The 55,739-nt window shown below is 65.0% G+C and carries 53 protein-coding genes, 1 other RNA gene and 2 pseudogenes (2 of these 56 running past the window's edge); 15 read left to right on the top strand and 41 right to left on the bottom strand.

What is annotated here, in order from left to right:
- The 3 genes from tyrS to WJ542_RS01010 all read right to left on the bottom strand — a co-directional run.
- Positions 1-1,111 carry the 5' portion of a tyrosine--tRNA ligase gene (gene tyrS, locus WJ542_RS01000; protein WP_411187048.1) on the bottom strand. The gene continues 143 nt to the left of window position 1, outside the view, so the window shows 1,111 of its 1,254 coding nt (coding positions 1-1,111); the start codon lies at positions 1,109-1,111; its stop codon lies off the left edge, out of view.
- 95 nt (positions 1,112-1,206) lie between these two features.
- A complete protein-coding gene (locus WJ542_RS01005) occupies positions 1,207-1,509 on the bottom strand; it encodes a HigA family addiction module antitoxin (protein ID WP_411190444.1) in 303 nt (100 codons plus the stop codon).
- Positions 1,510-1,530: 21 nt separating this feature from the next.
- Entirely contained in the window at positions 1,531-1,809 is a 279-nt protein-coding gene (locus WJ542_RS01010; RefSeq protein WP_411187050.1) for a type II toxin-antitoxin system RelE/ParE family toxin, read from the bottom strand.
- A gap of 298 nt (positions 1,810-2,107) precedes the next feature.
- Here WJ542_RS01010 and WJ542_RS01015 point away from each other — a divergent pair, with 298 nt between their 5' ends.
- A complete protein-coding gene (locus tag WJ542_RS01015) occupies positions 2,108-3,262 on the top strand; it encodes an anhydro-N-acetylmuramic acid kinase (RefSeq protein WP_411187052.1) in 1,155 nt (384 codons plus the stop codon).
- 15 nt (positions 3,263-3,277) lie between these two features.
- On the opposite strand, the gene WJ542_RS01020 is transcribed toward WJ542_RS01015, so the two are convergent.
- The 4 genes from WJ542_RS01020 to rplM form a co-directional block, all read right to left on the bottom strand.
- A complete protein-coding gene (locus WJ542_RS01020; RefSeq protein ID WP_411187054.1) occupies positions 3,278-4,831 on the bottom strand; it encodes a hypothetical protein in 1,554 nt (517 codons plus the stop codon).
- A gap of 443 nt (positions 4,832-5,274) precedes the next feature.
- The gene (gene erpA / locus WJ542_RS01025; protein ID WP_411187056.1) at positions 5,275-5,640 is read right to left on the bottom strand and encodes an iron-sulfur cluster insertion protein ErpA; all 366 of its coding nucleotides are present in this window, start codon (positions 5,638-5,640) and stop codon (positions 5,275-5,277) included.
- Between the two features lie 211 nt (positions 5,641-5,851).
- Positions 5,852-6,244: a 30S ribosomal protein S9 gene (gene rpsI / locus WJ542_RS01030; RefSeq protein ID WP_411187057.1), complete on the bottom strand. Its 393-nt coding sequence runs from the start codon at positions 6,242-6,244 to the stop codon at positions 5,852-5,854.
- 11 nt (positions 6,245-6,255) lie between these two features.
- A complete protein-coding gene (rplM, locus tag WJ542_RS01035; protein WP_027795838.1) occupies positions 6,256-6,684 on the bottom strand; it encodes a 50S ribosomal protein L13 in 429 nt (142 codons plus the stop codon).
- Between the two features lie 643 nt (positions 6,685-7,327).
- Between rplM and WJ542_RS01040 the strand changes: the two genes are divergently transcribed.
- The gene (locus WJ542_RS01040) at positions 7,328-7,750 is read left to right on the top strand and encodes an OsmC family protein (RefSeq protein WP_411187059.1); all 423 of its coding nucleotides are present in this window, start codon (positions 7,328-7,330) and stop codon (positions 7,748-7,750) included.
- A gap of 105 nt (positions 7,751-7,855) precedes the next feature.
- On the opposite strand, the gene rnpB is transcribed toward WJ542_RS01040, so the two are convergent.
- The 3 genes and pseudogenes from rnpB to pyrC all read right to left on the bottom strand — a co-directional run bounded on the left by rnpB (position 7,856) and on the right by pyrC (position 10,236).
- Positions 7,856-8,268: RNase P RNA component class A (gene rnpB, locus WJ542_RS01045), an RNA gene on the bottom strand.
- Between the two features lie 99 nt (positions 8,269-8,367).
- Positions 8,368-9,165 (bottom strand): annotated as a pseudogene (locus WJ542_RS01050) (DUF3025 domain-containing protein); the annotation flags it as partial.
- A gap of 15 nt (positions 9,166-9,180) precedes the next feature.
- Positions 9,181-10,236, bottom strand: a complete 1,056-nt coding sequence (gene pyrC, locus WJ542_RS01055; RefSeq protein ID WP_411187061.1) for a dihydroorotase — start codon at positions 10,234-10,236, stop codon at positions 9,181-9,183.
- A 175-nt stretch (positions 10,237-10,411) separates the two neighbouring features.
- Here pyrC and WJ542_RS01060 point away from each other — a divergent pair, with 175 nt between their 5' ends.
- Entirely contained in the window at positions 10,412-11,335 is a 924-nt protein-coding gene (locus WJ542_RS01060; RefSeq protein ID WP_411187063.1) for a class II glutamine amidotransferase, read from the top strand.
- Positions 11,336-11,363: 28 nt separating this feature from the next.
- On the opposite strand, the gene WJ542_RS01065 is transcribed toward WJ542_RS01060, so the two are convergent.
- The 4 genes from WJ542_RS01065 to WJ542_RS01080 all read right to left on the bottom strand — a co-directional run bounded on the left by WJ542_RS01065 (position 11,364) and on the right by WJ542_RS01080 (position 15,741).
- Positions 11,364-12,089, bottom strand: coding sequence for an amino acid ABC transporter ATP-binding protein (locus WJ542_RS01065; RefSeq protein ID WP_411187065.1), 726 nt, complete (start codon positions 12,087-12,089; stop codon positions 11,364-11,366).
- A gap of 149 nt (positions 12,090-12,238) precedes the next feature.
- On the bottom strand, positions 12,239-13,132 hold the full coding sequence (locus WJ542_RS01070) for a glutamate/aspartate ABC transporter substrate-binding protein (RefSeq protein WP_411187067.1): 894 nt from the start codon (positions 13,130-13,132) through the stop codon (positions 12,239-12,241).
- A gap of 196 nt (positions 13,133-13,328) precedes the next feature.
- A complete protein-coding gene (locus WJ542_RS01075; protein WP_411187069.1) occupies positions 13,329-14,615 on the bottom strand; it encodes a Glu/Leu/Phe/Val family dehydrogenase in 1,287 nt (428 codons plus the stop codon).
- Positions 14,616-14,766: 151 nt separating this feature from the next.
- On the bottom strand, positions 14,767-15,741 hold the full coding sequence (locus tag WJ542_RS01080; RefSeq protein WP_411187071.1) for a LysR family transcriptional regulator: 975 nt from the start codon (positions 15,739-15,741) through the stop codon (positions 14,767-14,769).
- Positions 15,742-15,976: 235 nt separating this feature from the next.
- On the opposite strand from WJ542_RS01080, the gene purB reads away from it, so the two are divergent.
- A complete protein-coding gene (gene purB / locus WJ542_RS01085) occupies positions 15,977-17,365 on the top strand; it encodes an adenylosuccinate lyase (RefSeq protein ID WP_411187073.1) in 1,389 nt (462 codons plus the stop codon).
- Positions 17,366-17,454: 89 nt separating this feature from the next.
- On the opposite strand, the gene WJ542_RS01090 is transcribed toward purB, so the two are convergent.
- From WJ542_RS01090 to edd, 7 genes are all read right to left on the bottom strand, one after another.
- On the bottom strand, positions 17,455-18,783 hold the full coding sequence (locus WJ542_RS01090; protein WP_411190445.1) for an MFS transporter: 1,329 nt from the start codon (positions 18,781-18,783) through the stop codon (positions 17,455-17,457).
- Between the two features lie 193 nt (positions 18,784-18,976).
- A complete protein-coding gene (locus WJ542_RS01095) occupies positions 18,977-19,492 on the bottom strand; it encodes an IS5 family transposase (protein WP_411190446.1) in 516 nt (171 codons plus the stop codon).
- On the bottom strand, positions 19,384-19,794 hold the full coding sequence (locus tag WJ542_RS01100) for a transposase (protein WP_411187075.1): 411 nt from the start codon (positions 19,792-19,794) through the stop codon (positions 19,384-19,386). The genes WJ542_RS01095 and WJ542_RS01100 overlap by 109 nt, the downstream gene beginning before the upstream one ends.
- Before the next feature lie 171 nt (positions 19,795-19,965).
- A complete protein-coding gene (locus WJ542_RS01105) occupies positions 19,966-20,469 on the bottom strand; it encodes a gluconokinase (RefSeq protein ID WP_411187077.1) in 504 nt (167 codons plus the stop codon).
- 15 nt (positions 20,470-20,484) lie between these two features.
- Positions 20,485-21,846 (bottom strand): GntT/GntP/DsdX family permease, encoded by a 1,362-nt coding sequence (locus tag WJ542_RS01110; protein ID WP_411187078.1) that lies wholly within the window; start codon positions 21,844-21,846, stop codon positions 20,485-20,487.
- A gap of 259 nt (positions 21,847-22,105) precedes the next feature.
- Positions 22,106-22,747, bottom strand: a complete 642-nt coding sequence (gene eda, locus WJ542_RS01115) for a bifunctional 4-hydroxy-2-oxoglutarate aldolase/2-dehydro-3-deoxy-phosphogluconate aldolase (RefSeq protein WP_027795850.1) — start codon at positions 22,745-22,747, stop codon at positions 22,106-22,108.
- Positions 22,748-22,749: 2 nt separating this feature from the next.
- Positions 22,750-24,642, bottom strand: coding sequence for a phosphogluconate dehydratase (edd, locus tag WJ542_RS01120; RefSeq protein WP_411187080.1), 1,893 nt, complete (start codon positions 24,640-24,642; stop codon positions 22,750-22,752).
- A gap of 277 nt (positions 24,643-24,919) precedes the next feature.
- Between edd and WJ542_RS01125 the strand changes: the two genes are divergently transcribed.
- Entirely contained in the window at positions 24,920-25,768 is an 849-nt protein-coding gene (locus tag WJ542_RS01125) for a MurR/RpiR family transcriptional regulator (RefSeq protein WP_411187082.1), read from the top strand.
- A gap of 205 nt (positions 25,769-25,973) precedes the next feature.
- Complete coding sequence (locus WJ542_RS01130) at positions 25,974-26,426, top strand: nuclear transport factor 2 family protein (RefSeq protein ID WP_411187084.1); 453 nt, start codon at positions 25,974-25,976, stop codon at positions 26,424-26,426.
- Between the two features lie 33 nt (positions 26,427-26,459).
- Here WJ542_RS01130 and WJ542_RS01135 read toward each other — a convergent pair whose 3' ends face one another.
- The 9 genes from WJ542_RS01135 to WJ542_RS01175 all read right to left on the bottom strand — a co-directional run bounded on the left by WJ542_RS01135 (position 26,460) and on the right by WJ542_RS01175 (position 36,313).
- The gene (locus WJ542_RS01135) at positions 26,460-26,882 is read right to left on the bottom strand and encodes a CopD family protein (protein ID WP_411187086.1); all 423 of its coding nucleotides are present in this window, start codon (positions 26,880-26,882) and stop codon (positions 26,460-26,462) included.
- Between the two features lie 89 nt (positions 26,883-26,971).
- Positions 26,972-28,243 carry a glutamate-5-semialdehyde dehydrogenase gene (locus WJ542_RS01140; RefSeq protein ID WP_411190447.1) on the bottom strand — a complete coding sequence of 424 codons (1,272 nt, stop codon included), beginning with the start codon at positions 28,241-28,243 and terminating at the stop codon, positions 26,972-26,974.
- 195 nt (positions 28,244-28,438) lie between these two features.
- Positions 28,439-29,611, bottom strand: a complete 1,173-nt coding sequence (gene holA / locus WJ542_RS01145) for a DNA polymerase III subunit delta (RefSeq protein ID WP_411187088.1) — start codon at positions 29,609-29,611, stop codon at positions 28,439-28,441.
- 28 nt (positions 29,612-29,639) lie between these two features.
- Positions 29,640-30,191: an LPS-assembly lipoprotein LptE gene (locus WJ542_RS01150; RefSeq protein ID WP_411187090.1), complete on the bottom strand. Its 552-nt coding sequence runs from the start codon at positions 30,189-30,191 to the stop codon at positions 29,640-29,642.
- An 82-nt stretch (positions 30,192-30,273) separates the two neighbouring features.
- Positions 30,274-32,880, bottom strand: a complete 2,607-nt coding sequence (leuS, locus tag WJ542_RS01155) for a leucine--tRNA ligase (protein ID WP_411187092.1) — start codon at positions 32,878-32,880, stop codon at positions 30,274-30,276.
- A 228-nt stretch (positions 32,881-33,108) separates the two neighbouring features.
- Positions 33,109-33,543: an ExbD/TolR family protein gene (locus tag WJ542_RS01160; protein WP_411187094.1), complete on the bottom strand. Its 435-nt coding sequence runs from the start codon at positions 33,541-33,543 to the stop codon at positions 33,109-33,111.
- Positions 33,544-33,601: 58 nt separating this feature from the next.
- A complete protein-coding gene (locus WJ542_RS01165) occupies positions 33,602-34,312 on the bottom strand; it encodes a MotA/TolQ/ExbB proton channel family protein (protein WP_411187096.1) in 711 nt (236 codons plus the stop codon).
- 83 nt (positions 34,313-34,395) lie between these two features.
- Entirely contained in the window at positions 34,396-35,193 is a 798-nt protein-coding gene (gene dapB / locus WJ542_RS01170; protein ID WP_411187098.1) for a 4-hydroxy-tetrahydrodipicolinate reductase, read from the bottom strand.
- A 175-nt stretch (positions 35,194-35,368) separates the two neighbouring features.
- Positions 35,369-36,313, bottom strand: coding sequence for an outer membrane protein assembly factor BamE (locus tag WJ542_RS01175; protein ID WP_411187100.1), 945 nt, complete (start codon positions 36,311-36,313; stop codon positions 35,369-35,371).
- 135 nt (positions 36,314-36,448) lie between these two features.
- Here WJ542_RS01175 and fur point away from each other — a divergent pair, with 135 nt between their 5' ends.
- A complete protein-coding gene (gene fur, locus WJ542_RS01180; protein ID WP_411187102.1) occupies positions 36,449-36,877 on the top strand; it encodes a ferric iron uptake transcriptional regulator in 429 nt (142 codons plus the stop codon).
- Positions 36,878-36,971: 94 nt separating this feature from the next.
- Here fur and WJ542_RS01185 read toward each other — a convergent pair whose 3' ends face one another.
- A complete protein-coding gene (locus WJ542_RS01185; RefSeq protein ID WP_411187104.1) occupies positions 36,972-37,487 on the bottom strand; it encodes an ureidoglycolate lyase in 516 nt (171 codons plus the stop codon).
- Between the two features lie 26 nt (positions 37,488-37,513).
- Positions 37,514-38,848: a C4-dicarboxylate transporter DctA gene (locus WJ542_RS01190; RefSeq protein ID WP_411187106.1), complete on the bottom strand. Its 1,335-nt coding sequence runs from the start codon at positions 38,846-38,848 to the stop codon at positions 37,514-37,516.
- Positions 38,849-39,081: 233 nt separating this feature from the next.
- Here WJ542_RS01190 and WJ542_RS01195 point away from each other — a divergent pair, with 233 nt between their 5' ends.
- Positions 39,082-39,810, top strand: coding sequence for a FadR/GntR family transcriptional regulator (locus WJ542_RS01195; protein WP_411187108.1), 729 nt, complete (start codon positions 39,082-39,084; stop codon positions 39,808-39,810).
- Positions 39,811-39,889: 79 nt separating this feature from the next.
- On the opposite strand, the gene gap is transcribed toward WJ542_RS01195, so the two are convergent.
- Positions 39,890-40,900, bottom strand: a complete 1,011-nt coding sequence (gene gap, locus WJ542_RS01200) for a type I glyceraldehyde-3-phosphate dehydrogenase (RefSeq protein WP_411187110.1) — start codon at positions 40,898-40,900, stop codon at positions 39,890-39,892.
- 122 nt (positions 40,901-41,022) lie between these two features.
- A complete protein-coding gene (gene tkt / locus WJ542_RS01205; RefSeq protein WP_411187112.1) occupies positions 41,023-43,065 on the bottom strand; it encodes a transketolase in 2,043 nt (680 codons plus the stop codon).
- A 386-nt stretch (positions 43,066-43,451) separates the two neighbouring features.
- On the opposite strand from tkt, the gene speE reads away from it, so the two are divergent.
- The 3 genes from speE (at position 43,452) to WJ542_RS01220 (ending at position 45,594) form a co-directional block, all read left to right on the top strand.
- Entirely contained in the window at positions 43,452-44,315 is an 864-nt protein-coding gene (gene speE / locus WJ542_RS01210; RefSeq protein ID WP_411187114.1) for a polyamine aminopropyltransferase, read from the top strand.
- A gap of 105 nt (positions 44,316-44,420) precedes the next feature.
- Positions 44,421-44,834 carry a VOC family protein gene (locus WJ542_RS01215; protein ID WP_411187116.1) on the top strand — a complete coding sequence of 138 codons (414 nt, stop codon included), beginning with the start codon at positions 44,421-44,423 and terminating at the stop codon, positions 44,832-44,834.
- Between the two features lie 19 nt (positions 44,835-44,853).
- On the top strand, positions 44,854-45,594 hold the full coding sequence (locus WJ542_RS01220; RefSeq protein ID WP_411187118.1) for a 16S rRNA (uracil(1498)-N(3))-methyltransferase: 741 nt from the start codon (positions 44,854-44,856) through the stop codon (positions 45,592-45,594).
- 110 nt (positions 45,595-45,704) lie between these two features.
- On the opposite strand, the gene WJ542_RS01225 is transcribed toward WJ542_RS01220, so the two are convergent.
- The 3 genes and pseudogenes from WJ542_RS01225 to WJ542_RS01235 all read right to left on the bottom strand — a co-directional run bounded on the left by WJ542_RS01225 (position 45,705) and on the right by WJ542_RS01235 (position 49,528).
- Positions 45,705-46,298 carry a barstar family protein gene (locus WJ542_RS01225; RefSeq protein ID WP_411187120.1) on the bottom strand — a complete coding sequence of 198 codons (594 nt, stop codon included), beginning with the start codon at positions 46,296-46,298 and terminating at the stop codon, positions 45,705-45,707.
- 16 nt (positions 46,299-46,314) lie between these two features.
- Positions 46,315-46,593: pseudogene (locus WJ542_RS01230) on the bottom strand (ribonuclease); the annotation flags it as partial.
- Between the two features lie 640 nt (positions 46,594-47,233).
- On the bottom strand, positions 47,234-49,528 hold the full coding sequence (locus WJ542_RS01235; RefSeq protein WP_411187122.1) for an NADP-dependent malic enzyme: 2,295 nt from the start codon (positions 49,526-49,528) through the stop codon (positions 47,234-47,236).
- 189 nt (positions 49,529-49,717) lie between these two features.
- Here WJ542_RS01235 and thiL point away from each other — a divergent pair, with 189 nt between their 5' ends.
- Genes thiL through WJ542_RS01255 form a run of 4 tightly spaced genes read left to right on the top strand, consistent with a single transcriptional unit; the run spans position 49,718 to position 52,396 of the window.
- Positions 49,718-50,725 (top strand): thiamine-phosphate kinase, encoded by a 1,008-nt coding sequence (gene thiL, locus WJ542_RS01240; protein WP_411187124.1) that lies wholly within the window; start codon positions 49,718-49,720, stop codon positions 50,723-50,725.
- Positions 50,715-51,290, top strand: a complete 576-nt coding sequence (locus WJ542_RS01245) for a phosphatidylglycerophosphatase A family protein (RefSeq protein WP_411187126.1) — start codon at positions 50,715-50,717, stop codon at positions 51,288-51,290. Before thiL ends, WJ542_RS01245 begins: the two co-directional genes overlap by 11 nt.
- 41 nt (positions 51,291-51,331) lie before the next feature.
- Positions 51,332-51,832, top strand: a complete 501-nt coding sequence (locus tag WJ542_RS01250) for a CinA family protein (protein WP_411187128.1) — start codon at positions 51,332-51,334, stop codon at positions 51,830-51,832.
- Between the two features lie 27 nt (positions 51,833-51,859).
- The gene (locus WJ542_RS01255) at positions 51,860-52,396 is read left to right on the top strand and encodes a cupin domain-containing protein (RefSeq protein WP_411187130.1); all 537 of its coding nucleotides are present in this window, start codon (positions 51,860-51,862) and stop codon (positions 52,394-52,396) included.
- 67 nt (positions 52,397-52,463) lie between these two features.
- Here WJ542_RS01255 and pyrF read toward each other — a convergent pair whose 3' ends face one another.
- The 4 genes from pyrF to WJ542_RS01275 all read right to left on the bottom strand — a co-directional run.
- Complete coding sequence (pyrF, locus tag WJ542_RS01260) at positions 52,464-53,279, bottom strand: orotidine-5'-phosphate decarboxylase (RefSeq protein ID WP_411187132.1); 816 nt, start codon at positions 53,277-53,279, stop codon at positions 52,464-52,466.
- A gap of 70 nt (positions 53,280-53,349) precedes the next feature.
- Positions 53,350-54,504 carry an aldose 1-epimerase gene (locus tag WJ542_RS01265; RefSeq protein WP_411187134.1) on the bottom strand — a complete coding sequence of 385 codons (1,155 nt, stop codon included), beginning with the start codon at positions 54,502-54,504 and terminating at the stop codon, positions 53,350-53,352.
- Positions 54,505-54,745: 241 nt separating this feature from the next.
- The gene (locus WJ542_RS01270) at positions 54,746-55,648 is read right to left on the bottom strand and encodes an SMP-30/gluconolactonase/LRE family protein (RefSeq protein ID WP_411187136.1); all 903 of its coding nucleotides are present in this window, start codon (positions 55,646-55,648) and stop codon (positions 54,746-54,748) included.
- Positions 55,645-55,739: the 3' end of an SDR family NAD(P)-dependent oxidoreductase gene (locus WJ542_RS01275; protein WP_411187138.1), read on the bottom strand. Its footprint extends 706 nt past the window's final position; the window shows 95 of its 801 coding nt (coding positions 707-801); its start codon lies off the right edge, out of view; its stop codon occupies positions 55,645-55,647. Before WJ542_RS01275 ends, WJ542_RS01270 begins: the two co-directional genes overlap by 4 nt.

Genomic DNA, 55,739 nt, shown 5'->3' on the forward strand with positions numbered 1-55,739 from the left:
TCGTGGACGGCACGAGACCGGCCTGCTTGAGCAACTGGCCGATCGCGAGCGGCGCGCCGGTGAGCGTGACCGCGGGAATGTCTTCCGGCACACCGCCTTTGGCGCGGTGATTGAAGTCTTCGAGCGCGTGCTCGGCGTCCACCTGCGAATGAAAGCGTGCGACGATTTCCTGGGCGAGCAGCACCTTGAAGTCGCGCGGATTGCGTCCTGCCTCGGCTTCCTTCCGGAAGCCCTCGATTTCGGCCATCGGACGGAACGACAGGAGCTCGAAGTAACGCCACATCAGCACGTCGGAGATGCTCATCAGCTTGCCGAACATGTCGTTGGGCTTCTCGCTGATGCCGATGTAGTTGTTCTTCGACTTCGACATCTTCTCGACGCCGTCGAGACCTTCCAGCAGTGGCATCGTGAGTATGCACTGCTGCTCCTGGCCATACTGCTTCTGCAGCTCGCGGCCGACGAGCAGGTTGAACTTCTGGTCCGTGCCGCCGAGCTCGAGGTCCGCGTTCAGCGCGACCGAGTCGTAGCCCTGCATCAGCGGGTAGAGGAATTCGTGAATCGAGATCGGCACGCCGCCCTGGAAGCGCCTGGTGAAGTCCTCGCGCTCAAGAATACGCGCGACCGTATAGCGCGACGCGAGCTTGATCATGCCGTCTGCGCCGAGCGGCATCGACCATTCGCTGTTGTAGCGGATCTCGGTCTTCTCGCGGTCGAGCACGAGCGCGGCCTGCTCGAAGTACGTCCTGGCGTTCGATTCGATCTGCTCGCGCGTGAGCGGCGGGCGCGTGGCGTTACGGCCCGACGGGTCGCCGATCAACGACGTGAAGTCGCCGATCAGGAAGATCACGGTGTGGCCGAGATCCTGAAGCTGGCGCATCTTGTTGAGCACGACCGTGTGGCCGATGTGGATGTCGGGCGCGGTGGGGTCGAGGCCGAGCTTGATACGCAGGGGCTTGCCCGTTGCGGCGCTCTTCGCGAGCTTCTGCTGGAATTCTTCTTCGATCAGCAGTTCGTCCACGCCACGCTTCGTGACGGCGAGCGCGTGACGAACTTCGTCGGTGACCGGGAAGGCGCTGGGTGCGCTGCTGGATTGGGTGGGCTCGGTGCTCATGCTTCGATCATAAAGTTCGGTTTAGTCCGCGATTTTACGTGATTCGACCCGCCGCACCGAAGTTTGCCGACCCGCGACGGCGCAAACCGGCTTGCTCACGAACGGGCCACGGCGCGTTCTACCCGCGGCGCACCGCGCGAGCGCGCCTGCCAGAGGTCGTACGCCGCCTGCTGGGCGAGCCACAAATCGGCTCGGCCGCCGTTTTCCTCGCCAAGCCACGCTTCGAGCCTCAGCGCCATTTCGGGAGAAATGCCGGCGCGGCCATTCAGCACGCGCGAGAGCGCGGCGCGCGTGACGCCAAGCTGGACGGCGGCCTCGGTCACGGTGAGACCCAGTTCGGGAAGAATGTCGTCCCGCAACGTTTCTCCGGGATGGGGCGGGTTGTGCATGCGTATCATGTCGCTCATCTTCGAGGTGCCTCAGTGATAGTCATGGTAGTCGACCAGTACGGCATCGCTCCCTTCGAAAGCGAAGATGAGCCGCCAGTTGCCGTTCACCCTGACCGCGTAATGGGTGGCAAGCACGCCGTCGAGCCGGTGGCAGCGCCAGCCCGGCACGTTCATGTCCTGCGGCGATTCGGCGGCGTCGAGCCGGGCCAGTTGGCGTGCGAGACGCGGCACGTGATCGGGCCGGATGCCTGCCTTGTTGCCGGTGAAGAAGAACGCCTTCAGCCCTTTGTGTTTCCACGACTTGATCATGTTTCCCCAAACGAAGCCAATCCAGCATGGGTTGCTCTTCGCCGAGGTCGATGTCCTTCTTCGCCTGCATGTATAGCGTATAGTATCACTATACGATCAGTGCGGGCTACAGTCAATCGGGCTTACGGCCCTGGTTTGACCTGACTCAACCCTCAGCGTCGCGCGCGGATGCGCGCTGAAAAGCAGGGTCACACAGGCTCCGAGGGGCGCCAATTAGCCGTTCGGCTTACGGATTGACGTCATTGCACCGATAATCTGCGGCAGGACAAATCGTTCGCACTCACGGGAGGGGCACGACGTGGCACCACGCGACGCACAAACGGATAGCGGCACCGCTGCCGACGGTGTGTATTTCGGCCTGATGTCGGGTACGAGCATGGACGGCGTGGATGGCATCGCCGTGCGCTTCGGGAAAGGGCAACGGCCGGTCGTGCTGGCCGAGGCGTTCGTCGGTTTCGCGCAGGGTCTGCGGGAGGCGCTCTTCGCCTTGCAGCAGCCCGGCGAAAACGAGATCGAACGCGCAGCGCTGGCGGGGAATGCGCTCGCGGCACGCTACGCGGTGTGCTGTCACGAACTGCTACGCGCGGGCAATCTTTCGCCGGAAGAGGTCCGTGCGATCGGTGCTCACGGACAAACGGTCCGGCATCGGCCCGAAATGGGCTACACGGTGCAGATCCAGAATCCGGCGCTGCTGGCCGAACTCGCGCACATCGACGTGATCGCCGACTTCCGCAGTCGCGACGTTGCCTCGGGCGGCCAGGGCGCGCCGCTCGTGCCCGCATTTCATGCAATGGTGTTCGGCTCGAAGGACGAAACGCGTGTCGTCTGCAATCTGGGGGGCATCAGCAACATCACGATCCTGTGGAACACGGGCGCCGTGCGCGGCTTCGACTGCGGGCCCGCGAACGCGCTGCTCGACCTCTGGGCCGAGCGGCATCTCGGCAAGCCCTACGATGAAAACGGCCAGTTCGCAGCGAGCGGCACGCCACATCAGCCACTCCTGAACGCCCTCCTCGACGAGCCGTTTTTCGAGCAGCCGCCGCCCAAGAGCACAGGACGCGATCTTTTCAACGCCAAATGGCTCGATGAAAAGCTCAAAGGCTTCGAATCGCTCTCCCCGGCCGACGTTCAGGCGACGCTAGTCGGCCTGACTGCCGTGAGCGTGGCCCGCGAGATCGAGCGCCACGCCTCGGACTGCCGCGCCGTCTATGTGTGCGGCGGCGGCGCGCGCAACCCCGTGTTGATGGCGGCGCTGCAAAAAGCGCTCGAAACGGGAGGCGTAAGCGGGGTGCCGGTCACCACGACCGACGCACTGGGCGTGCCGCCGCATCAGGTGGAACCGCTGGCTTTCGCGTGGCTCGCCATGCGCTGCGCGGCGCGCGAACCGGGCAATCTCCCCGCGGTGACCGGCGCCGCGGGTGACCGCGTACTGGGCGCGATCTATCCGCGCTGAGGCTACCAAATGCATTCAACGCAGATCGACACGAATGCCGGACTTGCCGAGAGCCGTGATGATTTGCTGCGCGTGAACGGTATCCTTGTACACACAGACCGTTTTCCCGGTGCGCTCGGCATTTTCCTGATCGTTGCATCGGTATAACGCCTTGAAATCCGGCATGATCTCAAGAAAGGAATACGGAGGATCCGTGGTTTCATACCTCCTGATGTACACGTCGGGTATGCCGAATGTGTTGTGGAGGTACGCGGATAACGCCGCGGGGTAGTTCGGTTTCGTCTTGTTTTGCGCGACGAATATGTCATTGAGGCCAATCGGGTCGAAAAACTTCTGCTGCGAGGCAGCAGCAAGCTTGCCTGCCTCGGGCGACGCAATGATAAGCCCATCAATGCCCCGTAGGTCATACCCGATCTTCGCGTAATCCGAATGATCGGATGCCAGAAACCGGGCTTCCTTCCTGCTGTCCGGAAAAATCGCGACATTGCCCAGCAGGATCAATATCACGACCATGCCGGTCACTATGGTGACATGCCGGTCCGACTTCGAAAACTTGCAGGCAAATTCGTAAAATTGCGGAACCGCGAACGAGAGGCCGATCAGCAGGGGCAATTGAAAGCGGTCCGCGATATCCATGATGGGCAGCACGGAGAAGAGATAAACGTAGTACGCCGCGCTCGCGATGTACATCGGGAAATATTTCCGGGAGCTGGAAATATCGAGGAACGCCGTGGCAATGAGGGCAAGAAGCACGAGCGGCAGGACATCACCCAAAAACGCGAGTTGCTGGTCCGCGATGTACTTATATTCGGATAGCGGCAAGCGAAACAGCAAAATATCCCCGATAGCGACCTTCAACGTGGCGGAGAGCGGGAGTGCTGTTCCGGTCAGTATTTTCGCGAGCGCCAGCGATGCCCCTGCGGCGGCCAGCGTTCCGAGCAGCAGACATAGCACTGCCTTGCCTTTTTGAGGCAGCGCGCCCGGAGAAAGGACGAACGCGCTGCAGAATAGTGCGACCGGGAAAAGGGGGAGATCCGGTCTGACCAGAAACGTGAATCCGGAGAACAGTCCCAGGCATAACGAACTGCCGCGCGCGCCATTGCAGAATCTCAGAAGATAAATGGAGAGCGCGGTAAAAAAGACCGTAATTGAGGTCTCAAGTCCGTTGGTGGAGCCCCGAATGAAGAGTGGGCTGGTTGCGATCGGGAGCAGTTGGAGGACGGCGACCCGCGGATTCCGTAACTTGAGATCGCCGCTTGCAGCGAGGTAAACAGCAAGGAGCGCGAGAATCGCAAAACCCAAACCGGCATAGGAGTCGATAGCGCCGACGCTGAATCGCGTCAGCCGTGCGAGTTCGCTGATAAGCGTAAGCCAGGCAATTCCGGTCGTCCCCTGCACCGTGCCGAAGTGCCGATTCCATTCGAACAGGTAGCCATCCACGCCATTCTGGACATAGCGTTGCATGATGTAGCTGTCTTCGAAGTCGGCCGGAAATGGCATAAAGAAACGGGTGATAACCACATAGGCCGCCAGAACGAGGAGAACGTACCTGTAGTGAGCTGTCTTCATGGCGCCTTCCCCCTCTGCTGTACCTGCGGAAATCCCGAGGCCACCGGGTCCCTGCTGATACCAGGACACCCGTGTGCGATGACGGCGAGTCTAGCGAGGCGTTCCTGGCAACTCTGTGCGTTGGGGCACGCGATATTGTTTTGGTGTGGCCGGATGGCACACCGGAAAGCGGAGTAGCCTGCCACTCCGTGGGTTGCGCAACGCGCGGTCACGCGGGGCGCCTGAAATCGCAGTTTGCTGCGCCCGTCAAAGCCCCTGGGCCATTCGTGGGCCAAGGAGAGCAGATCAAGAAACGGCCTTCCAACGAAAACGGCCCGAGCGCTCTTGCGCCCGGGCCGCCAAATCTAAAATCTTTTCGCTACGCCGTTCGATAGCGGGTACGGAGCCTTCACCGAACGGATCCAGGGCATCAAGCCCCGTTTCTTATGCCATGAGGCTGTCGCTCAGACCGAGAACGACGAGCCGCAACCGCAGGTCGTGGTGGCGTTCGGGTTCTTGATGACGAACTGCGCGCCGTTCAGATCGTCCTTGTAGTCGATCTCGGCGCCGACGAGGTACTGATAGCTCATCGAATCGATCAGCAACTGGACGCCGTTCTTGTTCATCACGGTGTCGTCTTCGTTGATCGTCTCGTCGAACGTGAATCCGTACTGGAAGCCCGAGCAGCCGCCGCCCTGCACGAACACGCGCAGCTTCAGCTCCGGATTGCCTTCCTCGTCGATCAGTTGCTTGACCTTGTCAGCCGCTGCTTCGGTGAAAACGAAGGGACCGGGCATTTCAGTCACGGGGGTCTCGGTGACAGCGTTCATGCGAACTCTCCAAATAAGCTTCTAGCCGCTATTGTAGGGCCGTTCCGAAGATCGTGCTTAAGCCCACAAAATCAAGGGTTTCTCGCCGATGTTCTGATCCAGATACAGCTAAAACGAAAAAACCGCCCGACGCATTCCTGCGCGAGGCGGTTTTTTGCAGCAGCCATGCACTTCCGCGAGGAGCGCACGGCCACGAAGCGCAAATACGCGATTAACGCTTCGAGAACTGCTTGCGGCGACGTGCCTTGTGGAAACCGACCTTCTTACGTTCCACTTCACGTGCGTCACGCGTAACGAAGCCAGCGTGCGACAGTGCCGGCTTGAGCGTTGCGTCGTAGTCCATCAGCGCGCGCGTGATGCCGTGGCGAACTGCGCCGGCCTGGCCGGTTTCGCCGCCGCCCGTCACGTTCACCTTGATGTCGAACGTCGTGCCGTGGTTCGTGAGTTCCAGCGGTTGACGCACGATCATCAGCGACGTTTCGCGCGAGAAGTAGTCGGCGATGGGCTTGCCGTTGACGATGATCTCGCCCTTGCCCGACTTGATGAAGACACGAGCGACGGCGCTCTTGCGGCGGCCCGTACCGTAATTCCAGTTACCGATCATGTGGGCTCCCCTTAGATCTCGAGCGCCTTCGGCTGTTGCGCCGAGTGCGGGTGCGTTGCGTCTGCGTAGACCTTCAGCTTCTTGATCATCGCGTAGCCGAGCGGGCCCTTCGGCAGCATGCCCTTCACGGCCTTCTCGAGCGCGCGGCCCGGGAAGCGTTCCTGCATCTTGCCGAACGTCGTTTCGTAGATACCGCCCGGGTAGCCCGAGTGACGGTAGTACTTCTTGTCGGTCGTCTTGTTGCCCGTGACCTTCAGCTTGCCGGCGTTGATGATGATGATGAAATCACCCGTGTCGACGTGCGGGGTGAACTCAGGCTTGTGCTTGCCGCGAAGACGGCGTGCCACTTCGCTGGCGACACGGCCGAGAACCTTATCCGTCGCGTCAATCACGTACCATTCGCGCTGCACTTCATGTGCCTTGGCGGAAAAAGTCTTCATGATCGATCCAAAAAATATGCTGTGCCCAGTTTCGGTCCTGCTTGTATGGTGACGCTCGTTGGCGCCGGCGCAGGCTCTCCCTGTTTCGGGTTTCCCCTTTCGGGTCTTCCCGTTTCCCTGCGGGCATGAATGCAGGAAACCTAGGATTATAAAGGGAAAATTGCAGCCGCGTCAAAATTTGATACGCGGCGCGCGGAAGACGAGGCTAAGGGAAGGGCGAAAAAAAGCCCGAACGCGTGGGTTCGGGCTTAATCCACCTTTTGGAGGAGGGTGGAGGAGACATGCTGAGGTGTCGTCGAGGACGACCACCAACGAGACAAATTATACGGATCGAGCTTGTGCGACGCAAGGAAAACTGCATTGCGAAATACAACACCATAATATGAAATCATGATGCACCTCAGCCCGGCCTTGCATTTCCTTTAAAATCAAAGAACTACAGAACGTCCAGCAGCCAGCCGAGCGGCATTGCTAGAGCAAAACCCCTATTTTGGTCAGGGATAACGACCTTGCCGTTCCGATGGCGCATCGCAACATTCAAGCAAGGCGCATAAGTTCGACCCGGTACGTCGCCCCCGGACATACCAGTAGAGGCGGGCTACAATGCGGGCTGAATCGAAGAACCCGTGGCAAAGGCACAGACATGGAATGCAAAGTTAGCTGGATGGGACAGGACGGCATGGCGTTCGCGGCCGAAACGGGCAGCGGTCACCTCGTCAACATGGACGGCGCGCCGGAAGGTGGCGGGCGCAATCTCGCGCCGCGTCCGATGGAAATGGTGCTGCTCGGCACGGGCGGCTGCACCGCCTACGATGTGGTCCTGATCCTGAAGAAAAGCCGTCAGGAAATCAGCGGCTGCAACGTGACGCTGAAGGCCGAGCGCGCCAGCGAAGACCCGAAGGTTTTCACGAAGATCCACTTCCATTTCACGGTGACGGGCAAGAACCTGAACCCGGCTACCGTCGAGCGCGCAATCAACCTGTCGCACGACAAGTACTGCTCGGCGTCGATCATGATCGGCAAGACGGCCGAGATCACGCACTCGTTCGAGATCGTCGCGGCCTGAGTTCGCCGGCGATCCGGCGCCCGCGCTTGCGGCGTTCGCGAGGAAAAAAACGAAAAAAGCCGGCGCGGTCACAAGGCCCACGCCGGCTTTTTTGCATCATGAGGTTGGCAAAGCAGGCCGATAAGCCGGATTCTGTGCACGCGGGACGCCTTGCGGCGCCCTGCGCGTGGCAGCCATTCCTCTAGGCGCGCCATTGCTGACGCGCTCAAGCTTCCTACCCGCTGACGTGACGGGGGCCCCGTCCTGCATCTCGAAGATGCTAGCCAGCCTACTTGGAATTGCTCCGGGTGGAGGTTGCCGTGCCGTCTACGTCACCGCAGACGCGGTGCGCTCTTACCGCACCGTTTCACCCTTACCTGATCCCGACCGAAATCGGGCCATCGGCGGTCTGTTCTCTGTTGCCCTGTTCCGCGTGTCGCCACGGATGGCCGTTAGCCATCACCCTGCCCTGTGGAGTCCGGACTTTCCTCGCCCCCGACGGCCGAAACCGCCGAAGCCGCGACTGCCTGGCCTGCTTTGCTGACCGCGATTTTACCATCCGCCGCGGGACGCGCCCGCCGCCCGGCGCGAAACACCGACGAATCGTCGTAAAACGAGGGGGTTCCGTTTTCGGGCCACCAGCCGGGTATTCCGAGCACGGGCAGCGGCGCGAACATCCGGCCGTTGAATTCGCTGTCTTCGAGGAGCGCACGGCTCACCGTTGCGTCGAGAAACGCGTCGCGGGCGGCGCGCGTGCACGAGAAGTAGTCGGCGGGCACGTCGACGATCCACGCATGCGCGGTGCACGCCTTGTACGGCGTGACGAGCTTTTCCAGCAGCGCGTGCCCGAAGCAGCGGACCTCGCAGCATTCGCCCCATGCGGCCCGGCTGTCGATAAAGAGCGCCTTCCAGTCGAACGATCGCAGTGCGGCGCCGAGCGCGGCATCGGCGCAGGCGAACAGCACGGCATTCTCGTCGAACACGGTCAGCGCGTCACGCGTGCCGCCGCGCGTGGGCCCAACGCCCAGCGCATCGACCAGCGCCGAGCCGCGTGCGCTCAACGCGGCCTTGATGCGCGGAAACTGAAACCAGCTGAGCGCATTGAAGAAGTCATGCAGATTGTGGCGCGTCGGCACCCGGCCGGTGGCCGCGATATGGGCCTCGTAAGCCGTATCGGGCGGAAGTTCGTCCTGCGGGATAAAGGCGAGGCGCTGCCCGCGCCCTGTCGTGACTTCGGCGGATGCGGCGTCTGCGTTCATCTCGCGCAACTGGTCGGCCGCGCTGCGCAGCGCGGCCTGCTGCCAGCGCACGCCGCGTTCTGCGACCTGCGCGAACCAGGGCCTCGTCCAGTCGATATCGGCAAAACCCGGCGCGGCGCGCTTCACCGCGCCGCCCGGCAAGTCCACTTCACATAACAAAGGCAACGAGCGCGACATCCCAACCGCGCATACTCAGACGAAGCGCCAGCCGATCGTTTCGCCGCCGCGCAGCGGCACGACCGGCACGTCGCCCGCCGCCACCTCGGCCGGCAGCGTCCACTCTTCGCGACGCAGCGTCACTTTTTCGGCACTGCGCGGCAGGCCGTAGAAGTCGGCACCGTGGAAACTCGCGAAACCTTCGAGCTTGTCGAGCGCGCCCGCGTTGTCGAACGCCTCGGCGTAGAGTTCGAGCGCATGCAGCGCCGTGTAGCAGCCCGCGCAACCGCACGCATGCTCCTTCAGCCCCTTCGGATGCGGCGCGCTGTCCGTGCCGAGGAAAAAGCGCGCGTCGCCCGAGGTCGCCGCCTCGACGAGCGCCACGCGATGCGTCTCGCGCTTGAGCACCGGCAGGCAGTAGTAGTGCGGACGAATGCCGCCCTGGAAGATCGCGTTGCGGTTGTAGAGCAGGTGATGCGGCGTGATCGTCGCACCCAGCAGGCCCGGGGCGGCACGATCGGCGCGGATGTAGTCGACCGCGTCCTTCGTCGTGATGTGCTCGAACACCACCTTCAGCGCCGGAAAGTCGCGGCGCAGCGGCGTCATCACGCGGTCGATGAACACCTTCTCGCGGTCGAACAAATCGATGTCGGCATTCGTCACCTCGCCGTGCACGAGAAGCGGCATACCCACTTCCTGCATGGCCTCCAGCGTCTTCGCGCACTTGCGGATATCGGTCACGCCGGCGTCCGAGTTGGTCGTCGCGCCTGCCGGATACAGCTTCACGCCATGCACGAAGCCGCTTTCGCGCGCGCGGCGAATCTCGTCGGGCGGCGTGTTGTCGGTCAGATAAAGCGTCATCAGCGGCTCGAAGCGCGCGCCCTCAGGCAGCGCCGCCAGAATGCGGTCGCGGTACGCGGCGGCCTGTTCGGTCGTCGTGACCGGCGGCTTCAGGTTCGGCATGATGATCGCGCGGCCGAACTGGCGCGCGGTATGCGGCAGCACCGCCGCGAGCATGGCGCCGTCGCGCACGTGCAGGTGCCAGTCGTCGGGGCGGGTGAGCGTGAGAATGGTCTGGGAAGAGGCGTTCATGGGTTTCGATGCACGGAGATCGTCGCGCGGGCGCGACAACCAGGCTCTTTCACGCTCGGCGTGGAAAGCATCCGACAAAATTCGTATTGGCGGCGCGCAGCCCGGTGATATGCTTGGAAAATCATCATTGTACCGGTTCACCGGATCGCTCCGCCCGCCGCATCACGCTTTAGCCATGTGCCAACTTCTTGGAATGAACTGCGCCGCGCCGACGGACGTCACGTTCTCCTTCACCGGATTCGCGGCGCGCGGCGGCGTCACCGATCACCACGCCGACGGCTGGGGCATCGCGTTCTTCGAAGACAAGGCCTGCCGGCTCTTCATCGACCATCAGGCCTCCGCGCACTCGCCGATTGCCGAGATGGTCAAGCGCTACCCGATCAAGTCGCGCAACACCATCGCGCATATCCGCAAGGCTACGCAGGGCCACATCCAGCTCGAAAACTGCCACCCGTTCATGCGCGAGCTGTGGGGCCGCCACTGGATCTTCGCGCACAACGGCGACCTGCACGACTTCAATCCGGCCATGTCGGGCGTGTATCAGCCGGTCGGTACGACCGATAGCGAGCTGGCGTTCTGCTCGCTGCTGCAGGGTTTGCGCAAGGCGTTCCCGGGCTCCCAGCCGCCGCTTCCCGAGCTCTTTGCGGAACTGGCGTCGCTCACGCGCGAGATCACGCAGTCCGGCGTGTTCAATTTCCTGATGTCGAACGGCCAGGCGCTCTTCGCGCACTGCTCGACACATCTCTACTATCTCGTGCGCCGCTGGCCGTTCTCGACGGCGCATCTGGTCGATGCCGACGTTTCGATCGACTTCGCGAAATACACGACGCCCGAAGATCGCGTGGCGGTGATCGCCACTGCGCCGCTCACCGACAACGAAATCTGGACGCGCTTTGCGCCCGGCGATCTGCTGATGTTCCAGAACGGCGACGTGATCGCGCAGGCGAGCGTGCCGGTGCCGCAGAAGGTGCTCGACAAGCTGAAGAACCCGGCAACCGATGCCTCGGCGAGCGCGCCCTGCCCGCCGCGGGTCGTCACACCCGCGGTCGAGACCGTGGACGCCGAAGCCGCCTTCGCGCTGCAGACCTGGGGCGAGTAGCGCGCGGCGCCTGTCTGTGCCCGCCCGCCTAGTGCAGGATCTTCGCGAGAAACTCCTTCGCGCGATCCGACTTCGGGTTCGCGAAGAAGTCTTCCTTGCGATCGTCCTCGACGATGAGGCCGCGGTCCATGAAGATCACGCGGTGCGCGACCTTCTTTGCGAAGCCCATCTCGTGCGTCACGCACATCATCGTCATGCCCTCCTGCGCGAGTTCGACCATGACGTCGAGCACTTCGTTGATCATTTCGGGGTCGAGCGCCGAGGTCGGCTCGTCGAACAGCATGGCGATCGGGTCCATCGAAAGCGCGCGCGCAATCGCCACGCGCTGCTGCTGCCCGCCCGAGAGCTGACCCGGAAACTTGTCCGCCTGCGAGCGCAGGCCCACGCGGTCGAGGAGCTTGAGACCCTTGTCGGTCGCCTCGTCCTTGCTGCGGCCCAGTACCTTGATCTGCGCGAGCGTGAGGTTCTCGGTAATCGAAAGATGCGGGAATAGTTCGAAGTGCTGGAACACCATGCCGACTTTCGAGCGCAGCTTCGACAGATTGGTCTTCTTGTCGCCCACCGACTGTCCGTTCACGAGAATCTCACCCTGCTGGAACGGTTCGAGCCCATTGACGGTCTTGATGAGCGTGGACTTGCCCGAGCCCGATGGCCCGCAGACCACCACCACCTCGCCCTTCTTCACTTCTGTCGTGCAGTCGGCCAGCACCTGGAACTGGCCGTACCACTTCGACACGTTCTTGATTGAAATCATCTTGCGACCTTTTCTGAAGACCTCTCACGAGGCTCGACGCGCCCCTGCAAACGACGAAACAGCCGGCGCGGATAGTTTCCGAATCATACCCGGCCTCGAAGGGCGCGAACGCAACCCTCGCCGAGGCAAAGCGGAGTCGATACCCGGCCTCAGTTGATCGCCTTGTCGTTCGGATTCTTGAACAACGTCTTCATGTCGTCGCTTTCCGGGAAGTTCAGATTCAGGCCCTTCGGCGGAATCGGCGACTCGAACCACTTCGTGTAGATCGCCTCTCCCTCGCCGGAGGTCTCGACCTTCGCGATGGCCTCGTCCACGACCTTCTTGAACCCGGGATCGTCCTTGCGCATCATGCAGCCGTACACCTCATGCGACTGCGGCCTGCCTGCGATCACGAAGTCTCCCGGACTGTTCGACTTCGCGCGCTCGCCCGCGAGCAGCGCGTCGTCCATCACGAACGCCGCCGCACGACCCGTCGAAAGCGTCAGGAACGACTCGCCGTGGTCCTTCGCGCTGATGATGTTCATGCCCATGTTCTTGTCCTGGTTCATCTTGCGCAGAAGGCGCTCGGACGTCGTGCCCGCCGTCGTCACGACGGTCCTGCCCTTGAGGTCGGCGAAGTCCTTGATTCCCGAGTCCTTCCTCGTCATGAGTCGCGTGCCGATCACGAAGATCGTGTTCGAGAAGGCCACCTGCTGCTGACGCTCGACGTTGTTCGTGGTCGAACCGCACTCGAAGTCCACCGTGCCGTTCTGCACGAGCGGGATGCGGTTCTGCGAGGTGACCGGCACGAGTTTGACCTTCAGGTTCGGCATGTTCAGCGTCGTTTTCACGGCAGCCACGATCTTCAGCGCAAAATCCTGCGAGTAGCCAATCACATTCTGCTTGTCGTCGTAATAGGAAAACGGGATCGACGATTCGCGATGGCCGAGCGAGATGACGCCGGTGTCCTTGATCTTCCTGAGCGTGCCGGAATCCTGCGCGTGCGCGCTTGCAGCGAAGAAACCGAGGGTAGCGAGAACAAGCACGGCCTTTTTGATTTTCATCGGTGCGGTCTCCCGGGCCAAAACCGGCGCCAGTGTAGCAAAGTAATAAATCTGAAAGGCTGTTGAAGTCCCCGGAATACAAAAAGCGCAAAAAAGCGGACGGCCCCGCCAAGGTCCCGTCCGCTTCCCGATACTGCGCTGTAGCGAGCGCTATCACGCCCGCGTTGTCACGATCGTCGTGTCGATCAGAGGCGCATCAAGGGTACAGGCCGCGCATTTCGCGCGCCATCAGAATGCGCTTGCACGCCACGATGAACGCCGCCGTACGCACCGACACCTTGTTTTCGCTCGCCACCTGCCAGACCGCCGCGAACGCTTCGCGCATCACGCGCTCCAGGCGCTCGTTGATTTCGCCTTCCGTCCAGAAGAAGCTCGAGAAGTCCTGCACCCACTCGAAGTACGAAACGGTCACACCGCCCGCGTTCGCCACCACGTCGGGAATCACGAGGACGCCCTTGTCGTGGAGAATGTCGTCGGCCGCCGTCGTGGTCGGGCCGTTCGCGCCTTCCACGATGATCTTCGTGCGGATCTTCGGTGCGTTCTTCTCGGTGATCTGGTTTTCCAGCGCGGCCGGGATCAGGATGTCGGTCTCGACGGTCCAGAATTCGTCGTTCGCGAGCACGTCGGCGCCGGCGAAACCTGCCACGCCGCCCGTCTTCGCGACGTGCTCCAGCAGCGCCGCCGCATCCATGCCGTTCGCGTTATGGAGCGAGCCGGTGTGATCCTGCACGGCGACGACCTTCGCGCCCGCTTCCTGGAACAGGCGCGCGGCGATCCCGCCCACGTTGCCGAAGCCCTGCACGGCAATGCGTGCGCCTTCGACCGAGAGACCCGTGCGGCGCGCGGCTTCGCAACCGACCACGAACACGCCGCGGCCCGTTGCCTCGCGGCGGCCGAGCGAGCCGCCGAGCGTGATGGGCTTGCCCGTCACGACGCCCGTGGCCGTCTGGCCCTGGTTCATCGAGTAGGTGTCCATCATCCACGCCATGATCTGCTCGTTCGTATTGACGTCCGGAGCGGGAATGTCGGTGTTCGGCCCGATGATGATGCCGATTTCGCTGGTGTAGCGGCGCGTCACGCGTTCGAGTTCGCCGCGCGAGAGCGTGCGCGGATCGACGCGGATACCGCCCTTGGCACCGCCGTACGGCACGTTCACGGCCGCGTTCTTCACCGACATCCACGCGGACAGCGCCATCACTTCGGAGAGCGTAACGTCCTGGTGGTAACGCACGCCGCCCTTGCCGGGACCGCGCGAAACGTTGTGCTGTACGCGATAGCCTTCGAAATGCGCGACGGTGCCGTTATCGAGCTCGATGGGCACGTCCACGATCAGGATGCGCTTCGGACGCTTGAGCGTTTCGAGCCAGCGCGAGAGCGAGCCGAGATACGGCGCCACGCGGTCGACCTGACGAAGATAGTTGCCCCAGGGGCCGAGGTTGTCGGCGTGGAGATACGAAGGAACCGACTGCATTTGGGAAGACATGAACGCTCCGGCGATCGAATGAATGGTGCAATTGTGAGAAAACGCCCACGTGAAATCCAATGCCGTTTGATCATCCCGTTATGCTTTTCATGCATAACGTTCCCGAAGTCGAAAAAACGTGTCGCGGGCCCGGGCCCAGGTTACCGCTTCGTCAGTTTGCCCGTCGGTCAGGCGCCGCCAGTTCGGCGAGTTCCGCACTCACGGCGTCCCATAGCTCGCGCACGAGCGCCTGGCGCGCATCGTCGCCCTGCGCGGCGAGCTTGTCGCGATAGAGGCGGATCTCCATGTCGAGCGTGAACTGCCCCTCCGGCGCGCCGCGCGTGCCGCGGTCGAGCCGGATCAGCCGGCCCTGCGCCACGGCATCCTCCACCGCGCTATGCGGCAGAAACGCGATGCCATGTCCCGCCAGCGCCATCGCCTTGAGCCCTTCGGCCATATCGGTTTCGTAGACGCGGTCGAGGTACAGCCGTGCCGGTGCGTTGGCAATGATCACCTCGGTCATGCGGCCTAGATAGGCGTTCGGCGTATAGGAGAGGTAAGGCGCGGGCGCGTCCGCCGTGCCGGGCAGCGTGTAACGGGGGCGCCCGGCGCGCTGCACGGCGGAATACGGACTGATGGGTTCGATGCCGAGCGTGAGCGTGTCGTAGCGCGCGGGATCGAGGGTCACCGGATGGCTGGGATGGTGATAACCCATCACGAGATCGCAGCCGCCCTCGACGAGCGAGAGCACCGCGTCGTGCACGTTGAGCGCACGCAGACGCGTATGAATGCGGCCCAGCTTCGCCTCGATGCGCTGCAGCCAGCGCGGGAAATAGGTCAGCGAAATCGTATGCGGCACGGCGAACTCGATGGTCGCCGCTGGTGTTGCCGTGTGGCCGCGCAGCAGCGTGCGCGCCTCGTGGAACTGCGAAAGCATGGCGAGCGCCTGCTCGTAGAACACCTGCCCCGCGGCAGTCAGGCGTGTCGGATAAACCGAACGATCGATCAGTTCCGTGCCGAGCCAGGATTCGAGTGCCTGGATGCGACGCGAGAACGCCGGCTGCGTAACGTGGCGCAGCTCGGCGGAACGGCTGAAACTATGCGTTTCCGCGAGCGAAACGAAGTCTTCGAGCCATTTGAGTTCCATGCGGGTCGGCGGTCAGTGACGTGAAGTCGGCATTTTAGCCAGAGCGCCACGCGCCGGCGCGGCGGCGCGCCAAAAGAGCCGTCCGCGCGGCACCGCGAGCCCGCATGACACGGCCTGTTGCGCCGGCGGCCGCCTGTCAGCAAGGTGATAAAATGTGCGGTTCCCGCCGTCTCCAGGCCGACTGCTTTCGAGTCTAACCCCAGCGAGCGTAACTTCCCGCGTTACGTCCCTAATCATGTCCGATACCCGTCCCGATACCCTCTTCGCGCTCAACGCGCTCTCCCCGCTCGACGGCCGCTACGCCTCGAAGACCGAAGCCCTGCGCGACTGGCTCTCGGAAGCCGCGTTCATGCGCAACCGCGTGACCGTGGAAATCCACTGGCTGATCGCGCTGTCGCAGGCCGGCTTCGCGGAAGTGCCGCGTTTCTCGGAAGCGTCGGAGCAGTTCCTGCTCAAGCTCGCCGAAAACTTCACGGCGCACGACGCCGCGCGCATCAAGGACATCGAGCGCGTGACGAACCACGACGTCAAGGCGGTCGAGTACTGGCTCAAGGAATCGGTGAAGGGCCAGCCGGAACTGGAGCGCGCAAGCGAATTCATCCACTTCGCCTGCACTTCGGAAGACATCAACAATACCTCGCACGGCCTCATGCTCGCGGGCGCGCGCGAACACGTGATCCTGCCGGCGCTGCGCTCGGTGTATGAGCGCCTCGTGAAGCTCGCCCACGCCCACGCCGACCAGCCGATGCTCTCGCGCACGCACGGCCAGCCCGCCAGCCCGACCACGCTCGGCAAGGAAATCGCCAACGTCGCGGCGCGTCTCGCGCGCGCAATCTCGCGCATCGAGAAGGTCGAACTGCTCGGCAAGATGAACGGCGCGGTGGGCAACTTCAATGCGCACCTCTCGGCCTACCCGGAATTCGACTGGGAAGCGTTCTCGAAGGAAGTCGTCGAGCAGCGCCTGAAGCTCACCTTCAACCCGTACACGATCCAGATCGAGCCGCACGACTACATGGCGGAACTCTTCGACGCGATCGCGCGCGCGAACACGATCCTGCTCGACCTCGATCGCGACGTGTGGGGCTACATCTCGCTCGGCTACTTCAAGCAGAGGACCAAGGCCGGCGAAATCGGCTCGTCGACGATGCCGCACAAGGTCAATCCGATCGACTTCGAGAACTCGGAAGGCAACCTCGGCCTCGCCAACGCCACGCTGCGCCACCTCGCCGACAAGCTGCCGGTTTCGCGCTGGCAGCGCGACCTCACGGACTCGACGGTGCTGCGCAATATCGGCGTGGCCTTCGGCTACTCGCTGCTCGCGTACGACGCGCTGATCCGCGGTCTCGACAAGCTCGAAGTGAACCCGCAGCGTCTGAACGACGACCTCGACGCCACCTGGGAAGTGCTGGCCGAGCCCGTGCAGACCGTGATGCGCCGCTATGGCATCGAGAATCCCTATGAGCAGCTGAAGGAGCTCACGCGCGGCAAGGGCATCACGCGCGAAGCGCTGCAGACCTTCGTGTCGGGTCTCGCGATTCCTGAAGATGCCAGGCGGCGTCTGCTCGACATGACGCCGGCGTCGTACGTCGGCAAGGCCGCGGAGCTGGCGAAGCGCATCTCGTAAGCGCGGCGCACGACGCGCGACGATAGAAAAGGCGCTCGACCTCGCGGTCGAGCGCCTTTTTCACTTATTGCGGAACCGCTCGCGTCGCCTCAGTCCAGCGTCGACTTTGCCGTTTCGCCCACGGCAACATCGCCGGCAGGCTCATCGCCGATTTCGATACGCTTCACTTCGCCCAGCAGGAACGTATAAGCCAGCGCGCCCATCACGGCGAACACGCTGATGAGCCCGAGCGCCCAGCCGAACGAACCGGTCTCGCGCAGGATGAAGCCGATCGCAATCGGCGTAACGATACCGGAGAGGTTGCCCGCGAAGTTCACGGCGCCGCCGGTGATGCCGATCATGCTCTTCGGCGCAATGTCGCCGATCAGCGACCAGGAAGCGGACGCCACCCCCTGCGCGAAGAACGCGAACGACATGATCGCAATGACGACCGCGTTGCTGTCGGTAAGAAGCGACAGCGTCATGGTGGGCACGAGCAGGAGGCCCGTGATGATCGGGGTCTTGCGCGCGGCCCCCACACTCGCGCCACGCCGCAGCAGGAAATCGGACAGCGCACCGCCCGCCACCACGCCTATCGACGCCGCAATGAACGGCACGGCGGCCGCTCCACCGGCTTTCAGCACGGCCATGTGGCGCTCGCTGATCAGATAGCTCGGAAACCACGTCAAAAAGAAGTACAGCGACGAGAGGGATGCGAACTTGCCCATGCAGATCGCAACGATCTGGCGATTGCGGAACACGATGGCCAGCTTGCGCCACGGGAACTTCGAACTCTTTGCCCCTCCGGCCGCGACCCCTTTGCCGCTGGTGTGGTTCGAACCGACCAGCGCCCCGCCGCTGCGGATGTGCTGCAGTTCGGCCTCTCCAACCCACGAGCAATCTTCGGGATCGCGATAAAGCAGATACCAGACGCCCGCCCAGACGACGCCGACCGCGCCCGTCGCGTAGAAGATCGTGCGCCAGCCAAAGGCGTGCGCGATCCAGAACAGCGCCGGCGTAAGCGCCGCCATGCCGATGTACTGGCCCACGAGATAGACGCTCGTCGCGGTGCCGCGCTCGCGTTGCGTAAACCAGATCGACACCACGCGGTTGTTGACCGGAAACGTCGGCGCTTCTGCCACGCCGACGCCCAGCCGCAGTCCGAAGATCGTCGCGTAACGCCCGGCGCAGCCCTGGGCGACCGTGAACGCGGACCAGACCAGCACCGCGAGCGCATACATGACGCGCGAGCCGAAGCGGTCGACGACCCAGCCGCCGGGAATATTGGCGATCACGTACGTCCACGCATAAGCGGAAAACAGCAGGCCGATCTCGACCGGACCGAGGCCGAATTCGTGCTTGAGCAGCGGCGCGGCCACGGAAAGGTTGGCGCGGTCCACATAATTAATGACGGTTCCCGCGAACACGAGGAACAGCATCAGGAAACGGACGTGGCCGATTCGGGTGGTAGGCAAGGCGTCTCCTCCGCATCGGGGAAGGTGTCTGGATAGTCGCGCAATCCGCTGATCCCGGGCAGCACGGTTCCATATATTAACAAATTGTCCACCTATGGATAAACCAGACCAACCTGTGCCGCCGCAACAGATCCTGGCGCATACCTAAAAGGCCAGTTCAAAATGGCCGCTCAGCTCGGCTGAAGATGTTCCAGCAGACGAGAGAGCAGCCGAGTTTGAGGAACGCTTCGTGAATGTCAGATCGGCGTTCGAAGCGGATGCGAAGACGACGGAAACCATGGAGCCACGAATGAGTCCGTTCGACGACCCAACGGAATTTGCCGAGGCCGCTGCCGTGTTCGGTGCGGCGTCTGGCGATGACCGGTCTGATACCGCGTTCGCGAAGTCGGTGGCGATGCGAGTCGGAATCGTAGCCACGGTCGGCGTAGAGGACCTTGGGCTTGCGAAGCGGTCGGCCGCGAGTGCCGCGAATCGGCGGGATAGCGTCGACCAGCGGCAGCAGTTGCGTGACATCGTTGCGGTTCGCGCCGGTCAGGATCACGCTGACAGGAACGCCATTCGCGTCTACGAGGACGTGATGTTTGGACCCTGGTCGTGCGCGATCGGTGGGGTTTGGCCCAGTTTTTGGCCTGCCCCAACGGCGCGCACGGACGATGAATCGACAGCCGCATATGAGAAGTCGAGCTGGCCGGATTCGCGCAGCTTGTCGAGCAGCAGCCCGTGCAGTTTGTCCCACACTCCGGCTTGCTGCCAGTCGTGCAACCGACGCCAGCAAGTCGCTCCAGAGCCGAAGCCCAACCGGGTCGGCAGATGATTCCATCGCATCCCTGTCTTGAGCACGAGCAGGATGCCATTGAGTGCCGCACGGTCCGAGACCGGCAGGCGCCCAGGGTATCGCCTGTGTCGCGGCTTGGGCGGCGGAAGTAGTGGTTCGATCAGTGCCCACAGCGCGTCATCGATGATAGGTGCCGGCATTCCTTGATCCGTTGTTCAGGCATCCAAGGTTAACCGTTTCACGGGAAAGTAAACAGCCCTTCCGGGCTCTTTTTGAACTGGCCTTTAAGCAAAAACCCCGGCACGGTGGCCGGGGTTTTGTGGGTTTGTCTGTCCGGATTCGCCTGCTCCAGGCGGCGGTCTGCGAGGCGCTCACCCCGCGCGGCGCGCCTCCACCTGCTTCAGTACCTCGTCGACGATCTGCTCGGGCGTGAGCTCGATGCTCACCGTGACGGCCTCGTCCGGCCCCGGCTCTTCGAGCGTATCGAGCTGGCTCTGCAGCAGCGACGGATCGAAAAAGTGGCCCGTGCGCGAAGCAAGACGCTCGTGCAGCACCTCGAACGAGCCCTTCAGATAGACAAAGCACACGTCGCGGTCGGTGCCGCGCAGGATGTCGCGGTACGAGCGCTTGAGCGAGGAGCACGTGAACACGGCCGTCTCGTGCGCGCGCTGCTTTTCCTCGATGGCCGCGCGAATCGTGCGCAGCCAGGGCCAGCGGTCTTCGTCGGTGAGCGGAATGCCATCGTGCATCTTCTTCTTGTTGGCTTCGCTGTGAAAAGCGTCACCGTCGGTGAAGCCGCAGTGCAGGCGCTCGGCCAGCATTTCGCCAATGCGGGTCTTGCCCGCGCCCGACACACCCATTGCGATCAGAATCATTTAATGCTCCAGCTGTTACAGCACGGCCGCCAGGGCGAAAGTCAGCCCGAGGCCCAGCAGCGAAATAATGGTCTCGCACAGCGACCACGTCTTGAACGTCTGCCCGACGGTCATGCCGAAATACTCCTTGATCAGCCAGAAACCGCCGTCGTTGACGTGCGAAAAAATCAGCGAGCCCGAGCCCGTCGCCAGCACGAGCAGTTCGGGGCGCACCGCCATGCCGCCCGCGGCGGCAACTGGCGCGACGATGCCGCAGGCCGTCGTCATGGCGACGGTGGCCGAACCCGTCGCAAGACGGATCAGCGCCGCGACGAACCAGCCGAACAGGAGCGGCGACAGATGCGCCGACTGCGCCACGCCCACGATCTCCTTCGAAATGCCGCTGTCCATCAGCACGCGGCCGAACCCGCCCCCCGCGCCGACGATCAGCGTAATGCCCGCGATCGGCGCGAGGCAGTCGCCGCAGAACTTCTGGATCTGCTCGCGCGTGAAGCCGCGCTGCGCGCCAAACGTCCAGAAGCTCACGAGCACGGCTATCAGCAGCGCAACGTCGGACGTGCCGACGAAATGCAGGAGGTTGTTCGGCAGCGTCTTCGGCGCGAACACGAGGTCGGCCCAACTGCCGATCAGCATGAGGATCACGGGCAGCAGGATCGTGAAGAGCGTGATGCCGAAGCCGGGCAGCTCGCTGTCGGCCTTGAGCTTCACGCCGGAGATGAACTGCGCCGCGAGCGGATTGTTCTCCGGCAGCTTGATCGTGCGGTGAACGAGCAACGCGAACAGCGGACCCGCGACGATCGCAGTCGGGATGCCCACGATCAAACCGTAGGCGATAGTCCTGCCGATATCCGCGTGATAGGCCTGCACGGCGAGCAGCGCGGCCGGATGCGGCGGAATCAGGCCATGCACGACCGAAAGGCCCGCGACCATCGGCAGGCCGACCAGCAGCAGCGACTTGCCAGTGCGCTTCGCGACGTTGAACGCGATGGGAATGAGCAGCACGAAGCCGACCTCGAAGAACACCGGCAAGCCGACGATGATCGCGACGAACATCATCGCCCAGTGGATGTTCTTCTCGCCGAACCAGCTGATCAGCGTCGTGGCGATGCGTTCGGCGCCGCCCGACTCGGCCATCATCTTGCCGAGCATCGTGCCGAGGCCGACCACGATGGCGATATGGCCGAGCGTATTGCCGTTGCCGGTTTCGAACGATTTGACGATCTGATCCATCGGCATGCCGACGGCAAGGCCGAGCAGCAGCGAAACGATGATCAGAACGAGGAACGGATAAACCTTGAAGCGCGTGATCAAAAGAATCAGCGCGGCGATCGCGATGACCGCGTAGATCAGCAGCATGCTGCCGTGGGCCACTCCCATGGGGTTGTTCTCCGGGTGGATTTGTTCGAAACGTGTCCGCCGCGGCTCGGGGCGGACCGCGCCGGCCTCGGCAGGGCGACTGGGGCCGGCATTGTAATGAGGTTATAGCGGCTTTCGCGGCGGCGCGGGTAAAAAATGAGCCGCGCGGGGCGTGAACCTCGCGCGGCTCGTCTTGCTGGCCTTATGTTGCCGGCCTTATGTTGCAGCCCCTGTCTTGCCGGGCTTTGCGCAACCGCCTGCAGTCCGTCCGCGGCCCGCGTCAGCGCGCCGGGCGCGACAGCTCGCTTGCGGCGCGCGCGAGGCGCGTCACTTCCGCCCAATCCTGTGCGGCCACCGCCGCTTTCGGCGTGAGCCACGAACCGCCCACGCACACCACGTTCGGCAGCGCGAGGAAGTTCGTCGCGGTTTCGGCGCTGATGCCGCCCGTCGGGCAGAACTTGAGCGTCGGGAACGGGCCGTGGAATGCCTGCAGCATCGGAATGCCGCCCGCCGGCACGGCCGGGAAGAACTTGACGATCTCGTAACCCAGCTCCATCGCCGTGATGATGTCGGACGGCGTCATGACGCCCGGCAGCAGCGGCAAGCCCGCGTCGAGCGAGGCCTGGTGCATCTCGCGCGTGAGGCCGGGCGATACGCCGAACTGCGCGCCGGCCTTCTTCGCGAGCGCGCAATGCTCGGGCTTCGTGATCGTGCCCACGCCCACCACGATATCCGACGCGATCTGCGCCGCGCGCTCGATCGCTTCGAGACCGGCCGCCGTGCGCAGCGTGATTTCGAGCACCTTGACGCCGCCCGCGTGCAGCGCGCGCGAGACGTGCTCGCCCTGCTCGGCGGTGTCGAAGGCGAGCACCGGAATCACCGGACCGAGGCGGACGATATCGGCTACCGTTTTTGTTGCCATGTTCAAGCTCCTTGATGTTGCGTTGCTTTGACCGGTGCAGCGGCAGCCGGCGCGTGACCGGTTTCGCCAACGAGCGACCCGAACACTCCCGCGCCGAGTTCCGCGGGCGCGGCGGCGGCCCGGAACACGCCGAACAGTTCACGCCCGAAGCCTACCTCGTTGCTTTCCTGGTGCGCGGGCTGCGCGACCGGGCGGGCGTCCCACCCGGCGGCATCGGCTTCAACGTCGAGCACGCCTTCCACGGCATCGATCACGATCATGTCGCCGTCGCGCACCTTGCCGATCGGGCCTTGCAGCAGCGTTTCCGGCGAAACGTGGATCACGGCGGGCACCTTGCCCGACGCGCCCGACATGCGCCCATCGGTCACGAGCGCGACGTGAAAGCCCTTGTCCTGCAGCACGCCGAGGAGCGGCGTGAGACGGTGCAGCTCCGGCATGCCGTTGGCACGTGCGCCCTGGAAGCGCACGACGGCCACGAAGTCACGCTCGAGCTGGCCATTGTCGAACGCTTCCTGCACGGCTTCCTGCGAATCGAACACGACGGCGGGCGCACGCACCTTGCGGCGCTCCGGCGCCACCGCCGAAACCTTGATCACGCCGCGGCCCAAGCGCCCCTGCATGAGCCGCAGGCCGCCGTCCGGCTGGAACGGTTCGGCGAGCGCGCGCAGCACGTTCGTATCCGCGCTCTTTTCCACCGCATCGACCCACGTGAGCTTGCCATCGAGCAACTTCGGCTCCTGAGTGTAATGGCGCAGGCCCTCGCCCGCCACGGTCTTCACGTCTTCGTGCAGCAGGCCGCCGTCGAGCAGCTCGCGCACGAGGAACGCAACGCCGCCGGCCGCGTGGAAGTGGTTCACGTCGGCCTTGCCGTTCGGATAGACGCGCGCGAGCAGCGGCACCGCCTGCGAAAGCGTGTCGAAGTCGTCCCAGTCGATCAGGACGCCGGCCGCGCGCGCCATGGCCACGAGGTGCATCGTGTGATTGGTCGACCCGCCCGTGGCCAGCAGCGCGACGATGCCGTTGACGATCGCCTTTTCGTCGACCACGTGGCCAATGGGCGTGTAGTTGCCGCGCTCCACCGTGAGGTCGAGCACGCGGCGCGCGGCCGCGGCCGTGAGTTCGTCGCGCAGCGGCGTGTACGGATGAACGAATGCCGAGCCCGGCAGATGCAGGCCCATCACTTCCATCAGCATCTGGTTGCTGTTGGCGGTGCCGTAGAACGTGCAGGTGCCCTGGCCGTGGTAGGCCGCGGCCTCGGATTCGAGCAGCGCGTCGCGGCCGCATTCGCCGGTGGCGAACTGCTGGCGCACCTTCGCCTTGGCGTCGTTCGAGATGCCGCTCGTCATCGGGCCCGCCGGCACGAAGATCGTGGGCAGATGGCCGAACTGGAGCGCCCCGATCAGGAGGCCCGGCACGATCTTGTCGCAAATGCCGAGGCACAGGGCCGCGTCGAACATGTTGTGCGTGAGCGCGACGGCCGTGCTCATCGCGATCACCTCGCGCGAGAAGAGCGACAGCTCCATGCCGGCGTTGCCCTGCGTGACGCCGTCGCACATTGCCGGCACGCCGCCGGCGAACTGCGCGATGCCGCCGTTCTCGCGGGCAGCCTGCTTGATGAGATCCGGGTAATTCTTGTAGGGCGCGTGCGCCGAGAGCATCTCGTTGTACGCCGAGACGATGCCGATGTTCGGTTCGCGGACCGCCTTGATCGCGATTTTGTCCCGCCCCTCGACGGCGGCGAAGCCATGCGCGAGATTCGCGCAGGACAGCGCGCCGCGTGCCGGGAAACGGTCCTGTGCCGCAGCCACGCGCGCGAGATAGGCCTCACGCGTCGGCTTGCTGCGCTCGATCACGCGCTGCGTGACCTTCATCAACTGCGAATGCGGGGACACCATTGAATCTCCTTCCTTCTTCGTCTCGGCGGACTGTGGGGGCCGGATCAGGCGGTCCGGTCAGCGTTGGAGGCGATGTTAGTAGAAAAACTACACGATCGCAATCCCGGTTAGCCCTGGTCAATGCTTCAGATAGATAAGCAAATTTCGGCAATATCTAGCCATTCCCGGCGGCCCCGCAGGGAAGACATTGCCAGTTCGGTCGACGTGATGTAGTTTTTGTACATATCCTCCGATCCGCTATAGTCCCCGGATCTTCCAGCATAGTGCGAGTTTCCCGATGCTGCTGTCCCAGGTGAAAGCCATGCGCGAGCAGTTGCGCCCTTCCGAGCGCAAGCTTGCCGACTACGTTGTCGAGGCGCCCCGCGAGGTGCTCGACCTCTCGATGACCGAGGTTGCGCTGCGGGCGGGCGTCAGCCAGCCGACGATCGCGCGGTTTTGCCACGCGTTGGGGTTCTCGGGTTTCCGGGAGTTCAAGATTCGTCTCGCGCAGGCCGTGGCGGCCGACCTGCCGCCGGCCGTCTATCGCGACGTGCGCCCCGACGAGCCGGTGCCGGGCGTCGCGGCCAAGGTGCTCGACCGCACGATCGGCGCGCTGCTCCAGGTACGCAACAACCTCTCCACCGACGCGCTCGCCAACGCCATCACGTTGCTCGCGCAGGCGTCGCGCATCGAGTTTTACGGCGCAGGCGGCTCGGGCATCGCCGCGCAGGACATGCAGCACAAATTCTTCCGCCTCGGCATGCCGAGCGTCGCCTATTCGGATCCGCAGACGTTTCTGATGTCGGCGGCACTGCTCGGACCTGGCGACGTGGTCGTCACGATCTCGAATACAGGGCGCACGCGCGACGTCGTCGACGCGGCGCGCACGGCGCTCGACCGCGGCGCGAAGGTGATTGCCATCACGCACGGCACCTCGCCGCTCGCACGCCTAGCGACAGTCGGCCTCCATGCCAATGTGGACGAAGACACCGATGTCTTCTCGCCGATGACCTCGCGCACCTCGCATCTGGCGATCGGCGACATCCTCGCCGTGGGTGTCGCGCTGCAGCGCGGGCCGGAACTGGCCGAAAAGCTTGCCGACGCGAAAGAGATCATTGCGCGAAGACGCCTCGATCCGATCGGTTGAGGCTGACAGCTTTTACGAACTTTTCCTATATCTGTAGGAAACGACTCTGACTACAGTAGAGGCATTGGGAACACAGATCCCCGGCTTCAGCGTCGTGCCATCCGCGCACATCTCGCATTCTTCTGCCAGATATCCGCCGACTTGCCCTGGACAGCGTCCCGTCCCCTCGAACCCAATGTTTCGAGGGCTTGTCGAAGGAACTCTCATGAAACGCATTCTGATTCTCGCCGTCGCGGGCGGACTCGCCACGACGGCGCTCGCCGCCGCCAGGTACGATACCGACAACCCGGTTTCCGAAAGGATTCAGGTCGAACTGCTCGAACAACAGTGGACCCACGCCGCCTCGACCGGCGATCGTCCGATGCTCAACGATCTGCTGGACGATAAGTTCTTCGAAGTATTTCCCGGCGACGTGCGCCGGACCAGGCAAGATCTGCTGGCGGCTGCCCCGCTGCCGCCGGGCAGTTCGCAAGTGCTGGAAGACGTACGTGTCCAGGTGCTGGGCGACGTGGCCGTGGCAACGGGCGTCAACCGCTATACGCCGGCAGCCGGCTACAAGGCGATCGAATATCGCTTCACCGACGTATTCGTGAAACGCGACGAGGGATGGCGGGTCGTGGCGGCGCGCCTGCTTCGCAAGGGTGCGGACTCGGCCTGAGCGCCGCGCCTGCCGGGGCGAGGCCACCCAGGATCAGAAGGGCTTGATCACGGCCAGCGCCACGGCGGCCAGCATGCCGAGAACCGGCAGTTCGTTGAACAGGCGATACCACTTGTCCGACCGGCGGTTCTCGCCGCGCTCGAAGGTCTTCAGCAGGCGGCCGCACCAGGCGTGGTAAGCGACAAGCAGCACCACGACGCCGACCTTCGCATGGATCCAGCCCTGGCCGCGCCCGATCCCCACCACGAGCCACAGCCACAAGCCGCACAGCAGCGCCGGCACGGCGATCAGCGTCATGAAGCGATAGAGCTTGCGAGCCATGAAGAGCAGGCGCTTGATCGCCGCGGGCTCCGTTTCCATCGCGAGATTCACGAAGATGCGCGGCAGGTAGAACAGACCGGCAAACCACGAAGCGATCAGTACGATGTGAAACGTCTTGACCCAGAGCATCGACATCCTTTGTTCTTGTTGAGGTTCCGTTGGGCGTTAAGTTGACGCATCGGCAACGTGGCGCGTCCCGTCCGGGGCCGCGCCGTCGCGCACGACTATTGCCGGCCTTCGCCGTGGCCGAGCACGACGTACTTCAGCGAAGTCAGCCCTTCAAGGCCGACCGGCCCGCGCGCGTGCAGCTTGTCGTTCGAAATGCCGATTTCCGCGCCAAGGCCGAATTCGAAGCCGTCCGCGAAGCGCGTCGAGGCATTCACCATCACGCTCGCCGAGTCCACCTCGCGCAAGAAGCGCATGGCGCGATCGTGGTCTTCCGTGACGATCGCATCGGTATGGTGCGAGCCGTAGGCGTTGATGTGCTCGACCGCCTCGTCGAGGTGGTCCACCACCTTGATCGCCAGAACCGGCGCCAGGTATTCCGTGCGCCAGTCCTCCTCGGTCGCGTCGACGAGCGGGCCCACGCCCGCATCCGCCAGAATCGCGCGCGCGGTCGGGTCGACACGCAGCTCCACGTCCTTGTCGCGATAGAGCCGGCCAAGCGGCGGCAGCACGTCATGCGCGATGCCGCGCGCGACGAGCAGCGTCTCCATCGTGTTGCAGGTGCCGTAGCGGTGGGTCTTGGCGTTGTCGCAGACGTTGAGCGCCTTCGCGAGGTCGGCTCGATCGTCCACGTAGACGTGGCAGATGCCGTCCAGATGCTTGATCATCGGCACGCGCGCCTCGGCCATCAGGCGCTCGATCAGGCTCTTGCCGCCGCGCGGCACGATCACGTCCACGTACTCCGTCATCGTGATGAGCTTGCCCACCGCCGCGCGGTCGGCGGTTTCGACCACCTGCACCGCGTCCTGCGGCAGCCCCGCCGCCGCCAGCCCTTCGCCGATCAGCTTCGCGAGCGCCGTATTGCATTCGAGCGCCTCGGAACCGCCACGCAGGATCGTTGCGTTGCCCGACTTCAGGCACAGCGCAGCGGCGTCGATCGTCACGTTCGGGCGAGATTCGTAAATGATGCCGATCACCCCCAGCGGCACGCGCATCTGGCCCACCTGGATACCGCTCGGGCGAAACTTGAGGTTGCCGATCTCGCCGATGAGGTCCGGCAGCGCCGCGACCTGGCGCAGGCCTTCGACCATCGTTTTCAGTGCCTTGTCCGAGAGCGTGAGGCGGTCGATGAAGGCCGCATCGTGGCCCTTGTCCCGCGCGCGCGCGAGGTCACGTGCATTCGCGTCCTTGAGCGCTTGCGCATCGCGCTCGACGGCCTTCGCCACGGCTTCCAGCGCGGCATTCTTCGCGGCGGTCGACGCTCGTGCCATGGCGCGCGAGGCACGGCGGGCGCGGCGGCCCAGATCGGTCATGTACTGGTCGATATCCATCATGGTGTCTTGTGTGATGCGACGCGCCCGGCGTTGGGATGCCCCGTCTGAAGCAGGCGCGGAATTTTAATTGTAAGGCCAGTCCGTCGGATCTGTCTGGCCGGCCCCAAGACGCGGCGCCGGCAGCCAACCGACGCACACCGCCCACAGATTCGAAGCAGGTGCCGGCGGCAAGACCCGGCGAGCCTTCGCGGCTCAGCCTGGCCGGCGCGTCGGCCCCGCGGTCGGCGGTCGGCCGCCCATGCCGGCTGGCTGGGCACGGCTCGCAGAAGCGGCAGCGCCGGCTGCGACGGGTCGAGTCGACGCCCCCGCATCGCGCGGCGCGGCAACGGTCATGGCAAGCTCGAAGAGGCCATCCCAGGCATCGGGCGGCAGCGCGTTGCGCCATTCGCCCCGCGCCTGCGCAGTGAGCCCCTTCACCTGGCGATCGAGTCGCGCCGCGAGTGTCAGTCCGCGCTCGAGCACTGCCTCGGTGAGACGCGAAAGCGCCGGGCCGATCAGCCGCTCGCGCGGCCCCCAGACGCGGTTCTCGCGCAGCAGCATGGCGAGCGGCTTGCCGGCGGCGACGCCGCGTTTGATCCGCAGCAGCGTGCGGATCTCTTCGACGACGGCCCACAGCACGAGCACCGAAGCCTCGCCCTCGCCGCGCAGGCCGTCGAGCATGCGCGCGAGCCGGCCGACATCGCCGGTCAGCATCGCTTCGTTGAGCTTGAAAACGTCGTAGCGCGCGACATTGAGCACGGCGTCGTGAATCTGCTCGAAGCTCAGTACGCCTTGGGGATACAGCAGGCCGAGTTTCTGGATTTCCTGATGGGCCGCGAGCAGATTGCCTTCCACGCGTTCCGCGACGAATTGCAGTGCGCGCCGCCCGTCCTCGCCCGGCGCGACACGCTGTCCTTGCTGCGCGAGGCGCTGGCCGATCCAGTTCGGCAGTTGCGCACGCTCGACCGGATCGATCTTCAGCGCGACACCGCTCTCCGCGAGCGCCGTGAACCATGCCGACTTCTGCGTGGCGGCGTCGAGGCGCGGCAGCGTGACGAGCGTGAGCACGTCGGGATTCGCGGCTCCAGCGAGGGTCTTCAGCGCCTCAGCGCCTTCCTTGCCCGGCTTGCCCGACGGAATGCGCAACTCGACCAGTTGGCGATCGCCGAAGAGCGACATCGACTGGCTCGCGCCGAGGAGCGAGCTCCAGTCGAAACCGCGCTCGACCGTGAACACGGAGCGGTCGGTGTAGCCCGCCGCGCGCGCGGCCGCGCGAATGCGGTCGCACGCCTCCTGGACGAGCAGGTGCTCGTCGCCGTAGACGACGTAGAGGCCTGCCAGGCCTCTCGCGAGATGCGGTTCGAGTCCGTCGAGTCGCAGTTGCATTGGGGATGCCGGATCGGAAGTGCGGGAATCAGAGCGGCGGCGGCGGCAGCGGCGCGCCCGGCGCGACGCCCGGCACGATCTGCTCCGGCGTCGGATGCAGCGTCTTCAGGATAGACAGCCGGCGCGTGACCTGATCGACGGCGTCGTTCTGCATGTCCGCGAAGAGGAGGTCGGATTCGCTCACCTTCGCCGTGGCGTACTGGTCGCTATACGTCATCGCGCGGTTCAGCGAGATCGTGCTCGGGCGGATCAGCACCGAACCGTCCGGCGCCGTGAGCGTGTAGTTGAGCGAATAATTGACCTGATACTCCTCGACCACACCCAGATAGTTGATCGTGAGCGTACTGAAGCCGCGCCCCTCGGAAACGTGCAGGACGGCATCGGCATTGGCCGTTGTCTGAACGACGACCGAGTCGCTACCGCCTTCGATCATGCGCGTGAGGCGCGCGGCGACGGGCGGCGAGGCGCCAACAATGGCGAGGCGCTTGAACGCGTAGTTCTGCTCGCCGCGCAACTGGAATCCGCACGCCGAAAGCATCAGCGTGCTGCCTGCCAGTAACAGAAACGATCTGCGAATCACATGAGCTCCCGGGTTCGCAACAGGTTCGTGGCCGGGGCGTTACGCGGTGCGCACCGCCCCGGCCGCATCGTATCAGGCCGCGTCAGACAACGACGTTCACGAGACGGCCCGGCACGACGATGATCTTCTTCGGCGCCCGACCTTCGGCAAACTTCGCGAACATGTCGTGCGCGAGCGCAGCCGCTTCGATCGCGTCCTTGCCTGCATCCTTCGCGACCGTCACGGCGCCGCGCACCTTGCCGTTCACCTGCAGCACGAGTTCGATCTCGGCCTGTTCGAGCGCCTTTTCGTCGACCTTCGGCCAGGGCGCGTCGAGCAGCGTGCCGTACTCGTCGGCATAACCGAGTTCTTGCCAGAGCTGGAACGTGAGGTGCGGCACGACCGGATACAGCACGCGCAGCAGCACGCCGAAGGTCTCGCGCAGGACACCGGCGCCGGCACCGCCGTTGGGTCCTTTAGCGCCTTCGATCGCGTTGAGCATCTTCATCGCGGCCGAGACCACGGTGTTGTATTGCAGACGCTGATAGTCGAAGTCGGCCTGCTTGAGCACGCCGTAGACTTCGCGGCGCAGCGCCTTTTCGACGTCCGTGACCGTGGCCGCGTCGAACGTCGCGCGCGACCTGATCGCTTCGGCGTTCGCGTAGCCGAATGCCCACACGCGGCGCAGGTAGCGGCTCGCGCCCTCCACGCCGGCGCCCGACCATTCGAGCTGCTGTTCCGGCGGCGCCGCGAACATCGTGAACAGACGTGCGGTGTCCGCACCGTAAAGGTCGATCAGCACTTGAGGATCGACGCCGTTGTTCTTCGACTTCGACATCTTCTCGACGCCGCCCAGCACCACGCTCTGACCGTCACTGTTGAGCGTCGCGCCGGTCGGACGGCCCTTGTCGTCGTGCACCACGGTCACGTCGGCCGGGTTATACCAGGTCTTCTTGCCCGCCGCATCTTCGCGGTAAAAGGTTTCGTTGAGCACCATGCCCTGCGTGAGCAGGTTCTTCGCCGGCTCGCCGAACTTCACGAGGCCGAGGTCGCGCGAGACCTTCGCCCAGAAGCGCGAGTACAGCAGGTGAAGAATGGCGTGTTCGATGCCGCCGATGTACTGGTCCATCGGCATCCAGTAGTCGGTGCGCTCGTCCACCATGGTCTTGGCATCCGGCGCCGCGTAACGGTAGAAGTACCACGACGAGTCGACGAAGGTGTCCATCGTGTCGGTTTCGCGCTTCGCATCGGCGCCGCACTTCGGGCACTTGCAGTTCAGGAAGGCTTCCGACTTTGCAAGCGGGTTGCCCGTGCCGTCCGGCACGAGGTCTTCCGGCAGCACGACCGGCAGGTCGGCTTCCGGCACCGGCACGTCGCCGCAGCTCGGGCAATGGATGATCGGGATCGGCGTGCCCCAGTAGCGCTGGCGCGAAATGCCCCAGTCGCGCAGGCGCCACGTGACCTGCTTGTCGCCGAAGCCGTGCGCCTTGAGGTCGGCCGCCACGGCGTCCACGGCCTGCTGGTAGGCAAGGCCGTCGAACTTGCCGCTGTTGATGCAAACGGCGCGATCCTTGTCGCCATACCACTCCTGCCAGCCGTCGAGCGAGTAGGTCTCGCCTTCCACGGCGATCACCTGCTTGATCGGCAGATCATATTTTTGCGCGAAGGCGAAATCGCGCTCGTCATGGCCCGGCACGCCCATCACGGCACCCTCGCCGTAGCTCATGAGCACGTAGTTGCCGATCCACACCGGCACCTGCTCGCCCGTGATCGGGTGCGTGACCGTGAAGCCCGTGGCCATGCCCTTCTTTTCCATCGTCGCCATGTCGGCTTCGGCCACGCCGCCGCGCTTGCATTCCTCGATGAACGGCAGCAGCTCGGGCTTGTCCTGCGCGAGACGCGTGGCGAGCGGATGCTCGGCCGCGATCGCGGCGAAGGTCACGCCCATGATCGTGTCGGCGCGCGTAGTAAACACGCGCAGCAGCTTCTTCTCGCCGTCGAGCTCGTACGGGAAACCGAAGTTCACGCCGAAGCTCTTGCCGATCCAGTTCTGCTGCATGATCTTCACGCGCTCGGGCCAGCCGAGGCCTTCGAGGTCGTTCAGCAGTTCATCGGCGTACTGCGTGATGCGCAGGTAGTACATCGGGATTTCGCGCTTTTCCACGAGCGCGCCCGAGCGCCAGCCGCGGCCGTCGATCACCTGCTCGTTCGCGAGCACGGTCTGATCGACCGGGTCCCAGTTCACCGTGCCGGTCTTCTTGTAGGCAATGCCCTTCTCCAGCATCTTCAGGAAGAACCACTGGTTCCACTTGTAGTAGTCGGGCTTGCAGGTGGCGATCTCGCGCGACCAGTCGATGGCGAGACCCATCGACTGCATCTGGCCCTTCATGTACGCGATGTTGTCGTACGTCCACTGCGCGGGCGGCACGCCATTGGCCATCGCCGCGTTTTCGGCGGGCATGCCGAACGCGTCCCAGCCCATCGGCATGAGCGTGTTGTAGCCGTTCATGCGCAGATAGCGGTACATCACGTCGTTGATCGTGTAGTTCCGCACGTGGCCCATGTGCAGCTTGCCCGACGGGTACGGCAGCATCGAGACGCAGTAGAACTTGGGCTTGTCGGCCTTTTCGGCCGTCCGGTAGGCGTCGCTGTCGCGCCACTCGCCTTGCGCGGCGGATTCGACGTCGGAGGGAACGTATTTTTCGAGCATGGTGTGGATGGGAACGCGGATTCTGGCGGATTCGGTGCCGGATGCACCGAGGCCGGCCGTACGTGGAGTACGTCGCGCCGGCTGGTGGCGGTGGCTATTCTGGGCCCGTTTTACAGGGAAACGTTGATTATACCGTCGAGTTGCCCGCGCTTTCCGCCTTGCGGGGTTCGGGCGCGGACAATGCGCGGCACCCATGCGCCCTGCGCTTGGGGCACGCTTGGGGCATGCTCAGGGCTTGCCGGCCGGCGGCGGCTCCGTCACGAAGCCGATACGCTCCAGGCCCGCCTGCTGGGCCGCGCCCATGACCTGGGCGATGACCTCGTAGCGCGTCTCGCGCGCGGCCCGCAATTGCAGGTCCGGCTGGGCGTCCTCGGGCGCCTTGCCCGCTGCCGCGAAACGCGCGCGCAGTTCGTCGAGCGAGATCGGCTGCGCGTTCCAGTAAAGCTTGCCGGCTGCGTCGATAGACAGCGTGACGGTCTGCGGCGTCTGCCGCGCCGGCTCGGAGGCGACCTGGGGCAGATCGAGCCGTATCGCGTGCGTGAAGAGCGGCGCGGTAATGATGAAAATGACGAGCAGCACGAGCATGACGTCGATGAGCGGCGTCATGTTGATCTCCGCCATCGGCGCCGAGTCGCACTTCCTTTCGAGTCCGCCGAATGCCATCGGATGCTCCTTCGCGTGCCTTTGCCGTGCCTTTCCCGTACCCGCGGCGGCCGTGCCGTCAGCGGGGATCCGATTCGAGCGCCGCCTCGCGCCGCGACGCCGCGCCGGCGGGCGGGCAGACATAGGCGTGCAGATCGTGCGCGAAACCGTCGAGGTCGTCGCCGAGCTGGCGCGCGAGCCGCCCCAGCACGTTGTAGGCAAGCACGGCGGGAATCGCGACGACGAGGCCGAACGCCGTCATGATGAGCGCCTCGCCAACCGGGCCGGCCACGTTCTCGATCTGCGCCTGGCCGCTTGCCGCAATGCTGCCGAGCGCGTGATAGATGCCCCAGACGGTGCCGAGCAGCCCCACGAACGGCGCCGTGCTGCCCACGGAGGCAAGCAGCACCTGGCCGAATTCGAGCCGTCGCTGCGACGCCTGAAGCGCGCCGCGCAGCGCGCGCAGTACGCGCTCGCTGCGATCCACCTTCGCGAGCAGCGCACCGGAGGTATCGGCCTCGGCGGCCGCGAACGCCGCCTCGGCGAGCGGCAGGAATACGCGCTCGCGGTCGGCGCGGCGCATCAGCGCGACGCCTTCGGCCAGCGTGCGCGCCTGCCAGAACTGCGCAACCGCGCGCGGCCCCTGGCGCTTCGCGCGCGCGAGCACCCAGCTCTTCACGAGCAGGAAGCACCAGCTCGCGACCGACATCGCCAGCAGCACCCACGCCACGGCGTGCGTGACGGCATCGCTCGTCTGCAGATAGTGGATGATTCCGGTACCCGCTGCCATCTGACCTCGCTATCCGACTTTCCGGCTGTTCTGTCATGCAGCCGGCGCGTGTCGCATCGCGCGCCGGCTTCGGTTCGACATGCTCAGCGCAGGCCGAGCACGTCCTGCATATCGTACAGCCCGCGCGCCTTGTCCTGCAGGAAGCGCGCGGCGCGCACGCTGCCCTGCGCATACGACAGGCGGCTCGACGACTTGTGCGTGATCTCGACGCGCTCGCCCGTGCCCGCGAACAGGACCGTATGGTCGCCGACAATGTCCCCGCCGCGAATCGCCGAAAAACCGATCGTCGAAGGATCGCGTTCGCCCGTTACGCCGTGGCGGCCGTACACGGCGCACTCGTCGAGACTGCGGCCCAGCGCGTGGGCCACCGCCTCGCCCATTGCGAGCGCCGTGCCCGAGGGCGCGTCGACCTTGTGGCGGTGATGCGCCTCGACGATTTCGATGTCGTAGCCAGTCGCGAAAAAACGCGCCGCGTATTCGAGCAGCTTGAGCGTCACGTTCACGCCCACGCTCATGTTGGCCGCAAAGACGATGCCGGCCTTCTCCGCCGCGGCCGCGAGCCGCGCCTTTTGCTGCGCGTCGAAACCCGTGGTGCCGATCACCATCTTCACGCCGTGCCGCTGTGCGGCGTCGAGGTGGACGAGGGTGCCCTCGGGACGCGTGAAATCGATCAGGCAATCGCTCTGCGCGAACACGGCGTCGATGTCGTCGGTAATCGGCACGCCGGTGGCCTTGCCGAGAAACGCGCCCGCGTCCTGCCCGATCGCGGCCGAGCCCTTGCGCACGAGCGCGCCCGAGAGCGTGACGTCGGGCGAATTCAGGACGGTTTCGATGAGCATCCGGCCCATGCGGCCCGACGCTCCGGCGATTGCGATTTTCATGAGTCTTCCCGGAACGAAAGCGCAGCGCCCGCAGGCAAGCGCGAGCGGTATCGACGACACAAGCGGCGCTGCGAAAAAAACACGGCGGCCCGAAGCCGCCGACTGGACACGAAGCGCGCGCCCGATGTGGGCGGCGCGCGCTTCGCGCTGGGTCTGAAAACGATGGACAGCCGGATCAGCCGCCCGTTCCCGCCGCACCCGAAGCGCCTGCCGGTGCGGCCGGCACGGTCGGCGGGGCGGTAAGCGGCGTATTCTTCGACGGCAGGAGCTGGTCGGCGTTCGCGTCGCCCGTACCCTGGGCGCCCGGCGCCGGGCCAACCGGGTTCGATTGCACGCCCTGGAACTGCGGCGGCGGCGAGCGATGCAGTTGCACCTGCGACGGCATCGAGCCCACGTTCTGCGGCAGCACCGACGACGGCGGCGTGTTCGCGCGCACCGAAGGCGTTCCGCCAGTCGGCATCTGCACGGCGTCGGTCGCGCGGTTGGCGGCAGCGGCAGCCTGCGCGTTCGGGTTCTCCGGCAATGCAGCCGCGGCGGCGCCCACGCCCAGCTCGGACGTCGGCGTGCGCGCGGTGTCGGTGACGGTCGCGCCCACCGCCGTCGTGGCAGCTTCGGAAGCCGCGGACGCCGCGACGGCCGCGGAGGTCGGCGCCGGCGCGGCGGCCTTCTTCTTGCCGCTGCGGTCGCCGTCGATTTCGGCGAGCAGTTCGAGGTTCGACGGCAGATCTTCGCCGCCCGACCAGCTCGTGACCTGATCGCCGTCGAACAACACGACGAAGTCGCGCTGCTGGACGATGGCGGTCGAGCCGCGCTTGAAGTAGAAGATGTAGTCCCAGCGGTTCTGGTGGAACATGTCGGCCAGGAGCGGCGTGCCGAGCAACTGGCGCACCTGGGCGCGGGACATGCCCACCTTCATCTGCGACGCGGCTTCCTTCGAAACGAAGTTGCCCTGGACGATCGTGATCCGATACGGTGTGATGCTCTGCGCGATGCGCTGCGTCGCGCTGTCGTAAGTCGAGCAGCCTGAAAGCCCCGAAAGCGCCGCAGTAGCCAGCAGTGTGCACGCCAGGGCGCTCGAAAGACGGCCGCCCCGGCCGGTCGTTTTGGATTCTGGAATCATTTCCTCACCGTGCGGGCTTGTCGCGAAGCCGCGCTAGTTCTGCGAAGTTTTCTGTGAAAGTTTTGTCAAAGATGACCGGAACTGCAAACCGCATTAACATTAGAACCTAGCATTGTACTCCAGGGACTTATCGTCATGACCAATCCAGCCGATCTCAAGAACATCGGACTTAAGGCGACGCTGCCTCGCCTCAAAATCCTGGAGATTTTTCAGCACAGCCCGGTGCGCCACCTGACGGCCGAAGACGTGTACCGCAACCTGTTGAGCGAAGAACTCGATATCGGGCTCGCCACCGTCTACCGCGTGCTCACCCAGTTCGAGCAGGCGGGTCTCCTCACGCGCAGCAACTTCGAATCGGGCAAGGCCGTGTTCGAGTTGAACGAAGGCACCCACCACGACCACCTCGTTTGTCTCGACTGCGGGCTCGTCGAGGAGTTCTTCGATCCCGAAATCGAAAAGCGCCAGCAATCGATCGCCAACGAGCGGGGCTTCAAGCTGCAGGAACACGCGCTGGCGCTCTACGGGGCCTGCACGAAGGAAAACTGCCCGCACCGCAAGCACTAAGGCAAGCATCAGACGCGGTTCGGCGCAAGAAAGCGCAAACGCCACGGCATCGCTGCTGCCGTGGCGTTTGCTTTTCGGCGACGAACGAGGCCGCTTAGCCGATAGCTTCGGTCAGCGCCTCGCGCCTGAGGTGCAAGGGCTCGACGAGCGTGATCTCATCGCAGTTCGGCTCGCCATTGCCGCCGCGGTCGACCACGAGAAAATCGCTCACGCCGCCGAACGCGAGCAGCGGATGGTGCCAGACCCCGCGCGCGTAATTGACGCCCTGCCCCCCGGCCGCCCAGAACGCGCGCAGGCCGGCCGGATCGAACTCGCCCGCGGGCGCGACGACCACGGCGTAGCGAGCGCCCGCGAGCGGCACGAACGCCTGGCTGCCAAGCGGATGGCGCTCCATCATCGCGATCTCCACGGGCCACACGCGCGGCTGGGCCCGAAACACGTTCACGATCGCCCGCCCGCCCGCGGCGCCGACGTCGATCGACGCCAGATCGTGGTAGCGCTCGGTCGTGCCGCCGTTGATCGGGAAATGCCGGGCGCCCACGGTTTCGATCACGTCGCCGAACGGCGCGAACGCCTCGCGCGTGAGCGGTTCAATTTGCAGAATCTTCATCGTCGGTCTCCTGAGTGGCCCGGGAATCAAAGCGCGTGTGCGGGATTGCCGCCAGCAGCAGCCAGATCGCCGCCGTCGCCCTCGCCCGCCGGCACGTAGAGGAAACCCTCGTCGAAGTTGAGCACGCGCTTCGCGCGGGCCCGGTCGATGTCGTGCTCCCACACCGCCACCACGACGGTCGCGACGCAGTTGCCGATCAGGTTGGTCAGCGCGCGGGCGATGCCGACGAACCAGTCCACCGGCAGGATCAGCACGAGGCCGAGCACGGGAATCGCGGGAATGGCCGAGAGCGTTGCGGCGAGAATCACGATGGCCGAGCCCGGGATGCCGTGCGCGCCCTTCGAGGTCACGAGCGAGACCAGCACGACGACGATGAGATCGTGCAGCGAAAGCGGCGTGTTCGTGGCCTGCGCGATGAAGATCACAGCGAGGGTGAGGTAGATCGAAAAGCCATCGAGGTTGAACGAGTAGCCGGTGGGAATCACGAGGCCCACCGTGGAATCCTTCACGCCCATCCATTCGAGCTTGCGCATGATCTGCGGCAGCACGGCATCCGAGGAAGCCGTGCCCAACACGATCGACAGTTCCTCGCGCAGATAGCGGATCAGCTTGAAGAGGCTGAAGCCGGCCAGCCGCATGACGATGCCGAGCACGACCGCGACGAACACAAAGCAGCTCAAATAGAACACGACCACGAGCATGCCGATCTGCTTGAGCGACGCCACGCCATAGGTGCCCGTGGTGAACGCGACCGCGCCGAGCACGCCGAGCGGCGCAAGCTTGATGATGAAGCCCATCACGCGGAAAAACACTTGCCCCAGTTCGTCGATCAGGCTGTTCACGCGCTGCGCTTTCGGGCCGAGCAGCGAAAGCGCGCTGCCGAACAACACCGAGAACACGAGGATCTGCAGGATGTCGCCTTTTGCGAAGGCGTCGACTGCCGTGTCGGGGATGATCTTGAGCAGGAATGCTGCGGTGTCCTTGAGGTTCTTCGCATGCTCGGTGTAGGTGGCGAGCGAGGCCGCGTCGAGCGAGCGCAGATCGACGTTCATGCCGGCGCCCGGGCGTGTCAGCCAGGCCAGCACGGCGCCGATCACGAGCGCGATCGTCGTCATCGCCTCGAAATAAACCACCGACTTCAGGCCCACCCGGCCCACCTTCTTCAGGTCGCCAGCGTGCGCCATGCCGCTTACGACCACGCAGAAGACGATGGGCCCGATGACCATCTTGATCAGTTTCAGAAAGCCGTCGCCGAGCGGCCGCAGCGACTGGGCGAAATGGGGAAATATCGCGCCGACCGCGATCCCGACAACCAGCGCGATCATCACGCGCCCGAACAACGAGTTGAAGAACTTCGACACGACTTTCTCCGGTTGCAGGCCAACTGTTCATACTGGTCTGACCAGTACTGTTATGGTCGATAGTAGGAAGCCGATATACCGCCGTCAAGGAAGAAAAATTGAGTGTTTACCCGGGGCATGAAGCCGGATGCCAGTGACTTTGCACCCCGCATGAATACGCTCCCCAAGCCTGGGCAACGCGTCCGCGCGGCGGCCGACTACAATACCGGTCAGACCACGCGAGATCCGTCGCCATGAAGAACGTTCCGCATACCGTTACCGACGCCGCCGTTGCCACGATCCGCGAACGGATCGAAGGCGGCCTCTACCCGGTCGGCAGTCTGCTGCCCGCGCAACGCCAGCTTTCCGAAGAGCTGGCGATCAGCCGCGCGTCCCTGCGCGAGGCGCTGTCCACGCTCGAAGCGTTAGGCATGCTGACGATACGGGCGGGCAAAGGCGTCTACGTGACGAGCGCCGAGGCGACGAGCCCGCATCCCTGGCGCTTCGCCGCTCAGTCCTCGCTGCCGGACACGTACCAGATGCGTTACGCGCTGGAAGGGTTCGTCGCGCGCATGGCGGCTCTCGCGATCGGCGACAGCGACGTGGTCTGGCTGGAACAGAATCTCAATGCACTGCACGAAGCGCTCGCCTGCGACGAACTCGACGAAGCCGCGCAGCTCGACTTCGACTTCCACATGCGCATCGTGAGCATCGCCGGCAATGCGGCCATCGAATCGATCCTGCGCAGCAGCGCCGACATCATGAAGGAAAGCCAGCGCATGCCGTTCTACCGGCGCGAACTCGTACTCTCGACGCATCGCGAGCACGGCCTGATCGTCGCCGCGCTGAAGGCGCGCGACTGCGCTGCGGCCGGCGAGGCGATCGAGCGACATATCGCCAACGCGGCGCAACGCGCGGGGGTGTACTTTCCGACGCCGCCATCCCTCGCGCCCACATCTCAGGCGCACGCGGAGCGGGCGTAAAAAAACCGCCCCAAGGGGCGGTTTTCCGCATCTTCCGTATCGCGCGGCAGTCTGTGACTGCGCATGCTGACCCGGGTGCTTACTTCGCGTTCGCGAACGCGACAGCCGTGTCCAGCATGCGGTTCGAGAAGCCCCACTCGTTGTCGTACCAGCTCGACACCTTCACGAGACGGCCCGACACCTTCGTGAGCGTCGCATCGAACGTCGACGAAGCCGGGTTGTGGTTGAAGTCGATCGAAACCAGCGGTGCGTTGTTGTAGCCCAGGATGCCCTTGAGCGCGCCTTCCGAGGCTTCCTTCATGATCGCGTTGACTTCTTCGACCGTCGTATCGCGCCTGGCGATGAACGAGAGGTCGACGATCGACACGTTGATGGTCGGAACGCGAATGGCATAGCCGTCCAGCTTGCCGTTCAGTTCCGGCAGCACGAGACCGACGGCCGAAGCTGCGCCCGTCTTGGTCGGGATCTGGCTGTGCGTGGCCGAGCGCGCGCGGCGCAGGTCTTCGTGATACACGTCGGTCAGGACCTGGTCGTTCGTGTACGCGTGGATCGTGGTCATCAAGCCCGTTTCCAGGCCGATCTTGTCGTTCAGCGGCTTGACGAGCGGTGCCAGGCAGTTGGTCGTGCACGATGCGTTCGAGATGACCGTGTCCGATGCCTTCAGCACGTGGTGGTTCACGCCGTAGACGATCGTCGCGTCGACGTCCTTGCCGCCCGGCGCCGAAATGATGACCTTCTTCGCGCCGCCCTTGATGTGCGCGCTCGCCTTTTCCTTGGTCGTGAAAAAGCCCGTGCATTCCATCACGACGTCGACGCCCAACTCGCCCCACGGCAGCTCGGCCGGGTTGCGGTTGGCCAGCACGCGGATCTTGTCGCCGTTGACGACGAGGTAGTCGCCGTCCACCGACACTTCGCCCGGGAACTTGCCGTGCGCCGTGTCGTACTGCGTCAGATGCGCGTTGGTCTTCGCGTCACCCAGGTCGTTGATCGCGACGATCTGGATGTCATGCTTCTTGCCGTTCTCGTAGAACGCGCGAAGCGTGTTACGGCCAATGCGGCCGTAGCCGTTGATAGCGACGCGAATGGTCATGGTTTATCTCCTGATGGCTGAAAAATTCCGATACCGATACCGGTGCCGGCTGCGCCGGGGCGCGGCGCAACAAGCAATGAGCCCGCCGCATCGACTTCATCGAGCGGGCTCACGAAGCATGCTTAGTTGTCGAGAGCGGCCTTGGCTGTCGCAACGACGTGATCGACCGTAAAGCCGAAGTGCTTGAACAGCACGCCGGCCGGCGCCGACTCGCCGAACGTGTCGATGCCGACCACGCCGCCTTCGAGGCCCACGTACTTGCGCCAGAACTCGGTCACGCCCGCTTCGATCGCCACGCGGCGCACGCCCTTCGGCAGCACGCGCTCCTTGTATTCGGCGTCCTGGCGGTCGAACACGTTGGTCGACGGCATGGACACCACACGCGCGCCAATGCCTTCGCGCTGCAGCGCCTCGACGGCCTTCACCGCCAGTTCGACTTCCGAACCCGTTGCGATCAGGATGATCTTGCGGCTCGGGATGTCGTCGTTCCAGTCCTTGAGCACATAGCCGCCCTTGGCGATGTTGGCGATCTGCGCGTCGGTGCGTTCGTTGAACGCGAGGTTCTGACGGCTGAACACGAGCGACGACGGACCGTGATGCGTGATCGACTCGGTCCAGGCCACCGCCGTTTCGACGGTGTCGGCCGGACGCCAGAGCGTCATGTTCGGGATCAGGCGCAGGCTCGCGACCTGTTCGATCGACTGGTGCGTCGGGCCGTCTTCGCCGAGGCCGATCGAGTCGTGCGTGAACACGAAGATCGACGGGCACTTCATCAGCGCGGCCACGCGCAGCGCGTTGCGGCTGTAGTCGGAGAACGTGAGGAACGTGCCGCCGAACGCCTTGTAGCCGCCGTGCAGGTTAAGGCCGTTGAGCGCGGCGCTCATGCCGAACTCGCGCACGCCGTAGTTGATGTGGTTGCCCCATTGGATGCCGCTCTCGCCGGGTTTGGCCGCGCGCACGGGCTTCGAGGCCTTCCAGTTGGTGAGGTTCGAGCCGGTCAGGTCGGCCGAGCCGCCGAGCAGTTCGGGCAGCGCGGCGGCGAGGCCTTCGATGGCCTGCTGCGACGCCTTGCGCGTGGCAACCGTTTCCTTGCGCGAATCGGCGCCGGCGACGATCGCGGCGGCCTTCTGCGCCCAGTCGGCGGGCAACTGGTGGGCCATGCGACGTTCGAACTCGGCCGCTTCGGCCGGGTACTTCGACTGGTAAGCGGCGAACGCTTCGTTCCACCCGGCTTCGAGCTTCGCGCCCGTGGCCTTCGAGTCCCAGTCTGCGTAGACTTCCTGCGGCACGACGAAAGGCTCCCACTTCCAGCCCGACACCGCGCGCCATTTGGCGATTTCTTCCGCGCCGAGCGGTGCGCCGTGCACGTCGTGGCCGCCCGCCTTGGTCGGCGCGCCGTGGCCGATCTGCGTCTTGCAGCAGATGAGCGTGGGCTTGTCCGAGGCCTTCGCCTGCTTGATCGCGGCGTCGACCGCCTCGACATTCTGGCCGTCCACGTGCGGGATCACGTTCCAGCCATAGGCTTCGAAGCGCCTGGGCGTGTCGTCGTGGAACCAGTTCACGACTTCGCCGTCGATCGAGATGCCGTTGTCGTCGTAGAACGCGATCAGCTTGTTGAGCTTCAGCGTGCCGGCGAACGAGCAGGCCTCGTGCGAGATGCCTTCCATCAGGCAGCCGTCACCGACGAACACGTAGGTGTGGTGATCGACGATCTTCGCGTCGGCCTTGTTGAACTCGGCCGCAAGCAGCGCCTCGGCGAGCGCCATGCCGACCGCATTCGCGAGCCCCTGGCCGAGCGGGCCGGTAGTCGTCTCGACGCCCGGCGTGATGCCGTATTCCGGGTGGCCCGGCGTCTTCGAATGCAGTTGGCGGAAGTTCTTCAGCTCGGCCATCGGCAGGTCGTAGCCGGTCAGATGCAGCAGCGAGTACAGCAGCATCGAGCCGTGACCGTTCGACAACACGAAACGGTCGCGATCGCTCCAGTGCGGATTCGCCGGATTGTGACGCAGATGCCGCGACCACAGTGCGACCGCGATCTCGGCCATGCCCATCGGCATGCCGGGGTGGCCGGAGTTCGCTTGCTGAACGGCGTCCATGGACAGCGCGCGGATCGCGTTGGCCATCAACGAGGTGGTTGCGGGGGAAGCGGAGGACGAGGTCGTCATGTCGAGTCCGGGAACGAGTGCAAAAAGCGGTGTGGACGCCCGATAAAACGGTGGGCGGGCACAGCAGCGCGGGGGATCCGGAAGCTCGGCAAAACGGCTGCTCCGGCGCACGGTGCGGCGCCGGGAGACGCGGTACGGCCAGAGCAAACGGAAGGGGCTGCAAAGCGCATTATTCTAGCAGAATGCGCGGATAACCCCCGGCCCCGGAGCGCTCCGCGGGGGCTTTTCGAGACAGCGCGGCCAGATGGACAACCCGGGTGCGATCGGGGCACAAGCCAGGACACCGCACGAACCGCGCCCGCCGGCCGTCCTCATATAATTCCGCCGTCGCCCCATTTCCCGACAGCACGCGCGCGGAGCCGTCCCAAACCATCCGTATTCCAACCGTGAACGCCCCGCTCCTCTTCCACCCCGCCCCCGGCGCCGTCTACGGCTTTCCGGGCGCGCGCCGCCTTGCTTGTGTCGATTCGGCGTGGCAGCACATCGAGGTCTGGGACACGCCGCAGCTCGGCTGCCTGTTCACGCTGGACGGCCGGCCGATGACGGCGGCCGGCGACGAGTTCGTCTATCACGAATGCATGACGCAGCCGGCCGCGCTCACGCATCCGGCGCCGCGCGCGGCGCTCGTGCTGGGCGGCGGGGACGGCGGGGCGGCGCGGCAACTGCTGGGTCATCCGGGCATCGAGAGGATCGTCGTGGCCGAGCTGGACCCCGACGTCGTGCGGCTGACCGGCAATTACCTGCCACAGGTGCGCGGCGGCGCCTTCGACAATCCCCGCGTGGAACTCCTGATCGGCGACGCCGCGGCATTCGTGGCGCGTACGCAGGAACGCTTCGACCTCATCGTGTTCGACCTGACTCCGCCCGATTCGCCGGCAGCCGGGCTCTACACGCCGGCGTTCTACGGCGAACTCAAGCGCGTGATGACGGCAGATGCCCTGATCTCGCTCCATCTTGGCTCCCCCTGGCACCACGCCGAGCGCATCGAAGGACTGCTGACGGGACTGGGCGCCTCGTTCGCGGTCGTGCGCCCACTGGCCGCTTACGTGCCGCTCTATGGCTCGCTGTGGCTGATGGCCGTGGCGAGCGACCGCCTGGACCCCGCCGCGATGGACGTCGCGACATTACGCACGCGCATGGAGGCCCGCGGCGTCGAAGGCCTGCGCTTCTACGAAGCCGACCTGCACGCCGCTCTCTTTTCTGCCCCCTTGCTGGCTCGCAACAAATTAAGCCGAATCCCGGCCCCTTGATCGGCACCGTAAGGCAAAATCCTAGGACTAGCGCGTTCTCCGGGGCGCCCGAGCGGTCCACCGCGCCCCCTGCCGAACCGCACAACCGAAACGTGGAGAAACCCGATGACCCCACCCCGCCCCGCTGGCGTGCCGTGGCTCACTCCGTATCTGACGGTGCGCGACGCGCGCGCCGCCATGGCGTTTTTTGAGGCGGCTTTCGGTTTTGGCGTGCGCGACTGCGTGGAAGACGACGGGGCTGTCATGCACGTCGAAATGACCTATCGCGAGCAGCTCATCGTGATGTTCGCCCCGGAGGGCGCATTCGGCTCGACGGCCCGCACGCCGAAGAGCGCGGGAGCGCTGGCTCCGCAGTCCTTTTATCTCTATGTCGACGATGTCGATGCGGTTTATGCGCGCGCGCTCGAAGCCGGCGCCAAATCGCTGAGCGAGCCGCAGGACCAGTTCTGGGGGGACCGTTTCGCGCAGGTCGAAGACCTCGACGGTTACCGCTGGGCGCTGGCTCGCCACCTGTCATGAATCAATGAAAACAAGTCTTATGCCCCGCTTTTTTGTCGCTAATCCGCTAGAACCGGGCGACGTCATCACGCTGCCCGACGAAGTCACGCGTCACGTCCAGGTGCTGCGCCTGCAGCCGGGCGACGCCATCGTGCTCTTCAACGGCACGGGCGGCGAATACAGCGCGGAGATCGTCGAGATGGAGCGCCGCGATACGAAAGTGCGCGTGGGGCCCTTTCGCGACGCCGAAACCGAGCCCCCCTACCGGCTCACGCTCGCGCAGGGCATTGCCGGCAGCGACAAGATGGACTGGCTGATCGAGAAGGCCGTCGAGCTGGGCGCAACGAACTTCGTGCCGCTCACGACCTCGCGCAGCGTCGTGCGCCTTTCCGGCGAGCGCGCCCTGCGGCGCCAGGCGCACTGGCAGCGCATCGTTCAGTCGGCGTGCGAACAATGCGGCCGCAACCGTCTGCCGGACGTCGCGCCGGCGCGCGAGATCGGCACCTGGCTCTCCGCCCTGCCCCGCACGCCCGCCGAGGGCGAACTGCGCATCATTCTTTCGCCGCGCGCCAACGCGCCGTTCGCGACGCTTCCGCACGATCCGCCCAGGGGCGAAGTGACCGTGCTGGTCGGACCGGAGGGCGGATTTTCGTCGGCCGAGGAAGCGGCGGCCGTGGAGAACGGCTTCGTCCCGGTCGGACTCGGGCCGCGTGTCCTGCGCACCGAAACGGCGGGTATTGCCGTGCTCGCGGCACTCGCCGCGCGCTGGGGCGGCTGGTAAAAATGACAAGGCCCGCCGGCAGGCGGGCCTCTTTCGAATCTGTCGCGCGGATGCGACGGATTACGGCGCGGATTACGGCGCAAATTCCAACGGACTGCTGACGACAGGCGTCAGGCAAACGAATAAAAGACGCGGAACGGCACCTTGCGCTCGGCCCAGTATTCGGAGGCTTCGCGGAACACGTCGAGCAGCGTTTCGCGACCGTCCTTGTCGAACTTCTGGGCGATCGGCAGCCCGTCGAGCACGACGACGAAGCCCGGTTGCTCGCCGGCCTTCTGCACCAGATCGGTGAGGCAGTCGTACAGCCCGTCGTAGTTCTTGCCAAAATGCTTCGGAAACAGAAACGACGTGGAAATGGTTTCGAGCACCTGTTGCTTGCTCTGTGCGGTCGCGCAGTACGCATAGAGGAAATGCTGCTGCAGACGTTGCGCTTCGTCGTGGAGATCCTGTACGCGGAATGCGCGAATCGACTGGACAATATTGGGCTGCACGGTCGAGAACAGGCTCATGCCTTCCTCATCGGATGAAAGCGCGGACGAAAGCGCGGATGAAAGCGCATGCGAAGGCCCGCCGCTTTCGCCGCTCGCGGTTTCGCGTTGCTCGTCGTGCTTCATCTGCATGACTCGCTGGAACAGGTTGCCCTCCGCGGACGCGAACAGATCGCTCGCGACCCGCGGGTCGTGCGCGTAGACGTTATCGCTCATGCCGCTCTTCCCGGTGTCATTCAACAATTCGCTTAAAACTGGCGTAGTGGTCGTCGGAGTAGTAGCAGTTATCGGTCCGCCGCAGCGGCCCGCCACAAACGATGCGCCTCGCGCCGCGATTGCGCGCGTGGGGCGTCGGCACCGTGTATTCGTGGTAATAACCGCGCCGATGGGACGGCAACATCCGCTCGTAGTTGCCGAACACGACGCCATCCTTCTCGTACGGATAAGGTCCGTCCGCCGCAATGAGGCCAAGCGTATTGACCGCTTCGGGCGGCAATTGGGCCGTGGCGACCCTTCCGATGTCGGCCGCGGCGTAATCCGACTGCGCGGACGGCGTGCTTCGCGCTTGGGCTTGCTCGAAACCCGTGGAGGCAACCGTTGCCAGGGCCGCAAGAGCCGCGACTGCCGCCGCCCTGCGAATACTGTCAAAACAATGGCTTAGGCTAGTGGACTCAGCCACTACGTTGCGTACCGTCCGAGCTACCTTTTTACGCAGCCCCATGCGCGCCATCTATCCGATTCCCGCTCGTTGGTTCCTGCGTTCGACGACTATTAAAGGTGTAAGGGTATCGCTAAAGCCCCCTGGAAGCAACGTTCGCCAGGCCACCACATCGGGTCATTGACGGGGCACAAGCACCAGACCGGTAAATTTTACAATTACGAACGTTTGCAGAACGAAAGCCGGGATAGACTGATTCGGCACGCAGTGGGTGTCCGCGATGGTGGAAATCGGCACCAGGCGGCACCGATCGGCGCCGGGGGGCCAAAACTGCCACGCCCGTCGGCATCCTGCCGGCTGCGCTGCAAATGCCTGTTGAGGTGGCAGTTTGAGCGGCGTGCCCATTGCGGGCACGCCCTTTTTATGGAGCGCGCTTTATAGGGCGCGATAACCTGGCATCATTTCTCCGGTGCCAGCGACCCCATGCGGCAAATCAACGCGCCGCGTTCACGTCCGCAACCAGCAGCGCCGCCATGTTGACGATGCGACGCACCGTAGCCGAAGCCGTCAGCACGTGCACGGGCCTGGCCGCGCCAAGCAGCATCGGGCCGATCGCGATGTTGTTGCCCGCCGCCGTCTTGAGCAGGTTGTACGAGATGTTCGCCGCGTCGATATTCGGCATCACAAGCAGGTTGGCTTCGCCTTCGAGCGTCGACTCGGGCAGGACCTCCTTACGCAGGTGCGCGTCGAGCGCCACGTCGCCGTGCATCTCGCCGTCCACCTGCAGGTCGGGCGCGCGCTCCCTGAGGATTTCCAGCAGGTCGCGCATTTTCTGGGCAGACGGCGCGAGGCTCGACCCGAAGTTCGAGTGCGAGCACAGCGCAACTTTCGGCTCGATACCGAAGCGGCGCACCTCTTCGGCCGCCATGATCGTGATTTCGGCGAGTTGCTCGGGCGTCGGGTCGACGTTGACGTGCGTATCGACCACGAAGATCTGCCGGTTCGGCAGCACGAGGCCGTTCATCGCCCCATAGACGCTGCAGCCCTCCTTCTTGCCGATCACCTGGTCGATGAAGTGCAGGTGGCGGTGCGTCGTACTGATCGTGCCGCAGATCATGCCGTCGGCCTCGCCCCGCTTCACGAGCATCGCGCCGATCAGCGTGGTGCGGCGGCGCATTTCGAGCTTGGCCATCTGCTGCGTGATGCCCTTGCGCGCCATCAGCTTCGCGTAGGCCTGCCAGAAGTCGCGGTAGCGTTCGTCGTGGTCGGTGTTGACGACCGTATAGTCCTGCCCCGCGACGAGACGCAGGCCGTAGCGCGCCATGCGCTGCTCGATCACGGCGGGGCGGCCGATCAGGATCGGCTTCGCGAGCTTTTCGTCGACGACGATCTGCACCGCGCGCAGGATGCGCTCCTCTTCGCCCTCGGCGAACACGATGCGCTTCTTCTCAGGATCGGCGGCGCGCGCGAGCTGGAAGATCGGCTTCATCGTCGTGCCGCTGTGGTAGACGAACTGCTGCAGGTGCTGCTGGTAGGCGTCCATGTCTTCGATCGGCCGCGTCGCGACGCCCGAATCCATGGCCGCCTTCGCCACGGCCGGCGCGATCTTGACGATCAGGCGCGGGTCGAAGGGCTTCGGAATGAGGTACTCGGGCCCGAACTGCAGGTCCTGGATCCCGTAGGCCGTCGCGACCACGTCGCTCTGCTCCTGGCGCGCCAGCTCCGCGATCGCGTTCACCGCCGCGATTTCCATCTCGCGCGTGACCGTGGTCGCACCCACGTCGAGCGCGCCGCGGAAGATGAACGGGAAGCACAGCACGTTGTTCACCTGGTTCGGGTAGTCCGTGCGGCCCGTAGCGAGCACCGCGTCCGGCCGTACTTCGAGCGCGAGCTCGGGCAGGATTTCCGGCGTGGGATTCGCGAGCGCGAGAATCAGCGGCTTCGCGCCCATCTGCTTGACCATCTCAGGCTTGAGCACGCCGCCCGCCGAAAGGCCGAGGAAAATATCGGCGCCTTCCATCACTTGCGCGAGCGTGCGCGCATTCGTCTCCCGCGCGAAACGCTCCTTGTCCGGGTCCATCAGCTCCGTGCGACCCTTGTAGACCACACCGGCCAGATCCGTGACGATAATGTTTTCCAGCGGCAGGCCCAGGTCCACGAGCAGGTCGAGACAGGCCAGCGCCGCCGCGCCCGCGCCGGAGGCCACGAGCTTCACTTCCTTGATGTCCTTGCCGACCACCTTCAGGCCATTCGTGACCGCCGCGGCCACGACGATGGCGGTGCCGTGCTGGTCGTCGTGGAAGACCGGAATCTTCATGCGCTTGCGACACTCGCGCTCCACGATGAAGCAGTCCGGCGCCTTGATGTCTTCCAGGTTGATGCCGCCGAACGTGGGTTCGAGCGCGGCGATCACGTCCACGAGCTTGTGCGGGTCCGACTCGTTGAGCTCGATATCGAACACGTCGATGCCGGCGAACTTCTTGAAGAGCACCGCCTTGCCCTCCATGACGGGCTTCGACGCGAGCGGCCCGATGTTGCCGAGCCCCAGCACCGCCGTCCCGTTCGACACGACCCCCACGAGATTGCTGCGCGCCGTGAAGCGCGCGGCATTGAGCGGATTCTCGACGATCGCCTCGCACGCGAACGCCACGCCCGGCGAGTACGCCAGCGACAGATCGCGCTGGTTGATCATCTGCTTGGTCGGCGCGATGGCGATCTTCCCGGGGGTGGGAAATTCGTGATAGTCGAGGGCGGCTTCGCGGAGTTTGTTCGTAGCGGGATTCGACATGGGAGGGAGAGGCCGGAGGGGAGATTAGAATGGCTATTCGAATGCATTGTAGCGCCAATCTCCGGGACGATTCCTTTCAGTGCGGGCGCAGGTGCCGCGACTGAAATGACGCCAAAAGCGCGCCACTCGCGGGTGCATCCTCTCCTGCCTCACGGTCCTTTACATCGCCTTTCTCATCGCCCTTTCGCCATGCTTTCCGAGTTCTCCCTGATCGACCGGTATTTCGCGAAGCGCGCCCGCGCGAATACGCGCCGCGCGGCGCTCGGCATCGGCGACGACTGCGCGCTGATCGCGCCGCCTCCCGGCGAAATGCTGGCCGTTTCGACGGACATGCTCGTGGAAGGCCGCCACTTCCTGCCCGACGTCAATCCGCACGCGCTCGGCCACAAGGCGCTGGCCGTGAATCTTTCGGACCTCGCCGCGATGGGCGCCGCGCCGCTCGGCTTCACCCTTGCGTTTTCCTTGCCGAAGCCGCGCGAAGACTGGCTTGCCGCATTCAGCGCGGGGCTCTTCGAGCTGGCCGATCGCTACGATTGCGAGCTGATGGGCGGCGATACGACGGCGGGACCGCTCAATCTCTGCATTACGGTGTTTGGCTCCGTGCGTCAGGATGTCGCACTACGCCGCGATGCCGCGCAGCCGGGCGACGACATCTGGGTTTCCGGCACGCCCGGCGACGCGCGCGCGGGGCTGGGCGTGCTGCGCGGCGAGCCCGGCATGGCGCAGGTAGACGCCGGGGACGCCGCCGTGTTCCGCCGCGCGCTGGAGTTCCCCGAGCCGCGCATTGCGCTCGGGCTGGCGCTGCGGGGCGTGGCGCGCGCGGCGCTCGACGTTTCGGACGGCCTCGCCGGCGACCTGCTGCATATCCTCGAACGCTCGAAGGTCGGTGCGCGCATCGACGTCGATACGCTGCCGCGCTCGGCGGCGCTCGCGCGCCTGCCGCTTGCGGTGCAGCGCCAGTGCACGCTGGCCGGCGGCGACGATTACGAGCTCTGTTTCACGGCGCCGTCCGGGGCGCGCGAGGCCGTCGAGGCAGCGGCGCAACAGGCCGGCGTGCGCGTGACGCGCATCGGTACAATAACTTCCCTCGACCCGGCCGATATGACGCGCACGGCACCGGCCATCGCGTGGCACGATGGCTCCGGCGCGCCGCTCAACCTGACGTTGCAAGGCTTCGACCACTTCCATGCCGACTGACCCCACGCCGTCGCCCGCCGACGACCTGTCCGCAGCCGGACATCCGGCCGCCGCAGCGCCGCCCGCGGCCCGCCCCGCGGGTCCGCGCCGGGCCGACGCGCCGTTCATGCTGACGCACCCGCTCCACCTCCTCTCGCTCGGCTTCGGCTCGGGGCTGTCACGCATCGCGCCGGGCACGGCCGGGACGCTGTTCGCGTGGGCGTCGTTCGAGGTGCTGAACCGCTACCTCACGGTGCTCGACTGGGGTTTGCTGATTCTCGTGGGCTATTTCGCCGGCATCGTCGTCACGGGCTTCACCGCGAAGAAGCTGCGCACCGAGGATCCGTCCGCCATCGTGTGGGACGAGATCGTGGCGTTCTGGCTCGTGCTGCTGATGGTCATGCCCGCCGACTTCAAGGGCAAGCTGCTGGCATTCGTCGTCTTCCGCTTCTTCGACATGGTCAAGCCGCCGCCGATCCGCTACATCGAGCGCCGCTTCAAGGGCGGCTTCGGCATCATGCTCGACGACCTCGTCGCCGCGTTCTTCACGCTGCTCGTGGTCGCACTGTGGCGCATGTCGGTCTGATCCGCCACGCCCGCCCCTCACGCTCACCGGGTTACCCGAGTATGTCTACCGATTCCGTCCTCCATCAACTCGCCATCCGCGTCGGCAACAAGCTGCGCGAGAGCCGCATCATGCTCGCCACCGCCGAATCGTGCACGGGCGGCATGATCGCCACGGCGATCACCGCCATCTCGGGCAGCAGCGGCTGGTTCGAACGCGGCTTCGTCACGTACTCGAACCAGGCGAAGAGCGAAATGATCGGCGTGCCCGCCGAGATGATCGAAAAGCACGGCGCCGTGAGCGAACCCGTCGCGCGCGCGATGGCCGAAGGCGCGCTGCGCAATAGCCGGGCACAAGTTTCGCTATCGGTCACGGGCGTGGCCGGGCCGGGCGGCGGCACGCCCGACAAGCCGGTCGGCATGGTGTCGTTCGGCTGGAGCAACCGGCTGCACACAAGCGTCGAGACGCTGGTCTTCAAGGGCGACCGCGAGCAGATTCGCGTGCAGGCCGCGGCGCACGCGCTGCGCGGGCTGCTCGCACTGATCGACGAACAGGAACGGTAAGCGCGAACGCACAGGAGGGGCACCCCCATGGCCAACGCGAACACCTCAGTCGACGAACTGATCCGCCGCTTCGGGCTGGAACCGCATCCCGAAGGCGGTTACTACAGCGAAACCTACCGGTCGGACAAGCTCGTGCTGCGCGAACGCGCGCCGGCAAGCGATGGCACGCGTGCCGCGTCCACGGCCATCTACTTCCTGCTTGCGGACGGCGCCTACTCGGCGTGGCACCGCATCCGCTCCGACGAGCTCTGGCATTTTTACGCGGGCTCGCCCATCGAGATCCATTCGATCGATGAGCGTGGCGTGCTCTCCACGCGCAAACTGGGCCACGCGCTCGATCATCCCGGCACGGTGTTCCAGGCCCTGGTGCCCGCGGGCCACTGGTTCGCGGCGCGCTGCTGCGATCCGTCCACCTGGGCGCTCGTCGGCTGCACGGTGGCGCCGGGTTTCGAATTCGGCGAGTTCGAGATCGCCGATATCGATGCGCTGGCCGCGAAGTTTCCCCTGCATCGGGCGATTGTCGAGTTGCTCGGGAAGCCCGCGGCCGTGGCAAAGAAAGCCTGATTGGCGGCCCCAGACGCATTCATTGTGCACAAAAGGCGGCGTGCAGGACGACACGCCGCCGCGCGCGTTAGCGGAACGCGTTGATGCGGTCGCGCGTCTCTTTGGCAGCCGTTGCGGCGGCCTGCGCGTAGTCCTCGCCCTTGCTCGCGTAGATGATCGCGCGCGAGGAATTGATGAGCATGCCCGTGCCGTTCGCCGTGCGGCCGGCCTTCACGGTCGCCTCGACGTCGCCGCCCTGGGCGCCGATGCCGGGAATCAGCAGCGGCATGTCGCCCACGATCTCGCGCACCGCTTCGATCTCTTTCGGGAACGTCGCGCCCACGACGAGGCCGAGCTCGCCGCTGGCATTCCACTTCTGCGCCGCCAGCGACGCCACGACCTGGTACAGCGGCTTGCCGTCGACGGTGAGGAACTGCAGGTCGGAGCCGCCCGGATTCGAGGTGCGGCACAGCACGATCACGCCTTTGCCCGGGTGGGCGAGCCACGGCTCGATGGAATCGAAACCCATATAGGGGTTGACCGTCACCGCGTCGGCCTTGAAGCGCTCGAAGGCTTCGCGCGCGTACTGCTCGGCGGTGCTGCCGATGTCGCCGCGCTTGGCGTCGAGAATCACGGGCAGCCCCGGATGCTTTTCGTGGATATGCGCAATCAACGCCTCAAGCTGGTCTTCGGCGCGATGTGCCGCAAAGTAGGCAATCTGCGGCTTGAACGAGCAGGCGTAAACCGCCGTCGCGTCGACGATGTCGCGGCAGAATTCGAAAATCGCGTCGCTGCGGCCGGCCAACGCCGCCGGGAACTTCAAGGGCTCGGGATCGAGGCCCACGCAAAGCAGCGAGCCGGTGCGCTGCCACGCAGCGCTCAGGGTCTGGGTGAAGGAAATCATGGTGAAAAGCTCGCGGCGAGCGCCTGTGCGGTAAAAAGGAACGGCGCGTATTTTAACCGGCTTGACCGGCTTAACCGGCGCGCGCCGCCTTGCTTTCCCGCGCCCCCGCCCTGCCTCGCGCGCCGATGCGGTGCGGTCCCGCCATTGCGCGCATGTCGAGGCGCTCCACCGTGAAGGCAAAGCGCCGCACGAGGCGCTCGCCCTGTGCGAGCACGGTCATGCCGTTCGCGTCGCCGCCGCCGCTCAGGTTCACCGCGTTGATCGGATGATCGACAGGTTCGAAGCAGAAAAAGTCGGCGCCGGGCGGCGTATAGAGCACGTAATAGTCGGTGTTGGCGCAGATCGACAAAGACAGCCGCCGACGCTCCCACACCACCGCGGCACGTCCGCTCCAGCCGCTGAACGCGTGATTCACGAGCTGTTCGGGCAGCGGGTACGCCACACCGAACTGCCACGCGGGCGGCGCGGGCACGTGGCGCACCGGCAGCCAGTCCTCGCCCGAAAGCCACAGGCCGCTTGCCGGCGCGGAAAGCTCGGTCCTGGCATCGCGCGCAAGGAATGGATGCACGCCGAGTCCGAACGGCAGCGCATCGCGGCCGGTGTTCTCCACTTCGAGCACGATGGCCAGCGTCGCGCCGTCGAGCGCGTAGGTCAGCGCCGCGCGATAGGCGTAGGGCTCACCCTCGCTGCGGTCGAGCACGAGCCGCACGCGTTCGCGCTCGACGCTTTCGATGCTCCATGGCGCGAGCCAGCCGTCGCCGTGGATCGGCATCGGTTCGCCCGCGCGATTGCGCGGCACTTCGACATTGCGGCCGCCAAAATGAAAGCGGCCTTCGCCTATCCGGTTCGAATAGGGCAGCAGCGGATAGCACGCCAGCTCGTTCGGATCCATGTGCGCACTCACGCGCTCGCAGCGGCGAAACACGGGTTCGAGCGCGCCTTCGCTGCGCCAGTCGAAGCGCGTAATCCCGCCGCCTAGCTGGGGCGCGACGTCGAGCCGTAGGTATGCGTTCGCGAGCGTCACGCAGGCCACGTCGCTCACGCCTGCCGCGCCGATCGCAACCGCCGAGGTGCTCGGGCCGGGGAGGACGGGATGCGTGGCGGCTTCGAGCCGCGCGCGGCGCGCGGCAGCGGGGGAATTCGACGCAGGCAGGGTGGAGGCTGTCGCACCGCGAGCGGCTCTGGAACGGGTGGGTCGACGCACGGCGGAATTGGCGACGCTCATGAGTGGCTCCTGGAGAGGCATGTTGATTTACCGCCCCACGTTCGCGTGGGGCGGCTCACCGCGAGCCTGCCGATGCCGCGCAACGCGAGAAAACCGGCGGCCGCTTCTTGTATTCGCCCTTCTACCTCGGGTCATCCTGACAAGTCCAACAGCACACTTCCGATCGACTGCATCTGTTGCCGAAGAACAACGAACATCCGTTCGTTTGTAGTACGCACCGCATTCAATGCCGGGAACGTCGTCAAGCGCGACGGCGGCCCCGAAACAGCGGTTCTGCCAGGCCCGTCCGGCCGGTTTGCACCGCAAACACCCCGCCTGCAGCCGGGTCGCCCGCGAGCGCGGCCTCGTCCATTTCGGCCCGCGCGCTCGTCACGTAAAGCGTGTCCAGCAATGCACCGCCGAGCGTAACGCAGCTAGGCTGCGCTGTGGGAATCTTTACGCGCCCGGTTTCCAAACCATTGACACCGTAACGGACCACACGTGCGCCGCCCCATTGCGCATTCCAGAGGCCGCCTTCGGCGTCCACGGTCGAGCCGTCGGGTACGCCGGTCGCGTCGCCGAGCGCGACGAATGCGCGATCGTTTGCAATCGTTCCATCCACGCCGTAGTCACACGCACGAATCTCGCGCGTGGGCGAATCGCAGTAGTACATCGTCCCGCCGTCCGGGCTGAACGCGATGCTGTTGGAGATCGCGGGCGCAGGCAACGGCAGGCGCTCGAGCACGAGATCGGGATTGAGCCGGTAGAAGCCGCCGATCGCCTGCAGCGGCTCGCCCTCGTATTTCGTGCCGAACACGAAACGGCCCTGGCGGTCGCAGCGGCCGTCGTTCAGGCGCGTGGACAGGCCGGGCTCGACCTCCGCGATCGTTTCGACCGCTCCCGTCGCGAGATCGAAGAACGCGAGCCGCGACGCCAGCCCGAGCAGCAGCGTGCCCTCGTCTTCGCAAAGCGCAAAGCACGCGAGCCGCTCGGGCATCTCCCACGTCACGTGCGAACCGTCGCGCGGGTCGTAGCGCGACAAGCGCGCGCCTTCTATGTCGGTCCAGTACAGGCGACCGCTGCGCGCGCACCACGTCACGCCTTCGCCCAAGGTGTTTCCGGCCGGCAAGACCAGCACGGCCGTGGCCGCTCCATCCGCGCTCATGCCCAGCCTCCGTCCACGACGATGTCCTGCGCCGTGATCATGCGGCTGTCGTCGGCGGCGAGGAAGAGCGCCATGCGCGCGAGATCCTCGG

The organism is Paraburkholderia yinzeri, assembly GCF_046581065.1.
GTDB lineage: Bacteria > Pseudomonadota > Gammaproteobacteria > Burkholderiales > Burkholderiaceae > Paraburkholderia.

Bases quoted from the DNA above. Each gene is read 5' to 3' on its own strand.
- WJ542_RS01005 (WP_411190444.1), bottom strand. From the start codon at position 1,509: ATGATACGCATGCACAACCCGCCCCATCCCGGAGAAACGTTGCGGGAC.
- WJ542_RS01010 (WP_411187050.1), bottom strand. From the start codon at position 1,809: ATGATCAAGTCGTGGAAACACAAAGGGCTGAAGGCGTTCTTCTTCACC.
- WJ542_RS01020 (WP_411187054.1), bottom strand. From the start codon at position 4,831: ATGAAGACAGCTCACTACAGGTACGTTCTCCTCGTTCTGGCGGCCTAT.
- erpA (WP_411187056.1), bottom strand. From the start codon at position 5,640: ATGAACGCTGTCACCGAGACCCCCGTGACTGAAATGCCCGGTCCCTTC.
- rpsI (WP_411187057.1), bottom strand. From the start codon at position 6,244: ATGATCGGTAACTGGAATTACGGTACGGGCCGCCGCAAGAGCGCCGTC.
- rplM (WP_027795838.1), bottom strand. From the start codon at position 6,684: ATGAAGACTTTTTCCGCCAAGGCACATGAAGTGCAGCGCGAATGGTAC.
- WJ542_RS01040 (WP_411187059.1), top strand. From the start codon at position 7,328: ATGGAATGCAAAGTTAGCTGGATGGGACAGGACGGCATGGCGTTCGCG.
- pyrC (WP_411187061.1), bottom strand. From the start codon at position 10,236: ATGAACGCCTCTTCCCAGACCATTCTCACGCTCACCCGCCCCGACGAC.
- WJ542_RS01060 (WP_411187063.1), top strand. From the start codon at position 10,412: ATGTGCCAACTTCTTGGAATGAACTGCGCCGCGCCGACGGACGTCACG.
- WJ542_RS01065 (WP_411187065.1), bottom strand. From the start codon at position 12,089: ATGATTTCAATCAAGAACGTGTCGAAGTGGTACGGCCAGTTCCAGGTG.
- WJ542_RS01070 (WP_411187067.1), bottom strand. From the start codon at position 13,132: ATGAAAATCAAAAAGGCCGTGCTTGTTCTCGCTACCCTCGGTTTCTTC.
- WJ542_RS01075 (WP_411187069.1), bottom strand. From the start codon at position 14,615: ATGTCTTCCCAAATGCAGTCGGTTCCTTCGTATCTCCACGCCGACAAC.
- WJ542_RS01080 (WP_411187071.1), bottom strand. From the start codon at position 15,741: ATGGAACTCAAATGGCTCGAAGACTTCGTTTCGCTCGCGGAAACGCAT.
- purB (WP_411187073.1), top strand. From the start codon at position 15,977: ATGTCCGATACCCGTCCCGATACCCTCTTCGCGCTCAACGCGCTCTCC.
- WJ542_RS01090 (WP_411190445.1), bottom strand. From the start codon at position 18,783: ATGCTGTTCCTCGTGTTCGCGGGAACCGTCATTAATTATGTGGACCGC.
- WJ542_RS01100 (WP_411187075.1), bottom strand. From the start codon at position 19,794: ATGCCGGCACCTATCATCGATGACGCGCTGTGGGCACTGATCGAACCA.
- WJ542_RS01105 (WP_411187077.1), bottom strand. From the start codon at position 20,469: ATGATTCTGATCGCAATGGGTGTGTCGGGCGCGGGCAAGACCCGCATT.
- WJ542_RS01110 (WP_411187078.1), bottom strand. From the start codon at position 21,846: ATGGGAGTGGCCCACGGCAGCATGCTGCTGATCTACGCGGTCATCGCG.
- eda (WP_027795850.1), bottom strand. From the start codon at position 22,747: ATGGCAACAAAAACGGTAGCCGATATCGTCCGCCTCGGTCCGGTGATT.
- edd (WP_411187080.1), bottom strand. From the start codon at position 24,642: ATGGTGTCCCCGCATTCGCAGTTGATGAAGGTCACGCAGCGCGTGATC.
- WJ542_RS01125 (WP_411187082.1), top strand. From the start codon at position 24,920: ATGCTGCTGTCCCAGGTGAAAGCCATGCGCGAGCAGTTGCGCCCTTCC.
- WJ542_RS01130 (WP_411187084.1), top strand. From the start codon at position 25,974: ATGAAACGCATTCTGATTCTCGCCGTCGCGGGCGGACTCGCCACGACG.
- WJ542_RS01135 (WP_411187086.1), bottom strand. From the start codon at position 26,882: ATGTCGATGCTCTGGGTCAAGACGTTTCACATCGTACTGATCGCTTCG.
- WJ542_RS01140 (WP_411190447.1), bottom strand. From the start codon at position 28,243: ATGGATATCGACCAGTACATGACCGATCTGGGCCGCCGCGCCCGCCGT.
- holA (WP_411187088.1), bottom strand. From the start codon at position 29,611: ATGCAACTGCGACTCGACGGACTCGAACCGCATCTCGCGAGAGGCCTG.
- leuS (WP_411187092.1), bottom strand. From the start codon at position 32,880: ATGCTCGAAAAATACGTTCCCTCCGACGTCGAATCCGCCGCGCAAGGC.
- WJ542_RS01160 (WP_411187094.1), bottom strand. From the start codon at position 33,543: ATGGCATTCGGCGGACTCGAAAGGAAGTGCGACTCGGCGCCGATGGCG.
- WJ542_RS01165 (WP_411187096.1), bottom strand. From the start codon at position 34,312: ATGGCAGCGGGTACCGGAATCATCCACTATCTGCAGACGAGCGATGCC.
- dapB (WP_411187098.1), bottom strand. From the start codon at position 35,193: ATGAAAATCGCAATCGCCGGAGCGTCGGGCCGCATGGGCCGGATGCTC.
- WJ542_RS01175 (WP_411187100.1), bottom strand. From the start codon at position 36,313: ATGATTCCAGAATCCAAAACGACCGGCCGGGGCGGCCGTCTTTCGAGC.
- fur (WP_411187102.1), top strand. From the start codon at position 36,449: ATGACCAATCCAGCCGATCTCAAGAACATCGGACTTAAGGCGACGCTG.
- WJ542_RS01185 (WP_411187104.1), bottom strand. From the start codon at position 37,487: ATGAAGATTCTGCAAATTGAACCGCTCACGCGCGAGGCGTTCGCGCCG.
- WJ542_RS01195 (WP_411187108.1), top strand. From the start codon at position 39,082: ATGAAGAACGTTCCGCATACCGTTACCGACGCCGCCGTTGCCACGATC.
- gap (WP_411187110.1), bottom strand. From the start codon at position 40,900: ATGACCATTCGCGTCGCTATCAACGGCTACGGCCGCATTGGCCGTAAC.
- tkt (WP_411187112.1), bottom strand. From the start codon at position 43,065: ATGACGACCTCGTCCTCCGCTTCCCCCGCAACCACCTCGTTGATGGCC.
- WJ542_RS01215 (WP_411187116.1), top strand. From the start codon at position 44,421: ATGACCCCACCCCGCCCCGCTGGCGTGCCGTGGCTCACTCCGTATCTG.
- WJ542_RS01220 (WP_411187118.1), top strand. From the start codon at position 44,854: ATGCCCCGCTTTTTTGTCGCTAATCCGCTAGAACCGGGCGACGTCATC.
- WJ542_RS01225 (WP_411187120.1), bottom strand. From the start codon at position 46,298: ATGAGCGATAACGTCTACGCGCACGACCCGCGGGTCGCGAGCGATCTG.
- WJ542_RS01235 (WP_411187122.1), bottom strand. From the start codon at position 49,528: ATGTCGAATCCCGCTACGAACAAACTCCGCGAAGCCGCCCTCGACTAT.
- thiL (WP_411187124.1), top strand. From the start codon at position 49,718: ATGCTTTCCGAGTTCTCCCTGATCGACCGGTATTTCGCGAAGCGCGCC.
- WJ542_RS01245 (WP_411187126.1), top strand. From the start codon at position 50,715: ATGCCGACTGACCCCACGCCGTCGCCCGCCGACGACCTGTCCGCAGCC.
- WJ542_RS01250 (WP_411187128.1), top strand. From the start codon at position 51,332: ATGTCTACCGATTCCGTCCTCCATCAACTCGCCATCCGCGTCGGCAAC.
- WJ542_RS01255 (WP_411187130.1), top strand. From the start codon at position 51,860: ATGGCCAACGCGAACACCTCAGTCGACGAACTGATCCGCCGCTTCGGG.
- pyrF (WP_411187132.1), bottom strand. From the start codon at position 53,279: ATGATTTCCTTCACCCAGACCCTGAGCGCTGCGTGGCAGCGCACCGGC.
- WJ542_RS01265 (WP_411187134.1), bottom strand. From the start codon at position 54,504: ATGAGCGTCGCCAATTCCGCCGTGCGTCGACCCACCCGTTCCAGAGCC.
- WJ542_RS01270 (WP_411187136.1), bottom strand. From the start codon at position 55,648: ATGAGCGCGGATGGAGCGGCCACGGCCGTGCTGGTCTTGCCGGCCGGA.